The 57,671-nt window shown below is 63.2% G+C and carries 45 protein-coding genes and 3 pseudogenes (1 of these 48 running past the window's edge); 27 read left to right on the forward strand and 21 right to left on the reverse strand.

Features of this window, described 5'->3' with window-relative positions:
* Positions 1-24 precede the first annotated feature (24 nt).
* The 11 genes from LU671_RS25330 to LU671_RS25380 all read left to right on the forward strand — a co-directional run bounded on the left by LU671_RS25330 (position 25) and on the right by LU671_RS25380 (position 15,648).
* The gene (locus LU671_RS25330) at positions 25-7,722 is read left to right on the forward strand and encodes a hemagglutinin repeat-containing protein (protein WP_232857311.1); all 7,698 of its coding nucleotides are present in this window, start codon (positions 25-27) and stop codon (positions 7,720-7,722) included.
* Between the two features lie 660 nt (positions 7,723-8,382).
* On the forward strand, positions 8,383-8,643 hold the full coding sequence (locus LU671_RS25335) for a hypothetical protein (RefSeq protein ID WP_232857313.1): 261 nt from the start codon (positions 8,383-8,385) through the stop codon (positions 8,641-8,643).
* Between the two features lie 1,007 nt (positions 8,644-9,650).
* On the forward strand, positions 9,651-10,004 hold the full coding sequence (locus LU671_RS25340) for a hypothetical protein (RefSeq protein WP_232857314.1): 354 nt from the start codon (positions 9,651-9,653) through the stop codon (positions 10,002-10,004).
* Positions 10,005-10,353: 349 nt separating this feature from the next.
* Positions 10,354-10,884 carry an SMI1/KNR4 family protein gene (locus LU671_RS25345; RefSeq protein ID WP_232857316.1) on the forward strand — a complete coding sequence of 177 codons (531 nt, stop codon included), beginning with the start codon at positions 10,354-10,356 and terminating at the stop codon, positions 10,882-10,884.
* Positions 10,885-11,023: 139 nt separating this feature from the next.
* Positions 11,024-11,473, forward strand: a complete 450-nt coding sequence (locus LU671_RS25350; RefSeq protein ID WP_232857317.1) for a hypothetical protein — start codon at positions 11,024-11,026, stop codon at positions 11,471-11,473.
* Positions 11,474-11,742: 269 nt separating this feature from the next.
* Positions 11,743-12,069, forward strand: a complete 327-nt coding sequence (locus tag LU671_RS25355; RefSeq protein ID WP_232857318.1) for a hypothetical protein — start codon at positions 11,743-11,745, stop codon at positions 12,067-12,069.
* Positions 12,070-12,503: 434 nt separating this feature from the next.
* Entirely contained in the window at positions 12,504-12,743 is a 240-nt protein-coding gene (locus LU671_RS25360; protein WP_110739570.1) for a hypothetical protein, read from the forward strand.
* Positions 12,744-12,937: 194 nt separating this feature from the next.
* The gene (locus LU671_RS25365) at positions 12,938-13,168 is read left to right on the forward strand and encodes a hypothetical protein (RefSeq protein ID WP_232857319.1); all 231 of its coding nucleotides are present in this window, start codon (positions 12,938-12,940) and stop codon (positions 13,166-13,168) included.
* Between the two features lie 77 nt (positions 13,169-13,245).
* Entirely contained in the window at positions 13,246-13,845 is a 600-nt protein-coding gene (locus LU671_RS25370; protein ID WP_232857320.1) for a hypothetical protein, read from the forward strand.
* Between the two features lie 116 nt (positions 13,846-13,961).
* Positions 13,962-14,447 (forward strand): pentapeptide repeat-containing protein, encoded by a 486-nt coding sequence (locus tag LU671_RS25375; protein WP_232857321.1) that lies wholly within the window; start codon positions 13,962-13,964, stop codon positions 14,445-14,447.
* A 274-nt stretch (positions 14,448-14,721) separates the two neighbouring features.
* Positions 14,722-15,648 (forward strand): DMT family transporter, encoded by a 927-nt coding sequence (locus LU671_RS25380; protein ID WP_186600156.1) that lies wholly within the window; start codon positions 14,722-14,724, stop codon positions 15,646-15,648.
* Between the two features lie 16 nt (positions 15,649-15,664).
* Here LU671_RS25380 and LU671_RS29810 read toward each other — a convergent pair.
* Positions 15,665-15,808, reverse strand: a pseudogene (locus tag LU671_RS29810) (helix-turn-helix domain-containing transcriptional regulator); the annotation flags it as partial.
* Between the two features lie 95 nt (positions 15,809-15,903).
* On the reverse strand, positions 15,904-17,073 hold the full coding sequence (locus LU671_RS25385; protein WP_232857322.1) for an MFS transporter: 1,170 nt from the start codon (positions 17,071-17,073) through the stop codon (positions 15,904-15,906).
* Positions 17,074-17,179: 106 nt separating this feature from the next.
* Here LU671_RS25385 and ptrR point away from each other — a divergent pair, with 106 nt between their 5' ends.
* The gene (gene ptrR / locus LU671_RS25390; RefSeq protein ID WP_203651486.1) at positions 17,180-18,073 is read left to right on the forward strand and encodes a putrescine utilization regulator PtrR; all 894 of its coding nucleotides are present in this window, start codon (positions 17,180-17,182) and stop codon (positions 18,071-18,073) included.
* A 124-nt stretch (positions 18,074-18,197) separates the two neighbouring features.
* On the forward strand, positions 18,198-18,326 hold the full coding sequence (locus tag LU671_RS29550; protein WP_256206021.1) for a PA1414 family protein: 129 nt from the start codon (positions 18,198-18,200) through the stop codon (positions 18,324-18,326).
* A gap of 210 nt (positions 18,327-18,536) precedes the next feature.
* On the opposite strand, the gene LU671_RS25395 is transcribed toward LU671_RS29550, so the two are convergent.
* Entirely contained in the window at positions 18,537-19,916 is a 1,380-nt protein-coding gene (locus tag LU671_RS25395; protein WP_232857323.1) for a sodium:solute symporter, read from the reverse strand.
* A gap of 287 nt (positions 19,917-20,203) precedes the next feature.
* Positions 20,204-21,154 carry an agmatinase gene (gene speB, locus LU671_RS25400; protein ID WP_062574808.1) on the reverse strand — a complete coding sequence of 317 codons (951 nt, stop codon included), beginning with the start codon at positions 21,152-21,154 and terminating at the stop codon, positions 20,204-20,206.
* 226 nt (positions 21,155-21,380) lie between these two features.
* Between speB and LU671_RS25405 the strand changes: the two genes are divergently transcribed.
* From LU671_RS25405 to LU671_RS25415, 4 genes and pseudogenes are all read left to right on the forward strand, one after another.
* Complete coding sequence (locus tag LU671_RS25405) at positions 21,381-22,274, forward strand: LysR family transcriptional regulator (RefSeq protein ID WP_232857324.1); 894 nt, start codon at positions 21,381-21,383, stop codon at positions 22,272-22,274.
* 146 nt (positions 22,275-22,420) lie between these two features.
* Positions 22,421-22,717 (forward strand): annotated as a pseudogene (locus LU671_RS29815) (PAS domain-containing protein); the annotation flags it as partial.
* A gap of 282 nt (positions 22,718-22,999) precedes the next feature.
* Positions 23,000-23,980: pseudogene (locus LU671_RS29820) on the forward strand (methyl-accepting chemotaxis protein); the annotation flags it as partial.
* Positions 23,981-24,131: 151 nt separating this feature from the next.
* Entirely contained in the window at positions 24,132-24,731 is a 600-nt protein-coding gene (locus LU671_RS25415) for a tRNA-uridine aminocarboxypropyltransferase (RefSeq protein ID WP_232857327.1), read from the forward strand.
* 280 nt (positions 24,732-25,011) lie between these two features.
* On the opposite strand, the gene LU671_RS25420 is transcribed toward LU671_RS25415, so the two are convergent.
* From LU671_RS25420 to LU671_RS25430, 3 genes are all read right to left on the reverse strand, one after another.
* Positions 25,012-26,367, reverse strand: a complete 1,356-nt coding sequence (locus LU671_RS25420; protein WP_203651489.1) for an HlyD family type I secretion periplasmic adaptor subunit — start codon at positions 26,365-26,367, stop codon at positions 25,012-25,014.
* Between the two features lie 129 nt (positions 26,368-26,496).
* The gene (locus tag LU671_RS25425) at positions 26,497-28,632 is read right to left on the reverse strand and encodes a type I secretion system permease/ATPase (protein WP_232857340.1); all 2,136 of its coding nucleotides are present in this window, start codon (positions 28,630-28,632) and stop codon (positions 26,497-26,499) included.
* 77 nt (positions 28,633-28,709) lie between these two features.
* Positions 28,710-30,083, reverse strand: a complete 1,374-nt coding sequence (locus tag LU671_RS25430; RefSeq protein WP_186714529.1) for a TolC family outer membrane protein — start codon at positions 30,081-30,083, stop codon at positions 28,710-28,712.
* A gap of 488 nt (positions 30,084-30,571) precedes the next feature.
* On the opposite strand from LU671_RS25430, the gene LU671_RS25435 reads away from it, so the two are divergent.
* On the forward strand, positions 30,572-36,943 hold the full coding sequence (locus LU671_RS25435) for a retention module-containing protein (RefSeq protein ID WP_232857328.1): 6,372 nt from the start codon (positions 30,572-30,574) through the stop codon (positions 36,941-36,943).
* A 161-nt stretch (positions 36,944-37,104) separates the two neighbouring features.
* Here the strand turns inward: LU671_RS25435 and LU671_RS25440 are convergent, their stop codons facing one another.
* Positions 37,105-37,470 carry a YbaN family protein gene (locus LU671_RS25440; protein ID WP_232857329.1) on the reverse strand — a complete coding sequence of 122 codons (366 nt, stop codon included), beginning with the start codon at positions 37,468-37,470 and terminating at the stop codon, positions 37,105-37,107.
* An 8-nt stretch (positions 37,471-37,478) separates the two neighbouring features.
* A complete protein-coding gene (locus LU671_RS25445; protein WP_232857331.1) occupies positions 37,479-38,066 on the reverse strand; it encodes a UPF0149 family protein in 588 nt (195 codons plus the stop codon).
* 244 nt (positions 38,067-38,310) lie between these two features.
* Here LU671_RS25445 and recQ point away from each other — a divergent pair, with 244 nt between their 5' ends.
* On the forward strand, positions 38,311-40,458 hold the full coding sequence (recQ, locus tag LU671_RS25450) for a DNA helicase RecQ (RefSeq protein ID WP_203651498.1): 2,148 nt from the start codon (positions 38,311-38,313) through the stop codon (positions 40,456-40,458).
* Positions 40,459-40,596: 138 nt separating this feature from the next.
* Positions 40,597-41,034, forward strand: coding sequence for a MarR family transcriptional regulator (locus LU671_RS25455; RefSeq protein WP_028691103.1), 438 nt, complete (start codon positions 40,597-40,599; stop codon positions 41,032-41,034).
* A 95-nt stretch (positions 41,035-41,129) separates the two neighbouring features.
* Here the strand turns inward: LU671_RS25455 and LU671_RS25460 are convergent, their stop codons facing one another.
* Positions 41,130-43,316 carry a patatin-like phospholipase family protein gene (locus tag LU671_RS25460; protein WP_232857332.1) on the reverse strand — a complete coding sequence of 729 codons (2,187 nt, stop codon included), beginning with the start codon at positions 43,314-43,316 and terminating at the stop codon, positions 41,130-41,132.
* A gap of 66 nt (positions 43,317-43,382) precedes the next feature.
* On the opposite strand from LU671_RS25460, the gene LU671_RS25465 reads away from it, so the two are divergent.
* Positions 43,383-43,664, forward strand: coding sequence for a SelT/SelW/SelH family protein (locus LU671_RS25465; protein ID WP_203651500.1), 282 nt, complete (start codon positions 43,383-43,385; stop codon positions 43,662-43,664).
* Here the strand turns inward: LU671_RS25465 and LU671_RS25470 are convergent, their stop codons facing one another.
* Both LU671_RS25470 and LU671_RS25475 read right to left on the reverse strand, forming a co-directional pair.
* The gene (locus LU671_RS25470) at positions 43,665-44,552 is read right to left on the reverse strand and encodes a DMT family transporter (RefSeq protein ID WP_232857342.1); all 888 of its coding nucleotides are present in this window, start codon (positions 44,550-44,552) and stop codon (positions 43,665-43,667) included.
* Between the two features lie 178 nt (positions 44,553-44,730).
* Positions 44,731-45,498, reverse strand: coding sequence for a helix-turn-helix transcriptional regulator (locus tag LU671_RS25475; protein WP_203651502.1), 768 nt, complete (start codon positions 45,496-45,498; stop codon positions 44,731-44,733).
* A gap of 124 nt (positions 45,499-45,622) precedes the next feature.
* Here LU671_RS25475 and LU671_RS25480 point away from each other — a divergent pair, with 124 nt between their 5' ends.
* Positions 45,623-46,438, forward strand: a complete 816-nt coding sequence (locus LU671_RS25480) for a UDP-2,3-diacylglucosamine diphosphatase (protein WP_203651503.1) — start codon at positions 45,623-45,625, stop codon at positions 46,436-46,438.
* 149 nt (positions 46,439-46,587) lie between these two features.
* Here LU671_RS25480 and LU671_RS25485 read toward each other — a convergent pair whose 3' ends face one another.
* Positions 46,588-47,172, reverse strand: coding sequence for an HD domain-containing protein (locus LU671_RS25485; protein ID WP_186714522.1), 585 nt, complete (start codon positions 47,170-47,172; stop codon positions 46,588-46,590).
* Between the two features lie 102 nt (positions 47,173-47,274).
* Positions 47,275-47,586 carry a DUF962 domain-containing protein gene (locus LU671_RS25490; RefSeq protein WP_186714521.1) on the reverse strand — a complete coding sequence of 104 codons (312 nt, stop codon included), beginning with the start codon at positions 47,584-47,586 and terminating at the stop codon, positions 47,275-47,277.
* A gap of 154 nt (positions 47,587-47,740) precedes the next feature.
* Between LU671_RS25490 and LU671_RS25495 the strand changes: the two genes are divergently transcribed.
* The gene (locus LU671_RS25495; RefSeq protein ID WP_050706761.1) at positions 47,741-48,787 is read left to right on the forward strand and encodes an AraC family transcriptional regulator; all 1,047 of its coding nucleotides are present in this window, start codon (positions 47,741-47,743) and stop codon (positions 48,785-48,787) included.
* Here the strand turns inward: LU671_RS25495 and LU671_RS25500 are convergent.
* Complete coding sequence (locus tag LU671_RS25500) at positions 48,744-50,198, reverse strand: TrkH family potassium uptake protein (RefSeq protein ID WP_110739850.1); 1,455 nt, start codon at positions 50,196-50,198, stop codon at positions 48,744-48,746. The genes LU671_RS25495 and LU671_RS25500 overlap by 44 nt on opposite strands.
* Before the next feature lie 203 nt (positions 50,199-50,401).
* Between LU671_RS25500 and LU671_RS25505 the strand changes: the two genes are divergently transcribed.
* On the forward strand, positions 50,402-50,959 hold the full coding sequence (locus tag LU671_RS25505; protein ID WP_203651505.1) for a nitroreductase family protein: 558 nt from the start codon (positions 50,402-50,404) through the stop codon (positions 50,957-50,959).
* 119 nt (positions 50,960-51,078) lie between these two features.
* Here LU671_RS25505 and LU671_RS25510 read toward each other — a convergent pair whose 3' ends face one another.
* The 6 genes from LU671_RS25510 to LU671_RS25535 form a co-directional block, all read right to left on the reverse strand.
* Positions 51,079-52,467 carry a sensor histidine kinase gene (locus tag LU671_RS25510; protein ID WP_232857333.1) on the reverse strand — a complete coding sequence of 463 codons (1,389 nt, stop codon included), beginning with the start codon at positions 52,465-52,467 and terminating at the stop codon, positions 51,079-51,081.
* A 12-nt stretch (positions 52,468-52,479) separates the two neighbouring features.
* The gene (locus tag LU671_RS25515; protein WP_186732962.1) at positions 52,480-52,896 is read right to left on the reverse strand and encodes a Spy/CpxP family protein refolding chaperone; all 417 of its coding nucleotides are present in this window, start codon (positions 52,894-52,896) and stop codon (positions 52,480-52,482) included.
* A gap of 300 nt (positions 52,897-53,196) precedes the next feature.
* Positions 53,197-53,874 (reverse strand): response regulator transcription factor, encoded by a 678-nt coding sequence (locus LU671_RS25520; protein WP_110739854.1) that lies wholly within the window; start codon positions 53,872-53,874, stop codon positions 53,197-53,199.
* A gap of 7 nt (positions 53,875-53,881) precedes the next feature.
* Positions 53,882-54,274 carry a translation initiation factor 2 gene (locus LU671_RS25525; protein ID WP_203651508.1) on the reverse strand — a complete coding sequence of 131 codons (393 nt, stop codon included), beginning with the start codon at positions 54,272-54,274 and terminating at the stop codon, positions 53,882-53,884.
* 143 nt (positions 54,275-54,417) lie between these two features.
* Positions 54,418-54,717, reverse strand: a complete 300-nt coding sequence (locus LU671_RS25530) for a YciI family protein (RefSeq protein WP_186732960.1) — start codon at positions 54,715-54,717, stop codon at positions 54,418-54,420.
* Position 54,718: 1 nt separating this feature from the next.
* The gene (locus tag LU671_RS25535) at positions 54,719-55,315 is read right to left on the reverse strand and encodes a septation protein A (protein ID WP_232857334.1); all 597 of its coding nucleotides are present in this window, start codon (positions 55,313-55,315) and stop codon (positions 54,719-54,721) included.
* A 67-nt stretch (positions 55,316-55,382) separates the two neighbouring features.
* Between LU671_RS25535 and LU671_RS25540 the strand changes: the two genes are divergently transcribed.
* From LU671_RS25540 to LU671_RS25550, 3 genes are all read left to right on the forward strand, one after another.
* Positions 55,383-56,243, forward strand: coding sequence for a PHP domain-containing protein (locus tag LU671_RS25540; RefSeq protein WP_203651510.1), 861 nt, complete (start codon positions 55,383-55,385; stop codon positions 56,241-56,243).
* 13 nt (positions 56,244-56,256) lie between these two features.
* Entirely contained in the window at positions 56,257-56,886 is a 630-nt protein-coding gene (locus tag LU671_RS25545) for an L-threonylcarbamoyladenylate synthase (protein WP_082337815.1), read from the forward strand.
* 125 nt (positions 56,887-57,011) lie between these two features.
* Positions 57,012-57,671: the 5' portion of a segregation and condensation protein A gene (locus LU671_RS25550; RefSeq protein ID WP_232857343.1), read on the forward strand. Its footprint extends 39 nt past the window's final position; 660 of the gene's 699 nt are visible here — the first part of the coding sequence; the start codon lies at positions 57,012-57,014; its stop codon lies off the right edge, out of view.

The raw sequence follows: 57,671 nt of genomic DNA on the forward strand, positions 1-57,671 counted from the left end.
GTGCAGGCCAAGGGCGCGATCAGCGTGCAGGCCAACGGCGTGCTCGACAACCAGGGCGGCAAGCTGATCGCCCAGGACGGCGCGCTGAGCGTGACCGCCGATACCCTCGACAACCGCGGCGGCATCCTTGCCAGCCTCAAGCAGTCGCTGGGCGTGCGCACCACCGGTGTGTTGCGTAACGGCAGCGACGCCAATGGCCAGCGCGGCGTTCTCCAGGCACTGGGCCTCGATCTGCAGAGCGCCAATCTGGACAACCACGGCGGGCGCATCGCGGCGCTGGGCGGTGATGCGCTGATTCGCACCGGGCAGTTGGACAACCGTGACGGCGGCATCTCCGCCAGTGGTCTGCTCAAGGTCACCGGCACCAACCTGCTCAACGGTGGCGACGCGCGCGGCGAGATGGTCGGCCAGCGTATCGACATCGGACTGAGCAGCGCCCTGGACAACCGCGGCGGCATCATCGAAAGCGCCAGCACCCTGGCCATCGCAGCCGCCAGCCTGGACAACCAGGCGGGGAAACTGCGTGCCCTGGGCAACAGCGGCACAACGCGATTCCAGATTGGCGGGGTGCTGGATAACCGAAACGGAACCGTAGAAACCGCCAACACCGATCTTGCCCTGGTCATCGGCGATCTGGTGAACACCGGGGGCAGCATCGCACACGTCGGCAATGGCGATTTCGGTGTCAGCAGCCAGCAGGTCATGGCGGCGGGAGGTCGCCTGTTGACGCATGGCACCCTGAATCTCAGTGCCGACAGCTGGGTCAACAGCAGCGTGCTGCAAGCCGGCACGCTCAACCTCAATGTCAACAACTTCAGCCAGACCTCGAGCGGGCAGTTGCTGGCGACCAAGGCGTTGCTGGGCACGGGCGGCAACTGGCTCAATGACGGGTTGATTGCCAGCGATGGCACATTGAACCTGACCTTGGGTGGTGCCTATTCGGGCAACGGCCGATTGACCAGCCTGGGGAACATGACCCTGACTGCGGCGCAGATGAGCCTGGGCACCGCCACAAGCATCGCGGGTGGCGACAGCATTGTGGTCAACATCGGCGACCAGCTGAGCAACCTTGGGCGCTTGTCGGCGGCCAATGACCTGACGATCAACGCGGGCAGCCTGTCGAACTACGGTGCATTGGCCGCTTCACGCAACCTGAGCTTGATCGCCCAGTCCGTCCACAACGACCAGGCTGCCGACGGAAGTCGAGGCTTGCTGTTCAGTGGGCGGGACATGACGATTAGCACCGCCGATTTCAGCAATCGCTACGCGGATGTGTACAGCCTGGGCAATCTGCTGGTTGCCGGCGTCACCGCGGGTAGTTCTGCGGCAACCTTCCTGAACAGCTCCGGCACTGTCGAGGCGGCCGGTGACATCAACCTGCAGGCATCCAGTTTCGTCAACAAACGCGACAAGTTCAGGGCCAGCCACCAGATCACCGATGGCTACATGACCATCTACTGCGTCCAGCATTGCAAGGGATCGCGGTGGGTGAGGGGCCCGGTGCATATCTACAAGACCCTCGAGACCGTGATTCACGAGGACTCGCCCACGGCAACCCTGGTTTCCGGGCGTGACCTGACCATTGGCGCAGGCAGTGTGCTCAATGCTCGAAGCGTCATCTCGGCGGCCAACGATCTCACCATCACTGCCGGCAGCATTGACAACGAGGGCGAGCGTTCCAGGTCGGGAACCGTTGCAAGGGAAGTGGGGCCTGGGGTCAAGGTTCCCACGGGCTATTTCTTCCAGTTGATCAACGAAGTAAACGCCTACAACCAGGCCCACCCACGTTCCGGGCCGTTCGACGAAGCCGCCTTCAACACATTGGTCGCGAAGTTCGACCCCGGGGTATTTTACGGCATCGATGCAGAGCCCGTGGTCCAGCCGGATCAGAAGTTCATCGCCCCGGCGGTCATCCAGGCCGCCGGTACGGCCAAGCTCACTGCCGCAGGCAGCATCAGCAATATCGTTGTGAACAGGGCGGCAGCGGCTACCAGCAATCGCTCGTTCGATACCCAGGTATCCAGCGTGACGCAGCCCACGGTGGTCAACCTGAATGCGCAGTTGCCACCTGATCTGGCCCAGCGACAGGTCGATCCCACCACCCTGCCAGGCTTCAGCCTGCCAGCCGGGCAGAACGGCCTGTTCCGCCTGAGTGGCAAAGGCAGCGACGCAGCCACTGGCACCGCCCAGCGCTGGACATTGGGCAACGCCACTGTCACCTCGCATGAGCGTGAGGTGCTGGCCAGTTCCCGACCAGGCTCGATCCAGGCAATGGATGCGTCCGCGTCCAGAGGAAGTGAGCAGGCAATCGATCGCGTTGCCCACCAGCGTGTCGAGTCGGCTGCCAAGGCCAGTGTCATCGGGGTCAATGCGCCTGCGGGCGAGGTCGTGGATACCTACGTTCCCCCACCGAGCGCAGGTGCGCTGGCCGCCGAGCTGGTGGCGCAGGAGCCGGGTATCGGCGTTCGCCCCTGGATTGCGGGCGTCACTCGCCTGCCGGATAGCCAGTACACGAGCAAGCCGCACAAGTATCTGATCGAAACCAATCCGGTGCTGACCGACCTCAAGCAGTTCATGAGCTCCGATTACCTGCTTGGCAACCTGGGCTTCGATCCGGACAAGAGCTGGAAGCGTCTGGGTGACGGCTTCTACGAGCAACGCCTGATCCAGCAGGCGGTGGTGGCTCGCACCGGCCAGCAGTTCATCGATGGCCAGACCTCCGGCGAGCAGCTGTACAAGCACCTGATGGACAATGCCATCCGCAGCAAAGACCAGCTCAACCTGAGCCTGGGTGTCGGTTTGACCTCCGCCCAGGTCGCGGCGTTGACCCACGACATCGTCTGGCTCGAAGCACGCGAGATCAATGGTGAGCAGGTACTCGCGCCAGTGCTGTACCTGGCCCATGCCAATGGCCGACTGGCGCCTGACGGTGCGTTGATCGCGGGGCAGGACGTCCAGTTGATCGCCGGGGAGAATCTCGACAACGTAGGCACGCTGCGTGCCACGCGCAACCTCAGCGCCACCGCCGGCAAGGACCTGACCAACACCGGCCTGGTCCAGGCCGGCGAGCGCCTGGACCTGCTGGCCGGCAACAGCCTGGTCAACAGTGCCGGTGGCATCGTCTCCGGTCGTGACGTCAGCCTGACCGCCATCAACGGTGACCTGATCAACCGACGCGACCTCACGCACACGGACATCGTTTACGGCGGCGTGCGTGAGCAGAAGGATTATCTTGAAAGCGCCGCGCGTATCGAGGCCGGCAACAGCCTCAGCCTCAAGGCCGGGCAGGACATCAAGAACGTCGCCAGCGTGATCCAGAGCGGCGGCGACTTGTCGCTCAGTGCTGGTCGTGATGTGAGCCTGCTGTCGGTCGAGGAACGTCAAGGCTTCTACACCGATCGCCAGCGCAGCAGCACGGTGCAGCAGCACGGCGCCACGGTCAGCGCCGGTCGCGACCTGAGCCTCGGCGCCGGCCGCGACCTCACCGCCGTGGCCAGCCAGATCGACGCGGGCCGCAACCTTACCCTGGCCGCCGGCGAGGACCTGAACCTGACCTCCGCCGCCAACGAAGCGCACAGCTTCAGCCGCAGCAAGAAGGTCACCCAGTCCAATGACCAGGTCACCCAGGTCTCGACCACGGTCAAGGCCGGTGGCGATGTCTCGCTGTCCGCGGGCCAGGACATGGCAATCGTCGCCAGCCAGGTCAAGGGCAAGGGCGCTGTCGACATCGACGCCGAGCGCGACCTGACCATCGCCTCCGAGCAGAACGAAAGCGCTTCGTACTACCTGAAGAAGAGCAAGGGTTCGTTCGGTCGCGGCAGCTCCAAGCAGCAGGAGAGCTACCACAGCACCAACGTCGCCTCGGTGATCGAGGCCGGTGGCGACCTGACCGTCAACGTCAGCAAGAAGGACGGCGGCGGCATCGCCCTGGACGGTGGCCGCGATGTCTCGGTGATCGGCAGCCAGCTCAAGGCCGGCGGCGATGTCATGCTCGGTGCAACCGGCGATGTGGCGGTGCTGTCCGGCGTCGAGGAGCACGGCGAGTACAGCAAGAAGACCAAGTCCGGCTTCCTGGGCCTGTCGAAGAGCGGCAAGAGCCAGTTGCAGACCCGCGCCACGCAGGTCGGCAGCGAGCTGGATGCCGGCAACGACATCGTCATCGCCGCAGGCAGCGATGTGCGCCTGCGCGCCAGTGAGGCCAATGCCGGCAAGGATGTCGAGCTGCGTGCGGGGTTGATCGACAAGGCGGGTGACATCAACCTGGTGTCGGCCAATGACACGGCCTATAGCCGGTCGGAGGAATACAAGAAGAAGTTCAAACTGTCGCTTTCCCCCGAGATCATCCTGAACCCGGCAGCGCTGATGATGCCGATCGCACCGGGCACGGTCCTGCCATCGGTGTCGATCGGTTCGGCCAAGGCTTCCGGGCAGGAGGCTCGCAGCAGCACCAGCGTCGGCAGTCAGGTGAGTGGTGAGCATGACGCCACCCTGCAGGCGGCTCGCGATATCAACGTGCTGGGCAGCGGTGTCAGCGCCGTGCGCAACGTCAGCCTCAACGCCGGGCGCGATGTAAATGTCAGCGCCGCGCAGAACCAGAGCGACAACTCGCACTGGTCGAGTTCGAGCAAGACAGGCCTGCGTTTCGACAGTGACGACAACGGCATGAACTTCTTCGCCGGTGTCGAGAAGGAGAAGGCCAAGGACCGTCTGCGCGAGCAGCTGGCTGCTGGTAGTCGCATCCAGGCCGGGCAGGATCTGGATGTCAAGGCCGGTCGCGACATCAACCAGACTGGCTCCGACCTGGTGGCCGGACATGACATCAGCCTGGGCGCCGGTCGCGATATCAACATCGACGCGGGACGCGAAACCCGTATCCAGGAACAGGAGCGTGAGTACGAGGGGCACGGTATCAGTGGCTCGGTCAATCATAACCTGGGCAAGACCAAGGACGCGCTGAGCAACACCGGCAAGGGCGAGAATGGGGTGAGCAAGGGCTCCAGCGCCCTGCAGACCCTGGATGCGATCAGTCAATTCCTCGCCGGCCCGACCGGTGACGGCAAGATCGGCAGCAGCAAGCAGACCAGCAGCCAGCAAAGTGTCGAACAGAACAACCGCCCCTCGACGCTGGACGCTGGCAACGATGTGAAGCTGCAGGCGGGCAACGACGTCAATATCAAGGGCAGCCAGGTGCAGGCCGGGCGGGATATCGACGTCAAGGGGCGCGATATCAACATTGATGTGGCCAAGGGCAGCAGCAGCCAGGAAAGCAACCGGTCGCAGAGCTGGGGGGGCATCCACGGCGGTACCAGCGGTGGCTTCAAAATTGGTATTGGTGGTAGCCACGGCATTGCCAGCAACGACAGCCAGCAGGGTACTTCGACGCCAGCGCAACTGGAGGCCGGGCGCGATGTCCGGATCGAAGCCAGCAACGATCTGAACATTATCGGTAGCCAGGTGAAGGGCGGGCGTGATGTCGAGTTGAACGCTGGTAACGACCTGAACATCCGCGCCGCGCAGAATGACAGTCAGCAGGAGCAGAACCGCCGCAGCGGCGGTGGCGAGGTGGGACTGACCTTCGGCTCAGAAGGTGTTGGGGTGTATGCCAGCGTCAACCTGGGCAAAGGACATCTCGAGCGCGAGGCCCAGCGCCATGAGCAAGCCTATGTCTACGCCGGTGACCAATTGAAGTTCACCAGCGGCAAGGACACCAACATCAAGGGTGCCCAAGTACGCGGCGACGAAGTGATCGGCCGTGTCGGCGGCAACCTCAACGTGGCCTCAGCGATCGACACAGGCGAGGTAAAGGGCAACGAGTTCGACATCAATGCCACCGTCACCGTGGGCCCGGGTGCCGGTGTCAGTGGCTCGGTCGGCTATGGCAAGACCACTGGCAAGACCGAGTGGGTCGAGGACCAGACGCGCATCACCGGGCGTGATAAGGTCGATATCCGCACCGAAAACCACACCCAGCTCGACGGTGCGCTGATCGCTGCCGACAACGGCAATCTCAAGCTTGATACTGGCACCCTGGGATTCAGCGATATCGCTGGCAAGGATCAGGAGCACGGTTACTACCTGAACGTGGGGGGTAGCTGGAAAAAGGGTTCGGCCAATGCCGATAAAGACCCGTCCAATGGCAAGGTTGCCGAAGGCGAAGGTAAGGGGGAGAAGGGCTCGAAGAGCCAGACCAGCTGGAGCGTCAGCGGCTGGGAGTATGAAAAGGACCGTGAGCAGACCGTCCGTGCCACCGTGGGTGCAGGTGATATCACTGTGCGCAAGGACGCCGAGACCGGCCAGGACTCCACCGTCGGCCTGAACCGTGACCTCGACAAAGCCTATGAGATCACGCGGGACAAGGAGTCGCGCACCGATCTCTATGTGACCGACAGCTCGCTGCACGATGCGCTGAATCCGAAAGAGACGCTGCAGAAGTGGAGCGATGGTCTCCTCGACTACGACAAGACGGCGCTGAAGAACTTCGAAGCCGCGAGCGTTGGGATCAATGCCTCCCTCAATCGCCTGGAACGGTTGATGGGGCGTGAGTTGGCGGCAGGTGTCACTGGCGTCACTAGTCGCGAGTTCGCTGAGCAAACCCTGGAGCAACTGATTCTCAGTGGTAAGAGCCGGGCTGATGCCATGGCGATGATGGCGGATGAAAAGTTCCAGCAGAACGTCTTGGGTGAGTTGAGCCGCTTCTGGAACATCGAGCCGGAGACCATTGCACAAGCGAAGGCGGTAGTCGAAGAGACGTTGAAACCGAGAGATGGACAACCTGGCGTTGTCCTGCCAGACATTGATATCGACGCAGAAAAACTGACGCTGCTGCAAGACAATCTGCGCTCGTTGTCGAGCGTTCAAAGGTTCATTGATCAGAATCAGGACAAAGCTCAGGCCATCGGCATCGTGCTGGCGCTCACCCAAGGACCCAAGGGGGTAATCCAGGCCGTAGCCATGAGCGCGGCAGAGCAGACGCCACTCGGTCAGGCGTTGATGGAGCGTCTGCACGGCATGCAGGAGTATGTGGGGCAGAAAATTGCCGAACACATGGAAGGGCAGGGCCTGAAGAAAGAAGACGATTTCGATCGGTATCTCATGGGCGGCGGGAATCTAATTGCCAGTATCATCGGCACGGGGATCTCGTCTATTCGCAAAGGTGGTAGCGTTAAAGACTCGCCTAATGATCACGCCAAGTCGACGGGAGATAAAGGAAACGAAGAGCATTTTGCCAAACCGGGCGAGCCGACCGGTTCTGACGGAAGTCGCTCTACAGATGGGAGGGGGCAGGAGTCCAAGCCTGATGAGGTATCTACCAAGTCGCATACGGCAATGGAAAAGCTCGCGAATGAGCGCATGGATGACCTGATTTCGCAGTTTTCCAATAAGTCACTACCGCCAAAGGATTTTGAGCTAACAATAAATGGAAAAACGTTGAAGGCAGATCCGGGGGTTAGTAAAAATGCCCCAGTATATGTAGGTGCTTCGGAAGGTATGGTGAAGTCCTATTTTATGCAGCTCGGAGGTGTTGAACAGCTACCAGCACCCAAGTCGATCACCATTCGAGGTCAAGCTGTCGATCTTTATGCATTGGTCCGGGCCGATGGTGTAAAAATAAATTTGCGCAATGGTTCAAGCTCTACTGCAGAGTCCGGCGCCCAATGGACAATTGATATCATTGGGCATCCAGGAGTGAAAGCTCCAAAATTAGAGGTGAAATTCAAATGATTTCATGCTGTCGAGACTCAGAAGAGTTCAGGGAAATTGTGGAGTGGAGTCAAGGTTTAGCCGTTGATGCATTGTGGTTAAGCGTATGCAAGATATACTCGGATGAGGGTTATAATGACCGTAAGCATATTTTCTTAGAAGTGCTGGCTACCCTACTTCTAGAGGGTAGGGTATTTCTCGCTAGTGGGGAACCATTGGTCGGAGCTGTTGCTGAACAAATTGCTGCATTTGATTTGGCTTGGCCTGCAGAAGAAGACATCGACGAAGCGCTATTTTGGGTTACCAAAGATGGAAATAGTTGGGTGCCCGGAGGCCTCGTTTGGATTTACGAGGATGGTACGGAAATATGGACATAATCAGTATGCCCCGCGTCGGTGTGGTTTGAGTAAAGTAGTTGACTTTTTTTTGAGGAAAAGGAGGTGGATCTATTTTTTTTCTACTATAGTTTCGATTCCTTTAGGCGAAGGTGTCTAGCGGTTACAGAAAATGAAAAAGGGGACAGATTTATTTTTCCTGCTCTAGTTTCGATCCTGTAGTGGAGAAGGGGTCGAACAGTCATGCAGGGCAGGTCGAATCTAGAGCAGGAAAAATAAATCTGTCCCCTTTTGCGTTTTTTTGCGTTACATAGGCAGGCTATTAATAGCTTGTTAGGGAGATAAAATGGCTAAGTTTCTATGTCGATGCACTCATGTCATTAGCTTGGTTAGTTCTCCTGTTTCAGAGGAGTTCACTCTCGTTCCAAATAAGTTGTTGTATGAGTTGGCGGGGCGAGCTGATAAAGGAAGAATCCCTTTTGATGAGTTTTTTGATCGTATAGATGTAGTTGGTAAAGAGGCTATTACTTGTCCTGCGTGCGGTCGAGTTTGGATAAGAAAGGATGAAGGGGCAGAATATTGGCCCTATCTTGAAGAAAAGGAATAGTATGCCATCCGGGGCAGATGTATTTTTACTGCTCTAATTTCGGTTCCTGGTGGCGAAAAGCGAAAAAGGGGACAGACTTATTTTTCCTGCTCTAGTTTCGATCCTGTAGTAGAGAAGGGGGCGAACAGTCATGCAGGGAAGGTCGAATCTAGAGTGTAGAAAATAAACCTGTCCCCTTTGCGCTACTTTAGTGATAAAGGTGTTCTCTGATAAAACCGGTAACTTGATAAGTACCTTCCCGGTTAAGGTGATGAACTAATGAGGTCTCTCCCTGTGCATGTGTGGCGTGAGCTTCAGTTGGCTGTGATGCTGCTTAGTGAAGAGTCATAGTTAAGAGATGTTCTTGGGGTTATTCTTTTGTGGGTCAGAGGTAATTATAAGTATTTTACTGTTGGGCCGTTTTTGAGTTATGGGGTCGATGAGTTTTCGAATGTAAATGAAAGTTTGATGCCTGTTGATTATTCGTCATTTTTACCTAGTGATATAACACGCTTCAAAAAGGTCATTCTGGGACATCAGGCTAAGGACGTTGAGTCTATAGCGCGGTTTCTACGCGATACAATCGAGGCCTTGATAACTGTTGAAGTTGATAAACAATGCCCTAGGTGTGAGTCTACTGGGCTGCGCGTCTTTATAGGTAGGCATAACGGGTTACTGGCTTACCAATGTGACGTTTGTGGTCATTCCCATTACATAGACGGATCCAAGGTGGAAGCTGGTGGGTTAGAATTTGTAAGTGAGGGAGTGTTGCGAAATATTGGCATGATTTAATGGTGTAAAAAGGAAAAAGGGGGCGGATTTATTTTTCCTGATTTATTTTTCTTGCTCTAGTTTCGATCCTGTAGTGGAGAAGGGGTCGAACAGTCATGCAGGTAAAATGGGACAGCTTTATTTTCCCTGCTCTAATTTCGGTCCTAGCAGTCATGCAGGGGCGGTAAAAATTAGAGTGGGGAAAATAAATCTGTCCCCTTTACTGGTGCTTTTTTACTGATGGATACTAGGCTTATATGGAAATAGTCTTCTTCTGGAGTGGCGAAGGTAGCGACCGCGAGCCAGGCTGTCGGTCTGATGTGCTCGGTCGTGATGGAATAGATTTCTTAGCGTGCTTGCTGACTGATCATGGCGGACAAAAATATGAAAGCACGATAGCTTGGCTGGATGAAGGGCTATCTAGAGTCGGCTTGGTAAGGTCTGGAACTATTGGTAGTTGCGATTGGAGTCGTGATAGTTGGGGGGTGGAGCTCAAGGGTCAAGTTGCAAAGATATATTCGCTATGTGATGAAGGCTGTTGTTTTGTTTTGAGTATTAATGATTTTGAGAAGGCGCTCTTAGACTGGAAGAAATTTATTATGACTGTCTGAAAGTGAAAGGTCGCAGGTGCCTCGCTGGACAAAGACCGGAAAGTGGTAGGTCTATTTTTTCTACTCTAATTTCGATCCCTTTAGATGAAGGTGTCTAGCGGTCATGCAGGGGGGATAGAAGTTAGAGTAGGGGGGTGAATTTGTCCCCTTTTATCGTACCATTTTATACTTGGCTCAGTTCGTGCGGCAGATACGACCAGCCGTTCTAGCTGGAGAGTCGGTAAACTATTGGGCTATTCTTATCTACTCAGGCAGCAACCTAATGCTGACTGGCGTGACGTTGACCGCTCGAGACTCCATCGGTTTACAATGTGGATATATCCAGCCCTAGCATCAATGGAATCAAGTAATGCTTGCCGACCTAATGAAGCTGTTGCCTCCACCGGCTTCTCCTGCCTACTCGAACCCTGACTGGGCAAGAGTGGAAAATGACCATGGCATCCGATTGCCTGCTGACTACAAGGCTTACATCGAGCGTTTTGGGGCGGGGTGCATAGACGATTTTTTATGGGTAATCGATCCATTCTTCAGCAGTAGTGATCTGAATATCTATAAAGGTGATTACTTTCGTGAATCTTATGCGGTGATGAAAGCTGAGTTCCCTGGTGACTATCCTAGGCCAGCCTACCCAGCTCAGGGGGCGTTTTGGCCTTGGGGATTCACTGAAAATGGCGAGACGCTGGTGTGGATTGTTAACGATGAACCAGACTCTTGGTCCGTTGCGCTTCATAGTGTGGACCAGGGGGAGGAAGATCTAATCGCCTGTGGTTGTGTTGAGTTTTTATGTAAGCTGCTCAGAAGTGAGATCCACTCACGACTCTTGCCGGAGGATTTCCCCAGTGGAGGAGGATCTCCTTATCGTTTCGTGCCTTTCAAGTAGTCGCTATATGTTGTGGGGCTGAGTTTGTCCGCTTTTGTACGGCTTCCTGAATGTTTGATAGCAAAAGGTGGTTGGGAGAATTACATTGAATTAACAAGTGGCGGCGGAGAAAATAACGCTGGGCAATTGAAAGGGTTAGATGATGGATGTGAGTGCAACGCATGAAGGGCGCCAGATTTTAGATATTGTTGAGTGTTTGGGAAAGACCGAGTGGCGTAAAGGGTCTACCAGTACGTATGTTGTAAAAACACATGCGGGGTTGTCTCTCAGGAGTCAGATTGAATATCCTCCATCAGTTTGTTTTCGTTTCGTTAAAGAGGATGTTGCGGTTGTTGCTGAGTTGATTAGGTGCGTGGATGTCTATCAGGGGCATTTGAAGTGGGCAATGATCGGCGAGGGCAGGGAGGATGGGCGACATAGTTGGGTTATTGCTCCTCAACGTTTGTTTGATGTGGAGGAGCAGGCGAATCGGGACGATGAAACTGCGAAGCAGTTTCTGGCTAAAAATGATCCTGGCTTCGGAAAGCAGGCATATGAAGATATGGCGGGGCTTACTGCACATATGAAAAGTTATTTTGGAATGGGCTAAGGTTTAATGTGGTGGATATATTTTTGCTGCTTTGATTTCTGCTGTTGTGTGGCCAGAGTGACGGCGAAGTCTGGTGCTTAAGTTACCAGTGAAAGCGTCGAGTGCTGGAAGCGGAGTATCGAAGTGATCGCGTGAAGAATAGATCTGTCTTCCTTTGTACCTGTTTGTTGTGTGGGGTGCTCCGTTAGGTGAATAATGTGCTTGCTCGGTTTTAAGAATGCCGAAGTGATGCCAGATTTCTCGGTTGAGTTCCGTCGTTGGGTAGTATTATGGAAAAGATTGAGTTAATTCGTGCTTTGATTAAAGCGGGTAGGGGCGATGATCTTCTTGCTTTTGTCGAAGGAGAGTCTCCCTATCTGACTGATGCCTCACAGGGGGTGCCGGAATCACCTTGGCTGAGAAGAATCTGGGTGCTTGTTGTAACGCATCTCAGATTTGTCACGCGATATGGAGAGGTGACGAAGCCTCAGATCGCTGACGGCCAAGTAGTGCTGTCACCCTATCCTGCAGAGTTCCAGCTGTGGTTGGCGGCAGGTGCACCGGGTATAGCACTCGAGGATTTGCAGGCCTATGCCAGGGAACATCCATTGGATTGACAAAGCTTTTCTCTTTGATTTTCTTTGCAATGATGTTTTCCAGGGGTAAGGGGTCGCTTGGTGGTGCTCCCATCACCGTTACGGGTGAGGTCGGAGAGCAGGTTAAGTGAAAAATCAGTTGAAATGGCTAGGCGGGCGGCGAAGTGAAAAATGATTGACGGTATTACTAAACAACGGGTCCAGGTTCTCATGGATCCCCGTTATGGGCCTTATATCAGAGTTTTTTCATTTCAGGACAGTGGGGCGCTCCGGGATCTGTTTGATGATGAATACAATGTGCTCTACTGGTTAGGCCCTTGCCCGGACCTTAGTGTTCATGGGGGGAGCGAGTACTATTTCGGTACCGTTGCCGACCCTGTAAAACTTCAGGCACTGCTCGACAGCATCGAGCTATAGGCGTTCGCCAAGGTTTCAAGAGAGAGGGTAAGTCACTTATGATCGATTCTGTAACCGGTGAGCGGGTTCAGGTTCATCTGGACCCTGAGCAGGGACCTTTCGTTTATGTGGTGGGGGCCGAGGACTGCAAACGGCTGGAGTATCTGTTGGATGCTGAGTATTTTGTTCCCTATCTGAAGGTGAAATCGCCAGATCTCTCTCTACCAGTAGCGTGGATTTATTCCTTCGGCAGCATTGCTGATCCACGAAAGCTTCAGGCGCTTCTGGATGGTATTTGACCGTATGCTTCGCGGAGTGGGCTTATGGATCCCAAGGTACCCAATGCAGGTGTAGGTATTGACACCGTCATCAGGTTATATTTCATGCCTTTTTAGTGATGGTTTAAGTAGTGCAACCTGGCAGAGGCACGCTTCGATAGAGCAGGCAGCGGAAAAGCAGAATGCCAAAGTTTTTGTGTAGATGTGGTTATGTCATGAATTTGTCGCAGGGATGGTCAGATCATGAAATGACATTGATGCCTGAGTCAGTGATCGAGCGGGTTGCTGAGCGCCTGGAGGTGGGGCCAATGTCTTCAGAGCAATTCTATGAGGCGATTGAAGTGACTGCCATGACAGTTTACCGTTGCCCCCAATGCAAACGATTGTATTTGGAGGAAGGTAAGAATAGTTTCACGGCCTATGCCGTAGAACAGGTAGGGGCTTGAGGGTTGGTAGCGAGTTGCTCGGAAAATAGAATTGGGTTGAACGTGGCCGGGTTAAGTCTGTTTTTGGAGGATTGGCGATGGGGCTGAATGAGAAATGGGTTCCAGGTTTTGGAGAGGTGTTCACTTGGTTCGCCATGGATAAATTCGGTCGAATTGCAGTCATGGTGAATAATTGCTACGGGGCCATTCCCGAGGTACTGCTGAGGCTGGAAGAGGTAGAACGGGTACTGGACTCGATAAGCGAATTTGTTTGGCAGGAGTCCCAGGAATATTCTGATTACCCACCAGCAAAGCAGGGTGGCTTTGCAGTGGATCTTTACTCAGCTTGGCGCTGGCAAGATAAGTCGAAAGCCAGTGTAGCAAGCGCACTGCAAAATGACCTGGAAGAACGGCTGAACTATAGCGAGGCGAACCTTGCTTTTAACAAGGGATTATTCGTGTATCACGCCGTGGAGGGTAGCCGTGCGGGTGAGGACTACCCCGAAGGGTATGCTGGGGATACGGCGATGGGTGATTACTTCAGGTTTTTAGTGCCAGGAGAGTACGCCACGCTTGAGGATTTTCCCGTTGGGCTGAGGCGAGGGCTGGTGGTGTCTGATAGCTTGGACTTTTCTTTGCTCCAGGTGCTGGAGAGTAGGCTTGTCAGCCAGCATTTTTGTTCGTTGTACCAGGCGTAGGCAGGGCAGGTTGTACGCTCAGGCTGTTTCCCAGGCGCTCGCAAAGGTCGCCGGACGCGATAATCATTGGATGGGCCGAGATGATCTCACTGTGCTTTGAAACGGGAGAGTGCAGGGTGTTTGACCAAGATAACTTGCCCGGCGCCAACCTCGATGGACTGTCATTGCACCGGGCGCAGTTCGACGGCCTGGATGCCAGGGCGACGACGTTCATTGGTAGCGATCTCAGAAACGCGTCGTTCATCGAGGCGGATCTGACCGCTGCCGACATGCGAGGAGCGACGTTGGCCAATGCCCTGTTCAATGGTGCCCGGCTGCGCAATGCCGATCTTTCTCGGGCGCTGGCCGCCTCTGCCGACTTCAGCGGGGCCGACCTGCGCGCTGCCAACCTGGCAGAGGCTGATATCGGAGGGGCTGTATTCAGGGGCAGCAATCTATGCGGTGCCGATTTACGCGCGCGCAGGATCGAGAAGGCAGAATTCCAGTTGGCCATGTTCAACGACAGTACCCGATGGCCAGCAGGATTCGATCCTGTCGCTCAAGGCGCAGTCCGGCAAAGCGATGATTCTGCTTTTGAAGTGCCTTCTGAAGAGATCCTATGATCGGCTGACACGGTGATTGGGGGACGTATGGCGCTCAGTTCAACCCGAATAGATGGGCTTGATGCGTCGATGCCCAGAGGCAAGCCTGCGTATCTCCCGTCGAGCGATGCCGGCAAGAAAACCTGTACGCCCCTGATTACTCAAGCCTTCGCCATGACACGGACCGGAGACGGGACAATTTAGACTGGCATCGCCAAGGCTGGTCACCCGATAATCGGGATCCATTCTCACTGCCGAGCCTTGCCATGTCGTTCAACCCGCTGAGGGGCCGCCCATGACCGCGGTCCGCAAGAACCCCGACGCCTTCGCCTTCCAGGTCATGCTGGGGCTGTGCCTGATCTGGGGCTGCCAGCAGGTGCTGATCAAATCCGCTGCCGTGGACATTGCACCGGTCATGCAGGCGGCGTTTCGCAATGGCATCGCCGCGCTGCTGGTGGGGCTGCTGGTCTGCTGGCGGGGTGGCTGGAGCCAGGTGGGCAGCACCTGGCGCGCCGGGTTGCTGGCCGGCGCGCTGTTCGGCCTGGAGTTCCTGTTCATCGCCGAGGGGCTGAAGCTGACCTCGGCGGCGCATATGTCGGTGTTCCTCTACACCGCGCCGATCTTCACCGCCCTGGGGCTGCATTTCATGATGCCCAGCGAACGGCTGCGGCTGTTGCAGTGGCTGGGCATCCTGCTGGCCTTCGGGGGGATTGCCCTGGCCTTCGCCGGCGGGGTTTCCCTCGAACACCTCGATGGACGCATGTTGCTGGGCGATGCCATGGCGATCCTGGCAGGCCTGGCCTGGGGCGCGACCACGGTGGTGGTGCGCGGCTCGCGCCTGTCCGAGGCGCCGGCGACCCTGACCCTGTTCTACCAGCTGGCGGTGGGGTTTGTCGGGCTGGTGCTGATCGCCCTGGTGAGCGGGCAGATCGCCGATTTCTCGCTGACCCCGCTGGCGGTGGGCAGTGTGCTGTTCCAGGGGATCGTGGTGTCGTTCGTCAGCTACCTGACCTGGTTCTGGTTGCTGCGCAAATACCTGGCCTCGAACCTGGCGGTGTTTTCCTTCATCACGCCGTTGTTCGGGGTGACCTTCGGCGTGCTGCTGCTGGATGAGCCGCTGAGCCTGAACTTCGTGATCGGCGCGGTGATGGTGCTGCTCGGGGTGGTCATGGTCAGCGCCGAGGCGTGGGTGCGGCAGCAGTTGCGCAAGCTGGTGGGATGAGAGGGTAGACGCGCCGGCCCCTGGCGCGTTCCACCACGTCCACGGCTTTTGCTACGTAGGCTGCATCTCCTGTCTCCAATGCGTCAGCCATGAACTGTGCGATGGTTTCCGGAGAAGCCAGATAGGCGGCAGCGTCGAATTCATGGAACGTTTCAGTCATTTTGCGTCCTCTGCGAGTGCTGGAGAATGTAGCCAATGAAACGTTGCCCAGAGAGGCACAAATGATTTCGATCTGTTGCTGAACTGAACCCACCATCACCCGGCAGTACGGGCATTTGAGTGGCAATCCTGCAGGTAATGACCTCCTGTCACGGCCAGCACTCCGGCCACGGCCAACCCTGCCGCTGCCAACACCAATGCTGGCTGTAATCCACCACTGAAATGACTGCTCAACGCCGCCAGCAACGGCCCGCTCAACTGCCCCAGGGCAAAGCACGCAGTCAGCAGCCCGGCATTGCGCTGCGTGGCATGGGGCGCCAGCTCTCGCGAGCGCTGCATCACCAGTTGCATGCAGGCCAGGAACGGCCCGCCGCACAGCAGCACGCCCAATGCCAGGCCGATACCGCCACCGAGCAGGCAGGCCAGTACGCCGAGCCCTTGCAGCCACAGGGTGGTGGTCAGCCAGGCAGAGGTCCGCCCCGGGCGGCGCTGGCTGACGATGGCCACGCCGAGCGCCGATGCCAATCCGAACGCGGGCCAGAACAGGTCGGCCTGCCACTGTCCGAGGAACTGCTGGCTGGCCATCTGCGACAGGAAGGTGGCTGGCAGGATGTAGCCGATCCCGTAGAGCGCATAAACCAGGCCCAGGCGTCCGATGCCGGTGCCACGGCCTTGTTCGTTGACGGCCGCAGGCGTGGCGGTGGGTTCCAGCGCTCGTGGCAGCCATGGCAGCACTGCTAGCAGCATGACCAGCGCGGCGACGCCATAGACCAGCCACAGGGCTGCCGAATCCAGCCCCAGCAGGTGCGCGCCCAGGGCCAGCACGCCCGTCACCGCGATGCCGACGCCGGGCCCGGCGAACACTAGTGCGCCGAGGCGCTGTCGGCCTTGGGCGCTGGCCAGTTGCTGGCTGAGGCTGGCAATCATCACCAGCACCCAGGCGCTGGCCACGCCAGTGCCGAAACGCAGCAGCAGGTGGCTCCAGAAATCGTCGGCAGCCCACGAGGCCAGGGTCAGCAGCACGCACAGCCACAGGCCTCCATGCAGGCGCAGGCGCACCTGGGCGGGCTGACGGGCGAACATGGCGTCCACCGCGCCGAGGAAGTAGCCCAGGTAGTTGGCGGCGGCGACCAGGCCGCCGGCGGTGAGGTCGAACTGGCCCTCGGCGATCAGTCGGGGCAGTTGCGGCGTGAGGGCAAAGCGGCCGATGCCCATTGCCATCATCAGCGCCACGGCGCTGGCCAGCAGTTGTACGAAGGGCGACATGGAAAGTCTCCTGCACGAAGTGATGCGATGGATGGCAGGGTAGGATTCATTGACTTTCAATAAAATTGAATAATTATGATCAAGTTGTTCTGTTTTGGAGAATCATGTGGAGTTCAGCCAACTGCGCATCTTCCAGGCCGTGGCCGAGGAGGGCTCGGTGACCCGCGCCGCCGAGCGATTGCACCGGGTGCCGTCGAACCTGTCGACGCGCCTGCGCCAGCTTGAGGAGCAACTGGGGGTGGAGCTGTTCCTGCGCGAGCGCCAGCGCTTGCAGCTGTCGCCGGCCGGCAAGGTGCTGCTGGACTACGCCCACCGGCTGTCCAACCTGCGTGACGAGGCGTTGGCCGCGGTGCAGGGCGGCCAGCCGGCGGGGGACTTCGTGCTGGGCACCATGTACAGCACGGCGGCTATCCACTTGCCGGCGTTGCTAGCGCGCTACCACCAGGCCTACCCGGCGGTGAACCTGCAGGTGCAGGCGGCGCCCAGTGCCGAGCTGCTGGAAGGGGTGCTCAGCCATCGGCTGGACGCGGCGCTGGTGGACGGCCCGCTCAATCTGGCCGGGCTGGATGGCGTGCCGCTGTGCGAGGAGACCCTGGTGCTGATCACCAGCCCCGAGCACCCGGCGGTGCACAGCGCCAGGGATGTCGCCGGCAAAGCGGTGTTCACCTTCCGCCAGGGCTGCTCGTACCGCATGCGCCTGGAAGCCTGGTACGCCCATGCCCACACGCCCATGGGGCGGGTCATGGAGATCGAGTCGTACCAGAGCATGCTGGCCTGCGTGATCGCCGGGGCCGGGGTGGCGTTGATGGCGCAGTCCATGCTCGACAGCCTGCCGGGCCGCGAGCAGGTGCGGGCGCATCGGCTGCAGGCACCGTTCGACCAGGCGATGACCTGGCTGATGTGGCGCCAGGGCAAACGCGGGGCGAATCTGCAGGCCTGGATCGACTTGCAACAAAGCGAAACGATTGACCGACTGTCGGAAGCTGCCGTCTGCGCTTGATCCGGGTCAGAATCGGCCCTATGTGTAGGAACAGAGGCATGCGCAATACAGGACATCGGGCTATGATCTGTATGACGCACCGCAGGATCGATTGACCAAGAGGCTGACCCGTCAAGGGGGCATTATGAACGAACGCATGTATAACTGGCTCCACGACCTCGCCGTCGCCTTGGGCTTGCTCCCGCCACCGTTGCAGCCGGTGCCGATCCCGACCGACGAAGAACAGCGCAAGCGCCAGCCGCGTCGGCGCTGACAACTGACAAAAAGGCCGCCGCATCCGAGTGATGCGGCGGCCTTTTGCGTTTTACCGGCTTGAACCTCTCATCCCTGTAGGAGCGGCCTTGTGCCGCGAAAGGGCCGCAAAGCGGCCCCGTCGGATTCAGCGCTTAGCCGAGACAGGGGCCGCTACGCAGCCCTTTCGCGGCACAAGGCCGCTCCTACAGGGGATGGTGTGGAAGTGGCCTCAGGCCAGGTTCACCGTCGCCACTGGCTTGCGCGAAGCCAGGCTGACCACCACGAAGCTCACCAGGCCGATCGCCAGGCTGTAGTAGATCGGCGTGTTGGCCTCCAGGCCGTCCTTGAACATGAACAACAGCGCGGTGCTAAAGCCCAGCGACATGCTGGCGATGGCCCCCGCGGTGGTCGCGCGCTTCCAGAAGATCGCGCCGATCAGCGGGATCAGCATGCCGCCCACCAACAGGTTGTAGGCCAGGGTCAGGGCGCTGATCACATCGTTCACCGCCAGGGCGATACCCAGTACCACCAGGCCGGTGAGCAGGGTGAACAGGCGGTTGATGCCCAGGCTCGACTGCTTGCCGCCGCGCAGCTTGGGCAGCAGGTCTTCGGTCAGGGTGGTCGAGGCGGCCAGCAGGCCCGCGCTGGCGGTGGACATCATCGCGGCCAGGGCGGCGGCCATCAGCAGGCCACGGATGCCCTCGGGCAGTTGGCCCTTGATCATCTCGGCGAAGGCGTTGTTCGGGTTGGCCAGGTCCGGCATCAGTACATGGGCGGCCATGCCGATCAGGGCGCAGGCCAGGCCGTACAGCACGCAGTAGACACCGGCGGTGGTGCCGGCGCGCTGGCAGACCTTCTCGTCACGGGCGGTGAACACCCGCTGCCAGATGTCCTGGCCGATCAGGATGCCGAAGAAGTAGATCAGGAAGTAGGTGATGATGGTGTCCCAGCCGATGGTGGTCCAGCTGAAGCTGGCCGCCGGCAGCTTGGCCACCAGGGCGTCCCAGCCACCGGCCTTGTACAGGCACACCGGCAGCAGGATGAACATCAGGCCCACGGTCTTGATGACGAACTGGACGATGTCGGTCAGGGTCAGCGACCACATGCCGCCGATGGTCGAGTACACCACCACCACGCCGCCGCCGAACAGCAGGGCCATCCAGAACGGCACGTCGAGCAGCACCTGCAGCACGGTGCCCATGGCCAGGGTTGAGGTCACCGCGATCATCAGCGCGTAGGCGAGCATGATCGCCGCGCTGGCCTGGCGGGCCATCGGGTTGTAGCGGCGCTCCAGCACCTGGGTGACGGTGAAGATCTTCAGGCGCAGCAGCGGCTTGGCCAGGAACAGGTTGAGGGCGATGATCCCCAGGCCCAGGGCGGCGCACAGCCAGAAACCGGAAATGCCGTGGACGTAGCCCAGGCGCACGGTGCCGACGGTGGAGGCGCCGCCGAGCACGGTGGTGGCCATGGTGCCCATGTACAGGGTCGGGCCGAGGTTGCGCCCGGCCACCAGGTAGTCTTCGTGGGTCTTCGCGCGCCGCATGCCGTACCAGCCGAGGGCGAGCATGCCGGCGGCATAGATCAGTACAACGATGATGTCCAAGGCCATTGGGGGTCTCCCGATTATCTTTATTATGGCGAGATCGGCCGTCTGGACGCTGCAAGGCGCCCGGCGGTCCTGTCATGTGTTGGCGGGCCTCTATGGCCCTCCCGAATGGCTCCTGCCGGGGTCAAGCAATCGCTTGCAGCGCAACGCCCTGTGTGTAGGAGCGGCCTTGTGCCGCGAAAGGGCTGCAAGGCAGCCCCGGCGTTCTCTGCGAAAACGCTGAAAACCGGGGGCGCTGTGCGCCCCTTTCGCGGCACAAGGCCGCTCCTACAAAGGGCGGTGCTTGACGGCTAGCGACGTACCACGCCCGGCAGCACGCAGAGCATTTCGAACAGCAGGTTGGCGCCCAGCAGCGAGGTGTTGCCGGTGGTGTCGTACGGTGGGGAGACTTCGACCAGGTCGCAGCCGATCAGGTCCAGGCCGTGACAGCCGCGGATGATCTCCATCGCCTGGATGGTGGTCAAGCCGCCGATCTCAGGGGTGCCGGTACCGGGCGCCCAGGCCGGGTCGATGCCGTCGATGTCGAACGACAGGTACACCGGACCGCCACCGACTTTCTCGCGCACTTCGGCCATCAGCGGCTCCAGCGACTTGTGCCAGCACTCTTCGGCCTGGACCACACGGAAGCCCTGGCGACGGCTCCAGTTGAAGTCGTCGGCGGTGTAGCCCTGGGCACGCAGGCCGATCTGCACCACGCGGTCGCAATCGAGCAGGCCTTCTTCCACGGCGCGGCGGAAGGTGGTGCCGTGGGCGATCTTCTCGCCGAACATGTGGTCGTTGACGTCGGCGTGGGCGTCGATGTGCACCAGGCCGATCTTGCCGTGCTTCTTGTGCAGGGCGCGCAGGATCGGCAGGGTGATGGTGTGGTCGCCACCGAGGGTCAGCGGGATGACATTGTGCTCGACGATCTCGTCGTAGGCCTCTTCGATGATGCGCACGGCGTCCAGCAGGTTGAAGGTGTTGATCGCCACGTCGCCGATGTCGGCCACCGACAGCGAGTCGAACGGGGCGGCGCCGGTGGCCATGTTGTACGGGCGGATCATCACCGACTCGGCGCGGATCTGCCGTGGGCCAAAGCGGGTACCCGAGCGCAGCGAGGTGCCGATGTCCAGGGGCACGCCGATGAACGCGGCGTCGAGCCCTTCGGCGCTTTGCAGGTGGGGGAGACGGAGCATGGTGGCGATGCCGCCGAAACGCGGCATTTCGTTGCCGCCCAGTGGTTGGTGGAGAATCTTGTCCACGGTGGGCCTCATCAGTCGGTCGATTGTTCTGTTTGTTCGAACCTGTGCCGCCGCGCGCCTTGGTGCTCTGGTTGTGCCGGCGGGCAGGGACATTTCGCCGCAGTCTGCGCAAGGTAGTGCCCGGGAAGAATCGCTACCGACAAAAACTTACTTCAGGAATTTCTGAACTATCGGTGTGCGGCCGGGTTAGACTCTGGCCATTTCCAGCCCACGGACCCGTTGCCCCATGGCCTCATCGCTGCCCGACCTGAAACTGCTGCGCATCTTCGCCAGCGTGGTGCGTCACCAGGGCTTCGCCAACGCCCAGCGCGACCTCAACCTGTCGACCTCGGCCATCAGCACCTACATGAGCCAGCTGGAAAGCGCCCTGGGCATCGTGCTCTGCCACCGAGGCCGTGGCGGTTTCAGCCTGACCAGCAAGGGCGAGCTGTTCCACCAGGAGACCTTGCGCCTGCTGGGGGAGCTGGATGGCTTCGAGCAGTATGCGGCGGCACTCAAGGGCGAGTTGCGCGGCACCCTCAACCTGGGGGTGATCGACTCCACCGTAGGCGACCGCGCCTTGCCGCTGGCCGAGGCCATCGGTGCCTACAGTCAGGAACACCCGGCGGTGCACCTGCACCTGTCGGTGTCCAGCCCGTACGAACTGCAACTGGGCGTGCAGGACAACCGCCTGGACCTGGCCATCGGCGCGTTCTCGTCGCGCATGAGCGGCCTGGTCTACCAGCCGCTGTACCGCGAGCAGCACTGGCTGTATTGCAGCAACCGCCATGCGCTGTTCGGCGAGCGACGGATCCCGGAGCCGGTGATTACCCAGCAGCGCATGGTCGGGCGTGGCTACTGGAGCCAGGCGGAGCTGGCCCGGCATGGTTTCAAGCACAGCGCCGCCACCGTGGAAAGCATGGAGGCGCAGCTGATTCTGATTCTCTCCGGCGCCTACATCGGTTACCTGCCCGAGCACTATGCCCAGGCCTGGGTCGACAAGGGTGATCTGCGCGTGTTGTCGCCGGCGACCTTCGGCTACCAGGCGCCGTTTTCCCTGATCATCCGCCGTGGTCGGAGCCGGGAACCCTTGATCCAGACGTTCCGCGACCTGCTCAAGAGCCAGCTCAACGTGGGCTGAGCTGGGCCGTGTTCAGCACATTCCGTCAGGTCGAGTGAATTTCCTACAAAACTTGACCGCTGACGTGATGGCCTTCTGCTAAATATCTACTTGCTTTGATGATTTTCCCACTCATCTGGATAAGCAAGGGATCGCCAACGATGCGCATGAATTTGCCCGTCACCGAGCATGAAAGAACCTTTCCCCAAGACCAGCGGCTGATCTCCACCACCGACCTGAACAGCCGCATCACCTATTGCAACGACGCATTCGTGGCCATCAGCGGTTTCACCTACGACGAACTGGTCGGCCAGCCCCATAACCTGGTGCGGCATCCCGACATGCCGCCAGCGGTCTTCGGGCATATGTGGGACACCATCAAGCAAGGCAAACCCTGGATGGGCGTGGTCAAGAACCGCGCCAAGAACGGCGACTTCTACTGGGTCAGCGCCTACGTCACGGCGGTGTACGAGAACGGCCGCATCAGCGGCTACGAGTCGGTGCGCTCGGTACCGACCCGGGAGCAGATCCGCCGGGCCGAGAACTTGTACGCCCGCTTGCGGGCAGGGCGCTCGCCGGTACCGCTGGCGGCGCGACTCGGTTATGGAGTCGGCCATGGCTGGCCGTTGATCGGTGCGGGATTGCTGTCGGCCGCCGCCTATCTGTTGCTGCCCCCCTATGCGGCACTGGGTGTGCTGATGGCCAGCCTGCTGGCGGCCTGGTACGTGGTCGAGCACCGGCAGAACCAGTCGATCCGGCGCACCCTGCAGGAGCACCCCAAGGCGTTCACCAGCCCGTTGGTGGCGCTGACCTACAGCGACAACCCCGGGTTGCAGGGCCAGCTCGACCTGGCGATCATCAGCGAAGAGGCGCGCCTGCAGACCGCGCTGACCCGCTTGGTGGATGCCGGTGTCGGGGTCAAGTCGCGAGCCGCGCAGTCCGCCGACCTGTCCGATGCCCAGGCGCAGATGCTCGACCGCCAGCGCAGCGAGACCGACCAGTCGGCCACCGCCATCGCGCAGATGGCGGCGACCATCCAGCAGGTCACCCACAACGTGCAGAGCACCGCCCACGCCGCCAGCGACGCCGACCAGCTGGCCCAGCAGGGCAGCGACCTGGCGCAGCAGAGCCTGCGCGCGATGGGCAGCATGAGCGAGGCGGTGAGCGACATCGGCCAGGCGGTCAATGCCCTGGCCGAGCAAACCCAGTCGATCGGCAGTGTGGTGGATGTGATCACCTCGATCGCCGAGCAGACCAACCTGCTGGCGCTCAATGCCGCCATCGAGGCGGCGCGGGCCGGCGAGCAGGGCAGAGGCTTCGCCGTGGTGGCGGACGAAGTGCGTTCGCTGGCGCAGCGCACCCGCGCCTCGACCGAGGAGATCCACCACATCATCTCCACCCTGCGCTCCGGTGCCGACCGCGCGGTGGCCAGCGCCAGTCGCGGCCAGCAGATCTCCAGCGACAGCGTGCACAGCGTCGAGGCGGTGCAGGCGGCGTTGTCGGGGATCGCCCAGGCGGTCAGCCGCATCACCGGCATGAGTCAGCAGATGGCCACGGCGTCCGAGCAGCAGAGCCATGTCGCCGAGGACATCAACCAGCAGATCGTGCGCATCGCCCATCTGTGCGACGAGAGCGCGGGACAGGCCAGGCAGGGGGCCGAGATCAGCCAGGACCTGGAGCGCATGGCGGAGTACCTGCACAGCCTGGCGGAGCGGTTCAACCGCTGAAGCTGTAGCGGGTAACAGCGGGGCGTGGGAGCGGGCTTGCCCCGCGATTGCAGTGCTGGCTTTGTCGCGGGGCAAGCCCGCTCCCACGAACGCCTCGCAGCCCCCGGGGATGGCAACCCTGTGGCAAACTACCCGCCCCAAGGAGCCCCCCATGCCCAGACCCCGCTGCGAGCGTTGCCAGCGCCCGCTCGCCCATTGCCTTTGCCCACTGATCCCGCACCTGGACAGCCGCACCCGCGTGGTCGTGCTGCAGCACCCCAGCGAGACCGCCCACGCCCTGAACACCGCACGCCTGGTGGCCCTTGGGCTGGTCAACGCCGAGTTGCGGATCGGCGAGGTGTTCGAAGACCTGGACGCGCTGCTGGCAACGCCAGGCTACCGACCGGCGCTGCTGTTCCCCGGTGACGAGGCCGAGGTCCTGCAAGGCTATGGTCAAGGTACCGAGCTGCCGCTGATGCTGATCGTGCCGGATGGCACCTGGCGCAAGGCGCGCAAGATGCTGTACCTGAACCCGCTGCTGGAGAGGCTGCCACGGGTGACGCTCGGCCATGTCCAGCCCTCGCGCTATCGGTTGCGCAAGGCACCGGAACCGGGTGCCCTGTCGACGCTCGAGGCGGTGGTGCAGGCGTTGAATGTGCTGGAGGCTCCGGCAGCGTTCGATGAGTTACTGCGCCCGTTCGAGGCGCTGATCGAAGGGCAGATCGAGGCCATGGGAGCGCAGACATATCAACGCAATCATGGGCAGGTTTGAATCGGAGCCCGCCCCTTCAAGGTGTGATAGTAGGCGCCCGGCCTGGAGTTGCCGGGGCTGCTTTGCAGCCCTTTCGCGGCACAAGGCCGCTCCTACTGGGCACGCGTTCTCCTGTAGGAGCGGCCTTGTGCCGCGAAAGGGTTGCAAAGCGACCCCGGCAATCTTGAATTGGAGCGGCCCTTTCAAGGGGTGAGCCTGATCGCGTAACAAGCCCACCATGCGACGGGCTAATGATCAGTGGGAGCGGGCTTGCCCCGCGATTGCACTGCCATGCTGGCGATCACCGCTCGCGCAACGCCTCCGTCCGCGCCTTCAGCACCGGCTTCAACAGATAGTCCAGCACGCTCTTCTGCCCGGTGATGATATCCACCGTGGCCACCATCCCCGGAATGATCAGCAGCGGTTTGTTGTCCCCACCCAGGTGGTTCTTGTCGGTGCGCACCTGGATCAGGTAGAACGCATTGCCCTTGTCGTCGGTGACGGTGTCCGCGCCGATCAGCTCCAGCTTGGCCTTGAGCCCGCCGTAGATGGTGTAGTCGTAGGCGCTGAACTTGACCATCGCCGTCTGTCCCGGGTGCAGGAACGCCACGTCCTGGGGCCTTACCTTGGCCTCGATCAGCAGGTTGTCCTCGATCGGCACGATCTCCACCAGGTCGCTGCCGGGCTGGACCACGCCGCCGATGGTGTTGACCTTGAGCAGCTTGACGATGCCGCGCACCGGCGACACCACGGTGGTGCGGTTGACCCGGTCGTCGATGGCGATGCTGGTGGCGGTGATCTTCGACAGCTCCGTGCGCTTGTCGTTGAGCTCCTTGGCGGCGTCGGAGCGGAAGCTGGCGTCGGATTCCTGGATCTTGCTGCGGATTTCGGCGATCGCCGCCTCGGCGCGGGGGATCGCCAGGTTGGTGGCATTGAGCTGGCCGCGCGCCTCGACGCTGCGCTGCTTGAGGCGCAGGATTTCCACGGGGGAGATGGCGCCCTTGCTCACCAGTGGCGAGGACATGTCCAGTTCCTGTTGCAGCAGGCCCACGGCCGAGCGGTATTGATCGACCTTGGAGCGGAACTCGGCCAGCTCCTGGGTCTTCTGCCGCAGTTGTTCGTTGAGGGTCTGTTTCTCGCTGGCCAGACGGCGCTGGCGCGAGTCATACAGCGCGGCTTCGTCCTCGGCCACCTGTGGTGCCTTGGCGCGGACTTCGTTCGACAACACGAAGGGCCTGCCCTCGGACTCGGCCGACAGGCGCTCGACCTGGGCGGTGAGCGCGTAACGGTCGGCTTCACTCTCGCCCTTGTTCGACTTGAAGCGGGTGTCGTCCAGGCGCAGCAGGGTCGCGCCCTTGTCGACCATTTGCCCTTCACGCACGAAGATCTCGGTGACGATGCCGCCCTCGAGGTTCTGCACCACCTGCACCTTGCTCGACGGAATGGCCTTGCCCTCGCCGACGGTGACCTCGTCGAGCACCGCGAAGTTGGCCCAGACCAGGGCCACCAGCAGCAGGATCGCCGCCAGCCACACGGTCAGGCGTGACAGGCTGGGCGACTCCTGCAAGGTGGCGCCGGCCAGCTCCGGCATGTAGTCGCGTTCGGCGCGCTTGTCGGCGCCCTGGAGGTAGCTGCGCACGCTGTGGCTGAAGGGCATACATTACCTCCTAGAAAACTGGCCCCCTGTAGGAGCGGGCTTGTCCCGCGATCACGGGCATAGCCCGTGCCAGGCACCGCGTTGCCTTGATCGCGGGACAAGCCCGCTCCTACAGGGGTGGTGGTCGTGTCACAGCGCCGCGCCGATACGACCCTTGCGCAGCGCGTCGATGACCGCGTCCTTCGGCCCGTCGGCGACGATCTTGCCGTTGTCCAGCACCAGCAGCCGATCCACCAGGCTGAGCATCGAGGTGCGGTGGGTGACCAGCAGCAGGGTCTTGCCCGGCACCCAGTTCAGCAGGCGCTGGCGCAGTTGCTCCTCGCTGCTGTTGTCCATGTGGCTGGTGGGTTCGTCGAGGATCAGGATCGGCGGTTCCAGCAGCAGCGCCCGGGCCAGCAGCACGGCCTGGCGCTGGCCACCGGACAACAGCTGGCCGCGTTCGCCCACCGGGCGGTCGAAGCCTTGCGGGTGCTGGCGGGCCAGTTCGCTGACCCCGGTCAGCTCGGCCACTTCGAGCATGCGCGCATCGCTGACATGACGGGCGCCGAGGGTGAGGTTGTCGCGCAGGCTGCCGGCCAGCAGGGGCAGGTCGTGGGCCACGTAGCCAACCTGGCTGCGCAGGTCGGCGATGTCCAGTTGGCGCAGGTCGAGGTTGTCCAGCAACACCTGGCCTTCGTCAGGGTGATGAAAGCCCATCAGCAGGCGGGCGAGGGTGCTCTTGCCCGAGCCGCTGCGGCCGATGATGCCGATGCGCTCGCCTGGCTTGAGCGTGGCACTCACATCGTTGAGTGCCGGGGCCGCTTGCCCGGCATAGCGGAAGGTGGCGTGGTTGATGCTGATGCCACCCAGCAGCGCGGTGTGCTCCAGGGCCTGGTGCTCGGCTTCGCGTTCCTGGGGCAGGCTCATCAGCGCATCGGTGCTGCGCATGGTCAGCTGCGCCTGCTGGTAGCGGGTGATCAGCCCGGCAATCTGGCCCAGCGGCGCGAGGACCCGGCTGCCGAGCATGTAGCTGGCCACCAGCGCGCCGACGCTGAGGTTGCCGGCGATGATGCTGTACACCCCGGCGACGATGGTGGCCATGCCGCAGAACTGCTGGATGAACAGCGTGCCGTTGCTGGCCAGCGAGGACAGGTTGCGGGCATGGGCGTCGAGGCGGGCGATGGCGCCGTTGGTGTGTTCCCACTGGTATTGACGCTCGCTTTCGGCGCCGCAGGCCTTGAGGGTCTCCAGGCCGCCGAGGGTCTCGATCAGCAACGCCTGGCGCACCGCGCCGAGGCTAAGGCTCTTCTGCACCGTGTCACGCAGGCGTACCTGGATGAACAGCGCCAGGCCCACCGCCAGCGGAAAGGCGATCAGCGGGATCACCACCAGCCAGCCGCCGAGCAGGCCGATCACCAGCAGCATCAGCGCCACGAACGGCAGGTCGATGATGCTGGTCAGGGTGACCGCGGTGAGAAATTCGCGCAGTCCCTGGAAGTCATGGATGCTCTGAGCGAAGCCGCCGATGGTGGCGGGCCGGGCCTTCATGCTCATGCCGGTGATGCGTTCGAACAGGGTGGCCGAGAGAATCAGGTCGGTCTTCTTGCCGGCCTGGTCCAGCAGGTGGGCGCGGACCATGCGCAGCACCAGCTCGAAGGCGGTGCCGATGAACAGCCCGGCCACCAGCACCCACAGAGTGGACAGCGCCTGGTTGGGCACCACGCGGTCGTAGGTCTGCATGACGAACAGCGGCACCATCAACCCCAGCAGGTTGATCAGCAGGCTGGCCAGCAGGGCATCGCCATACAGCCAGCGGGAATGCCGCAGGGTGTCGCGGAACCAGGCATTGACCCGTGGGATCAGCGGGGCACGCACGTCCTCCAGGGTATGGCGAGGACGGGCGAACAGGACCTGGCCGCTGTAGGCCTCGGCCAGGACTTCGCGTTCCACCCACTGCTCGCCGCCTTCGGCTTCGCACGGCAGCAACAGGGCCCGGCCATTGTCCCCCCAGCGTTGTAGCACGGCGCTGCGGCCGTCATTGAGGATCAGCAGAACCGGCAGGTTGAGTGGCGAGATGGCGTCCAGCTCACGCTGCAGGACCCGCGCCTGCAACCCCGCACGCGCCGCGGCGCGGGGCAGCAGGGCCAGGGGCAGGCGCTGCTCGGCCAGCGGCAGGCCGCTGCCCAGGCTGGCGCGGCTGGCAGGGCAGCCGTGCAGCTTGCACAGGATCAGCAGGCCATCGAGCAACGGATCATCAACATCCAGGCGCGGTTGCGCGCTTTGCATACTGGTCACGATGGCCTACTCCTGCCGCGGTGGACGGGAAATGGGCGCTGGCGAAAAGTCCCTTGTCTCGTCAGAACCTAACGCATGTCGGGCAGTTTCGCCTCGTTGCGCACTTCGGTCTTGGCGATGGCCTCGGGCGGCAGCGAGATGTGCTGCTTGCTCAGCAACTCACCCATGGTTGCCAGGACCCGATACATGGAGAACTCTTCGGTGTAGCGCACTTCGGTGTAGCGCCGGTTGGCGTTGTACAGCTCGTTCTCGCTGTCGAGCACGTCGAGCAGGGTACGTTGGCCCAAGCCGAACTGGTCCTGGTAGGCGGCGCGCACGCGCTGGGTGGTTTCGGCGTACTCGCGGGCGCTCGGGGTTTGCTTGCGGGCGTTGTTCATCGCGTTCCAGGCCAGGCTGAGGTTTTCGTTCAGCTCGCGCAGGGCGTTGTTGCGGATGTCCATCGCCTGGTTGATCTTGTGCGCGTCGGACTGCAGGCGGGCCTTGTCGCTGCCGCCGCGGAACAGGTTGTAGCTGAGCTCGACGCCGGCCTGCCAGTCGTTGTTGTCGTGGCCCTTCTGACCGCCGATGTTGTTGTTGGCACCGGTGGCCAGCACCGCGTCCAGGCGCGGGTAGAAGGGCGACTTGGCCACTTCGTATTGCTGCTCGGCGGAGCGCACGTCAGCCTGCGCCGACTTCAGGTAGGGGTTGTTCTCCAGCATGCCCTGGCGGGCATTGAGCAGGTCACCCGGTACTTCGCCCTTGATCGTGACCGGTGTTTCCAGCTCGTCCGGCATGCGCCCGACTACGCTGTAGAAGTTGGCCTCGGCGTCGGCCAGGTCGACCTCGGCGGTGTCCAGGTTGTTCTCGGCCAGGGCGCGACGGGCGCGGGACTGGTCGAGGTCGGCGGTGCTGCCCACGCCACGTTCGCTGCGCAGGCCGATCTGGTCGTTGACCCGCAGGTGGGCCTGCAGGTTGTTCTTGGCCAGGGTCACCAGTTCGCGGCGCTTGAGTACCTCGAGGTAGACCTCGATGGCACGCAGGGCGATGCTCTCGGCGGTGGCCTGGGTGTAGTAGGCGCGCGAGGTGGCCACCGCTTCGGTACGGGCGACCTCGTTGGAGGTGTTGAAGCCATCGAACAGCATCTGCCGCAGGCGCAGTTCGGACTGGGTGTAGTTGAGGGTTTCCTTGTTGTGGTTACGCGTGCCGTCGGGGTTGAAGCCGCGAGTGTTGGTGTTGTCCGAGCGTTGCCGGCCGTAGCCTGCGACCAGATCGACGGTTGGGTAGTACCCCCCGCGGGCGAACTTCACATCCTCGTCGGCCGACAGCCTGCTGTTGCGGCTGGCGCTGATCTCGGGATGCTGGTCCACGGCGTTCTGGACAGCCTCGGTGATCGACATCGCCTGACTGTTGGCACACGCCATGGCCAACAAAATCGCACTGGTGATGGGGGTTAAAGCGCGCATGGGGTACATCTCCCTGGTCTTGAATAATGTCCTGCTAATCGCCAAAAAAATGACGAAAAATTAGAATCAAACCGTTTCAGGTTTGTAACAACAGAGCTAAGAACATTTATCGGGCGAGCTAAGAAGATTTTTTCATAAGATATATGCGAAAAAAAACTTATGCGGTCTAAGGAATCCGCGACTTTGTTTCATTCAGGCGGTTACGGGAATTGGCTGGGACAGGCGATTTTCGGGCCTTGGTGAAAGTTCCAGATTTTTTGCAGCTAAGGAGACAGGGGAGGAAGGCGAAAGCGGAATTTGGCGACAGAAAAATGGCACTCGATAATGGCCATTCGCCCACTTCGCTATCGTGGCAGTCGTCACAAGGAGCGTGGTTTCTCACGAACGTGACAGCAACGATCCACCAGCCATGGCACTCGGAACGTTGCGCACATTACCCGGCACGCCTTGATCTGCGAAAAGCCCATCGGCAGGGGAGGCGTACGCTCATGGCTAAATTAGTCGGTGTAGTCGGCAAGGTGATCGGCCAGGTATTCGCGGTGGGCGACGATGGTCATCGCCGCCTGTTGGTGGAAGGCGACCGGTTGTTCGTCGGCGAACAGCTCGAGACCGGCAGCGAGGGCGCCGTGGCGGTGCGGCTGCAAAATGGTGCGCAGCTGACCCTGGGCCGCGGCAGCAGCCTGGAGATGACCACCGACCTGCTGGCCAATCGCGCGCCCCACGTGCAGGCGCCGGACGCGCAGCCCAGCGACGCCCAGCTCAGTGATGTCGAGCAACTGCAAAAAGCCATTGCCGCTGGCGCCGACCCCACGCAGGAAGCCGAAGCGACGGCGGCGGGCGGCAACCCGTCAGGCGTGTCGGGGGCGCTCGGCGGGGGTCACAGTTTCGTGATTCTGACCGAGGTGGCCGCCCGGGTGGATCCCACCATCGGCTTCCCCACTGCAGGATTCAATGGTTTCCCACTGCTGGCCAATCTCGAACTCGGCGGTCTTGACGGCAACGATGACGGGCCGCTGCCAGCCAGTGCACCTGTGATCGACAATCCGGTCAGCCTCAATGGCCTGGATATCAGCCCCGCCGAATTGACCCTGGACGAGGCCAACCTGCCCCAGGGCTCGGCCAGCAATCCGGCGGCCCTGACCCAGTCCGGCAGTTTCACGGTGGTGGCCGCCGACGGCGTGTTCAACCTCAGTGTCGGCGGCATCAATGTGGTCACGGCGGGCGTGGTCACCGGCGTCGGGCAGTCCATCGTCACCGGGCTCGGCAATGTGTTGACCATCACCGGCTACAACCCGGCCACGGGTGTGGTGAGCTACAGCTACACCCTGACCGGCGCCGAGCATCACCCGGACGGTGCGGGCAGCAATACCCTGGGCGAGCAGTTCCCGGTGCTGGTCAGCGACACGGATGGCGACGTGGCCAGTGGTACGCTCGACGTGATCATCCGTGACGATGTGCCACGGGCGGTGAACGACACCAATGCCACCGCCGCCACCGAGCAGCATGTGGAACTCAGCGGCAATGTGCTGGGCAACGACATCCAGGGGGCAGACCGCATCCCCAGCGGCCCGGTGGTAGCCGGTACCTTCGTCGGCACCTACGGCACCCTGGTCCTGGCGGCGGACGGCTCCTACACCTACACCCTCAACACCAACGACCCCGACTTCAAGAACCTGCAAGGCGGTGGCAATGGGGTGGAGACCTTCACCTACACCCTGAAGGACGCCGACGGCGACTCCAGCACCGCGACCCTGACCCTGAACGTCAGCAACCTCGACGACCCGGTGACCCTGGGCGGTCTGGACGTGAACGGTGGCGAGCTGACGGTCTACGAGAAAAACCTGGCCGACGGCAGCGCGCCGAACCCGGGCGCCCTGACCCAGAGCGGCACGTTCACGGTCAGTGCACCGGATGGCCTGCAATCCTTGAGCGTCGGCGGTATCAGCGTGGTCAGCGGTGGCGTGGCGGCAAGCTTCCCGCAGTCGATCACCACGGAGCTGGGCAATACCCTGACCATCACTGGCTACAACCCGGCCACGGGCGTGATCAGCTATAGCTACACCTTGCTGGACAATGAGAGCCACGCCAACGGCGACGGCGCCAACAGCCTGTCCGAGCACTTCACCGTCACGGCCACGGACACCGACGGCAGCACGGCCAGCGGCTCGCTGGATGTGAACATCGTTGATGACCTGCCCAAGGCCAATCCCGATTCGGCCAGTGTCGTCGAAGGCGGCACGGTCAGCGGCAACGTGCTCGACAACGACACCTCAGGCGCCGACGTGCGCGCCGATGGCAAGTACGTGGTCGGCGTGCGGGCCGGCTCCGATACCTCGACCTCGGCCAGCGGCCAGTTGGGCACTCAGGTCCAGGGCCAGTACGGCTACCTGACCCTGGACGCCCAGGGCAACGCCACCTATCACGCCAATCCCAACGCCGTGGCACCTGCCGGGGCCACAGACGTGTTCGTCTACACCGTGCGAGACAGTGACGGCGACGAAAGCACCACCACCATCACCATCGACGTACGTGATTGCTCGCTGATCGCCGGCGCCGACAGCGAGGTCACGGTCTACGAGAAAGCGCTCGACCTGACCAAGGATGGCAACGACCTGGCTGCGGGGAACGTGGTCGGCAGCCAGCCAGGTTCGACCGCCGAGACGGCCAGCGGCTCGCTGGTCAGCTCCATCAGTGGCGGAACCGGGGCGCTGACCTTCACCCTGGTCGGCAATGCCACCGGCCAGTACGGCCAGATCCAGCTGAACGCCGATGGCTCCTACACCTACACCCTGACCTCGGCGCCGAATTCGCCGAATCACGTCAACGACGGGCCGAACGTGCTGACGGAAACCTTCACCTACCAGGTGAAGGACTCGCTCGGCAACTCGACCACTAGCACCATCGTGATCAGCATTGTCGACGACGTGCCCAAGGCTCACAGCGATTTCGCCAATGTCTACGAAGGTGGCACCGTCAGCGGCAACGTGCTGGTCAACGACGTGATCGGCGCTGACGTGCCGGCTGATGGCAAGTATGTGGTCGGCGTGCGCGCAGGCAGCGACACCTCGACCTCGGCCATCGGCCAGCTGGGCAGCAATGTGGTTGGGCAATATGGCTACCTGACCCTAGACGCCCAGGGCAACGCCACCTACCACGCCAACCCCGACAGCGTGGCGCCGGCCGGTGCCACGGACGTCTTCGTCTACACCATCCGCGACGCCGATGGCGACGAGAGCACCACCACCCTCACCATCGACGTGCACGATATCTCGCTGGTCGCCTGCCCCGACGACACGGCCAAGGTCTACGAGAAAGCCCTTGACCTGACCAAGGACGGCAACGACCTGGCCGCAGGCACCGTCACCGGCAGCGATCCGCACGCCACCACGGAAACCACCAGCGGCTCGCTGGCCGGTTCGGTCAGTGGCGGCATCGGTGCCCTGACCTTCACCCTGGTCGGCAATGCCGCCGGGCAGTATGGCCAGATCCAGCTGAACAGCGATGGCACCTATACCTACACCCTGACTTCGGCGCCGAACTCGCCCAACCACGCCAACGATGGCCCGAATGTGGTCACCGAGAGCTTCACCTACCAGGTGAAGGATTCGCTCGGCAACACCACCACCAGCACCATTGTGGTCAGCATCGTCGACGACGTGCCCAAGGCCCATTGCGACTTGGCCTCGGTCAAGGAGGGCGCCAGTGTCAGCGGCAACGTGCTGGACAACGATGTGGTCGGCGCCGATGTGCGTGCCGACGGACAGTACGTGGTGGGCGTGCGCGCAGGTTCCGATACCTCGACTTCTGCCATTGGCCATGTGGGCGACACGATCATTGGCCAGTACGGCTACCTGACCCTGGACAGCCAGGGCAACGCCACCTACCACGCCAACCCCGACAGCGTGCCGCCCGCCGGGGCGACCGACAGCTTCGTCTACACCATTCGCGACGCCGATGGCGACGAAAGCACCACGACCATCCGCATCAATGTCCAGGACAGCAAGCTGGTGGCGTGCGAGGACAACGACGTCACCGTCTACGAAAAGGCCCTGGACCTGCACAAGGATGGCAACGACCTGGCCGCCGGCAACGTGACCGGCAGCGATCCTGGCTCCACCGGCGAGACCGCCTCCGGCAGCCTGGTCGGCTCGGTGCATGGCGGCGTCGGTGCACTGACCTACAGCCTGGTCGGCAACGCCGTGGGCCAGTACGGACAGATCCAGCTCAACGCCGACGGCTCCTATACCTACACCCTGACCTCGGCGCCGAAGACCCCGGGTGGCGCCAACGATGGGGCCAACACCGTCAACGAGTACTTCACCTACAAGGCCACAGACGCCCTGGGCAACAGCGTCACCAGCACCATCGCCATCAACATCGTCGACGATGTGCCGACGGTGCAGTGCGCGGTGCGCAGCATCACGCCCGGCCAGGTGGACTCCAACATCCTGCTGGTGGTGGACGTTTCCAGCAGCATGGCCGCAAGCTCCGGCGTGCCGGGGCTGACCCGCCTTGAACTGGCCAAGCAGGCCATCAATGCCTTGCTCGACAAGTACGATGAGATGGGCGACATCAAGGTGCAGATCGTCACCTTCGGCACCGGCGCCGAGATCAAGACGCCGGTGTGGGTCTCGATCAGCGAGGCCAAGAGCCTGATCGCCGGGCTCAATCCCGGCGGCTCGACCTATTACGACTCGGCGGCTACCAAGGCCCAGGAAGCCTTCGCCACCACCGGCAAGCTGGTGGGTGCGCAGAACATCAGCTACTTCTTCTCCGACGGCGAACCCACCAACGGCCACGCGATGACGGCGCCGCGCGAGACCGCCTGGGAAACCTTCCTCGACAACAACGGCATCAAGTCCTACGCCATCGGCATGGGCAGCGGCGTCAACGAGGGCAACCTCAACCCGCTGGCCTACGACGGCAGCAGTCATACCGACACCAACTCGGTGGTGGTCACCGACCTCAGCCAGCTGAGTGCGGTGCTCTCCGGCACGGTGCAGGGGGCGCCGATCACCGGCAGCCTGATGAGCGGCGGCGACTTCGGGGCCGACGGCGGCTTCATCAAGGCGCTGCTGGTGGACGGCACCACCTACACCTACGATCCGAAGGCCAATGGCGGGCAGGGCGGCTATGCGGTCAGTGGCGGGGCGGACAAGGCTTCGTTCGACACCGTGAGCAACAGCCTGAACATCAAGACCGGCCTGGGCGGCACCCTGGTGGTGAACATGGACAGCGGCGAGTTCACCTACACGCCGCCGAAGGACAACGGCAGCGGCCAGGCGGAGAAGTTCGGCTTCACCGCCAGCGACAACGACGGCGATACCCGCAGCGCCAGCCTGACGGTGAACATCAACAGCAACGGCGCGCCGGTCGCCGGCGCCGACCACATCATCACCAACATCAAGGGCGCCACCCTGAGCGTGCCGGCAGAGGCCTTGCTGGCCAATGACAGCGATCCGGATCACGACACCCTGAGCGCCGCGCCGACCACCTTCAATACCAACTTCGCCGACAAGGGCGCGGGTTTCACGGCGGGCACGCAGGCACAGACCATTACCTTCAACGCCACCGCCAACAAGGCCGAGAACCAGTTGCGCGAGCTGGCCCGCAGCGAGTTCACCAGCCTCAACGGCAGCATGACCGCCGCCCTGGTGGTGGCTGGTTACCTGGGCTCGATCAGCACCGGCAATGCCAACGACGAGGATACCCTGACGGTCACCCTGCGCAAGGGCGAGACCCTGACCCTCGACCATGACCGGCCCGCCGGAAACCTGCTGATGGAGTGGAAGGATGCCAGCGGCAGCTACCAGACCATCGCCGATGGCGGCAGCTTCACGGCCACCCATGACGGGGTGTACAGCATCCATGTGATCAATACCGAGAACGCCTCGGGCAACAGCAAGGCCGCCGAGAACTACAAGCTGAGCCTGGTGGTGGACTACAGCAACGCCAGCAACGACGACTACCACGGCAGCTACACCGTCAGCGACAACCATGGCGGCACGGCGAACGGGGCGGTGGACATCACCTACCAGGCCGGCAATACCCTCACCGGTACTTCAGGGGACGATGTACTGCTGGCCGGAGCGGGCGACACCCTCCTGCACGGTGGTGCCGGCAACGATGTACTGGTGGCCGGCGCAGGCAACAACAGTCTGTACGGTGGCGACGGCAACGACTTGCTGATTGGCGGTCCGGGCAATGACCTGCTCGACGGTGGCGCCGGCAACGACACCGCCAGCTATGCCAGGGCAACCAGTGGCGTGACCGTCGACCTCGGCCATGTCGGCCAGCAGAATACCGTCGGCGCGGGGCTGGACACCCTCACCGGCATCGAGAACCTGGTCGGCTCGGACTACAACGACACCCTGACCGGCAACGACGGCGACAACCTGCTCAACGGCGGCGCGGGCAACGATGTGCTCAGGGGCGGTGGCGGCAACGACATCCTGATCGGCGGACGCGGCGATGACACCCTCACCGGTGGCAGCGGCAACGACACCTTCGTCTGGCAGAAGGGCGACACCGGCCACGACACCGTGACCGACTTCACCCCGGGCAGCGATCGGCTGGACCTGTCGCAATTGCTGCAGGGCGAGAACGCCACCAGTGCGTCGCTGGACGACTATCTGCACTTCAAGGTCAGTGGCAGCGGCGGCAATGTGGTGTCGACCATCGAAGTCAGCAGCGTCGCCGGCGCGGCACCGACCCAGACCATCGACCTGGCCGGGGTGGACCTGGCGCAGCACTACGGGGTCGCGGCCGGGGCGGGCGGGTTGATTGCGGCGGGGCATGACACCGCGACCATCATCACCGGCATGCTCAATGACCATTCGTTGAAGGTGGATACGGTGTAAGCCGAGGCTTGCATTCCCCTGTAGGAGCGGCCTTGTGCCGCGAAAGGGGCGCGCAGCGACCCCAGGATTTCAGCATTGATGCAAAAATCGCAGGGGCCGCTGCGCGCCCCTTTCGCGGCACAAGGCCGCTCCTACACGGGGGGGGCGCTTGGCCATCTGGCTCAATCCGGTCGCTGCAAGGTCTTCTGCTTGAGGATGTAGAGACTGACCAGCACCGCGCTGGTCAGCATGAACACCCGTGCCCAGAACAACGGCACCAGGTAGCAGGACAGGCCGATGCTGGCCCACATCAGGCCGATCGCATAGACCTTGCCCCGCAGCGGAATCCCCTCGCCGCTGAGGTAGTCGCGGATCCATGGCCCGAGTTTCGGATGATTCACCAGCCAATGGTGAAAGCGCGGCGAGCTGCGGGCGAAGCAGGCCGCCGCCAGCAGCAGGAACGGAGTGGTGGGCAGCACCGGCAGGAAGATCCCCGCCACCCCGAGCGCGACACTGAGCCAGCCGGCGGCCAGCAGCAGGTAGCGCACCACGTTGATCAGTGGTGGCGCGGCTTGAGCAGGGCAGGCTTCTCTTCGGGGGCGTGCAGCAGCAGGAACAGCGCGCTCAGCGCCTCGGGAATCTGCACGATCATGTCGTCCTGCAGGTTGGCATCCTTGGCGATGTCTTCGAACTCCGGCTGCTCGTCGAACAGGCCCGAGCCGACCATGATCGGCAGCAGCATTTCGCTGACTTCTTCCTCGGCGTTCTCGAACCAGGCCTCTTCACGCAGGAACACGCCTTCCATGAAGCCGATGCACCAGCCGCGCAGGTCGGAATCGTCCGGCTCTTCGGTCAGGTCCAGCTCGCAGGGCAGGTCGAATTCCTCGTCGCTGGCCAACTGGCGAGCGATGTGGCCCTTGAGCCCGATCAGGGTGGCCTCGATCTCTTCGCGCTGTGCTTCGCTGGCGTAGTGGGGCTCCTCGGCGAACAGCGCGTCGATCCACTCGCGGTCTGGAACTTGCTCCGAGCAGATCGACAGCGCGGTCAGGTAGCCGTGTGCGGCGACGTAGTCCAGCGCTTCTTCGTGCAGCTCATCGGCGTCGAGGAAGGCTTGCAGGCGGGTCAGTTGCTCGGCGAAGGACATTACAGGGCTACCTTGGGGAATAAACGATAGTGAATTCTAGCACCTTGCGGCGGCTGCGGGGCAAAGGGAACGTCTGTCCGCGGGGCATGCCGGGGGTGGGGCAGTCGGGTATACTCCGCAGTTTTTCGTGCTCCGGTGGCGTTTTCCCGTCATCTGGCAAAAACCGCTTACGCATTCGATGTGTGCGCGGCGGATTTATCGTCCAGCCTGAGTCCAGGATGGTACGGCGATTTTGGAGTGGCAAATGCTCGAACAGGCTCAGCGCGTCCTCAAGGATGTCTTCGGTTACGACAGTTTCCGCGGGCGCCAGGCAGCGATCATCGAATGTGTGGCTGGCGGAGGCGACGCCCTGGTGCTGATGCCAACCGGTGGCGGCAAGTCCCTGTGCTTCCAGGTGCCTGGCCTGCTGCGCCCGGGCCTGACCGTGGTGGTGTCGCCGCTGATCGCGTTGATGGACGACCAGGTCGCCACCCTCGACGAGCTGGGCGTGGCCGCCGCGGCGCTGAACTCCACGCTCAGCGCCGAGCAGCAGCGCGACCTGGCCGGGCGCCTGCGCCGCGGCGAGGTGAAGATGCTCTACCTGGCCCCCGAGCGCCTGGTGCAGCCGCGCATGCTGGACTTCCTGCGCGGCCTCGACGTTTCCCTGTTCGCCATCGACGAGGCCCACTGCGTGTCGCAATGGGGCCACGACTTCCGCCCCGAGTACCTGCAACTGGGCCAGCTCGCCGAGCTGTTCCCGCATGTGCCGCGTATCGCCCTGACCGCCACCGCCGACATGCGTACCCGCGAGGAGATCGTCCAGCGCCTGCACCTGCAGGGCGCCGAGCGTTTCCTGTCGAGCTTCGACCGGCCGAACATCTTCTACCGCATCGTGCCCAAGGAGTCGCCGCGCAAGCAGCTGATGGCGTTCCTCGGCGAGCGTCGCGGCAACGCCGGCATCGTCTATTGCCTGTCGCGCAAGAAGGTCGACGAGACCGCTGCCTTCCTTTGCGAGCAGGGCTTCCCGGCGTTGCCGTATCACGCAGGCCTGGCCGCCGAGACCCGCGCCGCCAACCAGCACCGCTTCCTCAACGAGGAAGGGCTGATCATGGTCGCCACCATCGCCTTCGGCATGGGCATCGACAAGCCCAACGTGCGCTTCGTCGCCCACCTCGACCTGCCCAAGTCGCTCGAGGCCTATTACCAGGAGACCGGCCGCGCCGGCCGTGACGGCCTGCCGTCTGATGCCTGGATGGCCTACGGCCTGCAGGACATGGTGATGCTCAAGCAGATGCTGCAGAACTCCGAGGGCGACGAGCGCCACAAACGCATCGAGCAGCACAAGCTCGACGCCATGCTGGCCCTGTGCGAAGAGACCCGCTGCCGCCGCCAGTCGCTGCTGGCCTACTTCGACGAAGTGCTCGAACAGCCGTGCGGGCATTGCGACAACTGCGTCGACCAGGTGCAGACCTGGGACGCCACCGAACCTGCCCGTCAGGCACTATCGGCGGTATTCCGCACCGGCCAGCGCTACGGCGTCGGCCACCTGGTCGACGTGCTGTTGGGCAAGGACACCGAGAAGGTGCGCAATTTCGGCCACGAGAAGCTCTCGGTGTTCGGCGTCGGCAAGTCGCTGGCCGAAGCCGAGTGGCGCTCGCTGTTCCGCCAGTTGGTGGCGCGCGGCCTGGTGGACATCGACCTGGAAGGCTACGGCGGCCTGCGGCTGTCCGACAGTTGCCGGCCGTTGCTGCGCGGCGAGGTGAACCTGCAGCTGCGCCGCGACCTCAAGCCGCAGACCGTGGCCAAGTCCTCCTCCAGCGGTGGCGGTAGCCCGGCCAGCCAGCTGGTGCGGGCCGAGGAGCGCGAGTTGTGGGAAGCGCTGCGCACCCTGCGGCGCAAGCTGGCCGAGGAGCACAGCGTGCCGCCCTATGTCATCTTCCCCGACTCCACCTTGCTGGAGATGCTGCGCAGCATGCCCACCAGCCTCAGCGACATGGCCCAGGTCAGTGGTGTCGGTGCGCGCAAGCTGGAGCGCTACGGCCAGGCCTTCCTCGAAGTGCTCAACGGCGCCGGTGGCACCGAGGAGGCGCCCAAGGTGGTGCTCGACCTGCGTCACGAACTGGTCAGCCTGGCCCGCGCCGGCATGACCCCGGCGCAGATCGCCGGGCAGCTGAACTGCACCGAGAAGAACGTCTACAGCCTGCTGGCCGAGGCCATCGGCCGCCAGGAGCTGAGCCTGGAGCAGGCGCTGGACCTGCCGGAGGAGCTGATGATGGAGGTGCAGGACGCCTTCCTCGACGGCGAGGGCGAGTTGCCGCCGGTGTCCGGCGTGGCGCCGCTGTTCGGCCAGCGGGTGCCGGAAGGCGTCCTGCATTGCGTACGGGCGGCGCTGGCGCTGGAGTTCGGCCTGTGATCGCCGGCATTTGCGCCAATTGCTGACCTTTGTCATACCCTTACATGATTATCAGCCATTTCCGCGGCATCGAACCTTGCCTGATTGGCCGGGCCATGATTAGCTGGCTAATAATTAGTTCTATTCATTGAGTTGCTTATGCCCCTGACCGACAACCAACACCGCTTCGGCATGCAGCTGGCCCAGATGTCCCGGGGCTGGCGTGCCGAACTGGACCGCCGCCTGGCCGGGCTCAACCTGTCGCAAGCCCGTTGGCTGGTGCTGTTGCACCTGGCCAGGTTCGACGAGGCGCCGACCCAGCGTGAGCTGGCCCAGAGCGTGGGCGTCGAGGGCCCGACCCTGGCGCGCCTGCTCGACAGCCTCGAGAGCCAGGGGCTGGTGCGCCGCCAGGCGGTGATGGAAGATCGCCGGGCCAAGAAGATCCTGCTGTGCCCGCCGGCCAAGCCGCTGATCGACCAGATCGAGACCATCGCCAATGCCCTGCGCCTCGAGCTGTTCACCGGCATAGACGAGGCCGACATGGAAGTGTGCATGCGCGTGCATGCGAAGATTCTCGATAATCTCGAGAAGTCCTGAACCCTTCATCAATCGCGGGGCAAGCCCGCTCCCACGAGTCTGATCCCACAATTGGCTGCATGACTTGTGGGAGCGGGCTTGCCCCGCGATCATTTCTAGAAGGTATGCCCCAGGTTCAGGTACACCGCCTTCTCATGGGCATCGTTGGCCCCATAGCTCAGGTTCAACGGCCCCAGCGGCGTTTCCAGCCCCAGGAAGATGCTCGCCGCATTGATATAGCCACTGTCGAACTCATTGTCATTGTTCCATGCCCGGCCGCGCTCCAGCGAGCCGCCCAGGTACAGCGGGAAGTCCAGGGGCAGGTAGGCCCGAGGCGTCAGGCGACGGTAGTAGACCATGCGCAGCAGGCTCATGTTCTGCCCGGAGATCGAATCCTGGCGGAAACCTGACAGCTGCCGGGCGCCACCGAACACGAAGCTCGAAGTGACTACCTCGGCGTCATCCAGCGTTCGTCCATACCTGCCACCCAGCACCAGGGTGTTCGGCCCGCTGCTGAAGGCCTTGTCCAGGTTGAACAGCCACTGCCGGTAGTTCTGGTCCGAGTCCAGTGACTTGTCGTACTTGCGCACGGTCAGGCCGATATCCTCGCCACTGTGGGGGAAGTAGACGTTGTCGAAGGTATCGAAGGAATACTTGAGCTCGTAGAACCCCTCGTTGAAGCTGACCTTGGGCAGGTCCTGGTCGCCGATGCGCACCTCGGCGTTGCCCCAGGCCTTGCCCACGCCCAGGCGCACTTCGCCATAGGTGCCGATCTGCCGGCCGACGTTGAGCCCGAAGCCATAGCGCTCCAGGCGGTACTCGGCCACCGGGTCGTTGTCCAGGGTCGCCTCGACGTTCTGCGAGCCCAGCGCCAGGTAGGGCGCGATGAAGTAGCGCGAGCCCACGTCCAGCGGCTGGTAGAACTCGCTGTACAGTTCCTGCTCGTCGCCGATCTGCGCGCGGGTCAGCCATTCGCCGCCAAGCCGGTTGATGCCGTTGACCCGGTAGCTGGCGCCGAGGTTGAAAGCGCTGTCGCCGCGCAGGTCGTCCGACAGGTTCAGGCCCAGGCGCAGGTAGTCGGTGCCGCCACGCCGACCACGGGCGTTGATCACCAGGGTATGCTCGTCGCCCTTGTGCGCCACGCGGTACTGCACCTGGTCGAAGTAGTCCAGGCCGTAGAGGGTGCCCATGTCGGTCTGCAGGCGGCCGAGATCCAGCGGTTCGCCGACAGGCTGGCGAATGTAGTAGCGGATCACGTCGTCGCTGACCTTGGAGTCGTTCTCCACGCGGATGGCAGTGATGATCGGCGTGCGCTGTTTCGGTGAGCGCGCCACCGCCAGGTTGCTGTCGCCCTCGGGCTGGCGCAGCGCCGCCAGGCGCGGGTCGAGGGCGCGGGTGGCGCGGTAGCCGGCGTCGATCATGTCCTGGGCGCGGCCGAAATCGGTGACGCCGAAGGCCGACAGCGGCGGCTGGACGAGGATGTCCTCGCGACGCAGGCTGGCCAGTTGCTCCTCGGAGTTGCGCCGGGTCATCAGGGTGATCGACTGGTTGAGCACATCCACCACGGTGGCCAGCTGCTTGCGGTTGCGCAGCGGGGTGCCGATGTCGACGACAATGGCCAGGTCCACGCCCATCTCGCGCACCACGTCCACCGGGATGTTGTCGGTCATGCCGCCGTCCACCAGCAGCCGGCCGTCCAGCTCCACCGGGGCGAACACCGCCGGGATCGACATGCTGGCGCGGATCACCTGGGGCAGGTGGCCGCGGCGGAAGATCACCTTCTCGCCGCTGGTGATGTCGGTGGCCACGGCGCGGAAGGGAATCGGCAGCTTGTCGAAGTCGCGGATGTCAGCGGTGTGGGCCAGCTTGCTTTCCAGCAGCAGGGCCAGGTTCTGGCCCTGGATCACCCCCAGCGGCAGGCCCAGGCTGCCGTCGTCGCGAAAGCTCAGCCTCTGCTTGACCAGGAAGTCGCGGTCGTCCTGCTTGCGCCGAAACGGCACATCCTTGCGCGGCGGCGCATCGGACAGCGCCTGTTGCCAGTCCAGCGTGGTGGCCAGTTTTTCCAGTTCGGCGATGCTGTAGCCCGAGGCGTACAACCCGCCGACCACCGCGCCCATGCTGGTGCCGGCGATGGCGTCGATGCGCACGCCCTGTTCCTCCAGGGCCTTGAGCACGCCGATATGGGCCAGGCCGCGGGCGGCGCCGCCCGACAACACCAGGCCGATCTTTGGCCGTGCCGCTTCGGCGGCCAGCACGGTGAAGGAGGTGAGCATCAGCAGGAGGCAGTACAGCAGGCGGCGCATCGTGAGTCTCAAACCAGAGGATAAAGACCGCTAGTATAAGCGGCCCTTCCTACGGAGTTTCCCTACATGGCAGACAGCAAGCCACAAATCGTCATCACTTATTGCACCCAGTGCCAGTGGCTGCTGCGCGCTGCCTGGCTGGCCCAGGAACTGCTCAGCACCTTCGCCGATGATATCGGCCAGGTAGCGCTGGAGCCTGGCACCGGTGGGGTGTTCCGCATCACCTGCGACGGCGTGCAGATCTGGGAGCGCAAGGCCGACGGCGGCTTCCCCGAGGCCAAGGTGCTCAAGCAGCGGGTGCGCGACCAGATCGATCCGCAGCGCGACCTGGGCCACAACGATCGCTGATCAGGCGCTTTCGGGCTGTGGCTGGCGGGCCGGTTGCTCGGCGGCCAGGCGGCTGGACAGCACGATGGCGAAGATGATCAAGGCGCCACCGGCGAGCATGCGCAGGGTCGGCTGTTCGGCGAACACCACCCAGGCCACGGCGATGCCGTAGACCGGTTCCATGCCGAACACCACTGCGGCGGTGCGCGCCTTGATCACCGCGAGGCTGGCGACGAACAGGCTGTGGGCGACGCCGGTGCAGAAGACGCCGAGCAGGGCGATCCACAACCAGTCCAGCGGCGCCACCGCGCCCAGGCCGGGGGCCGCGAACGGCAGCAGGCACAGGCTCACCACCAGGTTCTGCCACAGCGCCGCCTGCACGGCGGGCAGGCGCCCGGAACCGGCGCGGTTGGTCAGCGACAGCAGCGAGAACAGCAAGCCCGAGAGCAGCGCCCAAAGCAACCCGCCGGTGGCCTCGCTGGCCAGGTCGAATGCCGGGGTGACCAGCACCAGGCCGATGCTCACCAGCAGCACCAGCAGCGCTTCGTTGCGGCGGATGCGTTCGCGGAACAGCAGGCCCTCGAGGATCACGGTGAAGGCCGGGAAGCTGGCGAAGCCGAGGGTGGCGATGGCCACGCCGCCGACCTTGACCGCAATGAAGAAGCTCACCCAGTGCCCGGCCAGCAGCGCGCCGCCCAGCAGCAGGCGGCGCAGGTCCTGGCCGCGCAGCGGTTGCCAGGCCTGGCGCGCCAGGCTGGCGAACAGGGCCAGGGCCAGCACCGCGAACAGGGCGCGGCCGAAGACGATGATCGAGGGGCTGGCGCTGGCGGCCAGCTTGCCGAAGACGCCGGTCAGGCCGAAGAACAACGCGCCGATATGCAGGGCGCCGAGGGCGGTGCGGTGGTTCATGGTGGTCCTTTGCATTCGCTGGTTCCTGTGCCGGCCTCTTCGCGGGTAAACCCGCTCCCACAGGTCAGTGCGAATCCTGTGGGAGCGGGTTTACCCGCGAAGAGGCCAGCACAGGGAGAGAAGATCTAGGCGCTCAGTGTAAGAGCCCGGTCTGCCCGTGTCTGTCGCGCATCTCGCGTCAGTTGTCGCCAGACTCGCGCCGCAACGCCAGCGGCGTACAGCCGAACGCCCGCATCACCGCCGCGCTGAAGGCGCTCTGCGAGCCATACCCCACCCGCGCCGCGACCTCTCCCACCGGCAACAGCGTCTCACGCAACAATCGTCGCGCCATCGACAGCCGCCGCTGGCGGATGTAGTCCATCGGCGTCATGCCGCACTCGCTGGCAAACCGCGCGTGCAGTCGCGCGCTGGACAGCCCGGCCAGGCGTGCCAGGTCGGCGACCTGCAATGGATAGGCGGCGTGCTGCTCGATATGCCGGTCGAAGGCAGCATAGGGCAGGCGCCTGCTGGCCAGTAGCGGAGCGCCGGCCTGCGGGTTGAGGCTGGCCAGCAGCAGCACCGCGCCCTGGCGGGCAATCAGCGGGTCGTCCACCGGGCTTGCCGCCAGCCAGTCGACCAACTGCTGCTGGCGGCTGTTCAGGCCCAGGGGGCCGGGGCGGTCGAGCAGGCGGCGGCTGTTATCGGCGTGTTCGCCCAGATGGTCACCGAGCCAGTGCCCGCCCGGCACGTCCAGCACCAGGCAGTGGCTGCCCTCAGGGCTGCCGCAGGTGTGGTGGGCACCGGCAGGCACCACCATCAGGTCCTGGCGACCGACCCGGCCGCCGTGGCCATTCACCTCGAAGTCCAGGCGCCCGCCCAGGCCGAACACCAGCTGCGGGTGGTCGTGACTGTGAGCGATCAGGTCGTGGCGATAATGGCGCAGCGAAAGCAGGGGGCCGGCGGTCATGGTGAGTCCTCACGAAGCAGGTGAAGAGTGTACACCTCAAGGCGGGCGCAGGATGGTCATGTGCCTGCCACCAATCTGTCACCTGTGCCTGCCAGTCTCCAGCAAACAGCGCCGGAGCCTGCCCATGACCCACGCCGAACCTCTCCGCCCGTCACGCAAGCAGCGTGTCCGTACCCTGTGGATTTCCGATGTGCACCTGGGCACCCGGGATTGCCAGGCCGAACACCTCGCGCACTTTCTCAAGGGCTACCAGGCCGAGCGCATCTACCTGGTCGGCGATATCATCGACGGCTGGAAACTGCGCGGCGGCATCTACTGGCCCCAGGCCCACACCAACGTCATCCGCCGCCTGCTGACCCTGAGCAAGCGCGGTACCGAAGTGATCTATGTCACCGGCAACCACGACGAGTTCCTGCGCCGCTATTCGAAACTGATCCTGGGCAATATCCAGCTGGTGGACGAGGCCGAGCACCTTACCGTCGATGGTCGGCGGCTGCTGGTGATCCACGGCGACCAGTTCGACGTGATTACCCGCTACCACCGCTGGCTGGCGTTTCTCGGCGACCGGGCCTACGAGTTCACCCTGGTGCTCAACCGTTGGCTCAACCACTGGCGCGCCCGTTATGGCTATGGCTACTGGTCGCTGTCGGCGTACCTCAAGCACAAGGTCAAGGGCGCGGTGAACTTCATCAGCGATTTCGAGGACGCCATCGCCCACGAGTGCACCCGGCGTGGCTTCCAGGGCGTGGTGTGCGGTCATATCCACCATGCCGAGATACGCCGGGTGGGCGAGGTGGAGTACCTCAACTGCGGCGACTGGGTGGAGTCGTGCACGGCGCTGATCGAGCACTGGGACGGGAGGATCGAACTGTACCGGTTCGCCGATGCTCAGGCGCGCGAGGCGGCGTCGCGGTTGGCGGAGCTGGGTGAGCCGGCCTAGGTCGCCTTCAGCCCTGTAGGAGCGGCCTTGTGCCGCGAAAGGGGCGCGCAGCGGCCCCAGGATCTCGGGTATGTCTCAAGATCGTCGGGGCTGCTGCGCAGCCCCTTTCGCGGCACAAGGCCGCTCCTACAGGTGGCGGGTAGCTGGAATCAGGCCGACGCCTTCAAGGCCGCCTTGTAGATCGACTGCCTGGGCTGGGCGAACAGCCGCTCCATCATCGGTTCGAAGAACGACAGCGGCAGGCTCGGGTACTCGGGGTCGAACGCCGCCGCGTCGTAGCGTGCGCAGAATTCGATGGTCCGCTGGTACTGCGGGTGATCGCTGAACTGCTCGCGCAGGTGGCGATCCATGCCCAGGTGGTGGAAGAAGTAGTAGCCCTGGAAGATCCCGTGCTTTTCGATCATCCACAGGTTCTCGGCGCTGACGAAGGGCTTGAGGATCGCCGCGGCGATATCCGGGTGGTTGTAGCTGCCGAGGGTGTCGCCGATGTCGTGCAGCAGGGCGCAGACCACGTATTCCTCGTCGCGGCCGTCACGGTAGGCGCGGGTGGCGGTCTGCAGCGAGTGGCTCAGGCGATCGATGGGAAAGCCGCCGAAGTCGCCATCGAGCAGGCGCAGGTGGGCGACGATGCGTTGGGGCAACTGCCGGGCATAGGCGCGAAAGTCGTCGGCGATGATCGCCCAGTCCTGGGCGGTGCCGTCGCGCATGTGGCTGAAGTTCGCTTGCTTGTTCATCGCCGCGGGCCACTCGTGTCGGGGACATGTCTGGCAGTGTTGGCCAGGACACGGGCTTTGGCAGTGGCCGGCCGGGACGCGAACCTGGCCTTGCGGGCCGATTCAGAGGCTGAGGCGGCCCAGCAGGATGTCGCGGAACATGGCGAAGTCGCCGACCAGGCTGTACCAGGGGTGGGTGAAGGTGGCCGGTCGGTTCTTCTCGAAGAAGAAATGCCCGGCCCAGGCAAAGCCGTAGCCGGCCAGCGGCACGGCCAGCAGCAACAGCCACTGGCCGCTGCCGATGCTGTAGGCGAGCAGGGCGATCACCAGGCTGGTGCCGACGAAGTGCAGGCGGCGGCAGGTGGCGTTGCTGTGCTCGCCCAGGTAGTAGGGGTAGAACTCGGCAAAACTGCGGAACTGCGCTGTGCGGGTCATGGCGGGTTTCCGGATCTGCGGGTCGTGCTTACAGGATACACGGCGTGGAGCCTGAATCGAGTCTAGAGTCACTGGATGCAGTGGCCAGTGACAATAGGCGCCAATTGAGTATCCTTTCGGTTCACCGCAGGAGCGGTCAGCACAAGAGCCTGTCATGAGTGAGAGAACCACGTCAGCCAGCTGGGCATCAGGGATCGTCAAGGCACTCGAGCTGGAAGGGCTCGATTGCCCGGCCATGTTCAAGCAGCTCGGGCTCGACTTTTCCGCCCTCGACGACCCCGATGCGCGATTCACCCAGGATTCGATGACCCGGCTGTGGCAGCTGGCGGTCGAGTTGTCGGGCAACGAGGCCATCGGCCTGAACATGGCCCGGGTGGTGCGTCCGGCGTCGTTTCATGTGGTGGGCTATGCGCTGATGTCCAGTCGCACCCTGGCCGAGGGTTTCGAACGCCTGGTGCGCTACCAGCGGATCATCGCCGAGAGCTCGGACCTGAGCTTTCGCCGCGAGCCCGACGGCTACGCCCTGGTGCTGACCGTGCATGGCGACCACCTGCCGCCGACCCGGCACAGCGCCGAGGCGTCCCTGGCCTGCGCCCTGGCCCTGTGCACCTGGCTCAGCGGGCGGCCGATTCAGCCGCGGCGGGTGCTGATCCAGGGCGGCCAGCCGAAGAATGTCGAGCCGTACAAGGTGGCCTTCCATGCGCCGCTGGTATTTGGCGCGCCCCATGACGCGCTGGTGCTCGAGCGTGCCGACATGGAGGCGCCGCTGCCGACCGCCAACGAGGCGATGGCGGTGCTGCATGATCGCTTTGCCGGGGAATACCTGGCGCGCTTCTCGGAAAGCCGCGTGACCCACCGGGTGCGCCAGGTGCTGTGCCGCATCCTGCCCCAGGGCGAGCCCAAGCGCGAGACCGTGGCCCAGGCCCTGCACCTGTCGCAGCGCACCTTGCAAAGGCGTCTGCAGGACGAGGGCACCAGCTTCCAGACCCTGCTCGACGACACCCGCCGCGAACTGGCCGAGCAGTACCTGGCGCAGCCCGGCACCACCTTACTGGAGACTGCCTACCTGCTGGGTTTCGCCGATCCGAGCAACTTCTACCGGGCGTTCCGCCGCTGGTTCGACACCACGCCGAGCGAGTACCGCACGCGGCTGTCGGTCAGTGACGCCAGAACGCCGGCATGCACAACACCAGCACCGTGATGATCTCCAGGCGGCCCAGCAGCATGCCGCCAGCGAGGATCCACTTGGCCGCGTCCGGCAGGCTGGCGTAGTTGCCGGCCGGGCCGATCACCTCGCCCAGCCCGGGGCCTACGCCCGACACCGTGCCGGCGGCGCCGGTCAGCGCGGTCATCCAGTCCACGCCCAGCAGCGACAGCAGCAGGGCGATGATGCAGATGGTGATGGCGAAGAAGAACGAGAAGGTCAGGATCGAACGCACGATCTCTTCGTCGAGGCGATGGCCGTTGTACTTCTGCTTGATCACCGCCCGTGGGTGGATCAGCTGGTTGAGGTTGGCCTTGAGCAGGATGTAGGCGACCTGGAAGCGGAAGATCTTGATACCGCCGGCGGTGGAGCCGGAGCAGCCGCCGACGAAGCCCAGGTAGAAGAACAGCATCAGCGAGAAGTTGCCCCACATGCTGTAGTCGCCCAGGGCGAAACCGGTGGTGGTGACCACCGAGGTGACGTTCAGCGCCACGTGACGCAGGGCGTCGAGCCAATGCAGGTCAGTGGTGGCCCAATACCAGGTGCCGAGCACCAGCCAGGTGGCCACCAGCATGGCCAGCAGTCCCTGCACCTGCTGGTCCTTGATCAGCGCCTTGCGGTGGCCGCGCAGGGTGGCCACGTACAAGGTGAATGGCACGCTGCCCATGATCATCACCACCACCGCGACCCAGTGCACCGCGGGGATGTCCCATTTGGCCAGGGACTGGTCGGACGTGGAGAAACCGCCGGTGGAGATCGCCGACATGGCATGGTTGATCGCGTCGAACGGGCTCATCCCCGCCCACCAGAACGCCAGGCTGCCGAGCACGGTAATGCCCACATACACCGCGACGATCGACTTGGCGACCATGTGCGAGCGCGGCATGACCTTTTCCGAGCGGTCGGAGGACTCGGTCTGGAACAGGCGCATGCCACCAATGCGCAGCAGTGGCAGGATCGCCACCGCCATACCGATGAAGCCGATGCCGCCCAGCCAGTGCAGCATCGAGCGCCACATCAGGATGCCCGGCGACATGTTGTCCAGGCCGCTGAGCACGGTGGCGCCGGTGGCGGTGATGCCGGACATGCTTTCGAAGAAGGCGTCGGTGTAGCTGATGTGCTGCGTCAGCAGGAACGGCAGGGCGGCGAACACGCAGACCACCAGCCAGCTGCTGACGGTCAGCAGGTACATGTCGCGTGGGCGCAGGTGCACGTGCTCGGGGCGGCCGGGGATGACCAGGCCGAGCCCGGCGAGGAAGGTGATCAGGCTCGACCAGAGGAACGACGGCATGTCGCCGGTGCGCTCGAAGACCACCAGGGTCGCCATGGGCACCACCATGCTCACCGCCAGGGTGATCAGGAAGATGCCGATGATGAAACCAATGATCCTTAAGGTCGGCAACGCCATGTGATCTGCTCTGACTCGCTACGGAAAGGGCGCCATTCTACCTGTGCACCGGGGCTTGTAAACGAACGATTGGCTGGGGCATGGTAGCGGGCTTGCACCGCGATACCTACCGGGTCGATGCCATCGCGGGACAAGCCCACTCACATGTTGCCTTCTGGTTAGTGCAGAATGGCCGCACTTTCAATCTGCCAGGAGGTAAGCCCATGGAGGCTCTCGACGCATTGCTCAACCGTGTTTCCGTGCCACGCCTGACCGAACCGGCGCCCAATGCCGCCCAGCGCGAGGCGCTGTTCCAGGCCGCGCTGCGTGCGCCGGACCATGGCCAGCTGCGTCCCTGGCGCTTCCTGACCATCGAGGGACAGGGCCGCGAGAAGCTCGGCGAACTGTTCGCCGAGGCGGTGCAGGCCAAGGGCGATGCCACCCCGGCCGCGCTGGACAAGGCCCGGGCGATGCCGCTGCGGGCACCGTTGCTGATTGTGGTGGTGGCCCGGTTGCAGGAGCATTTCAAGGTGCCGAAGATCGAACAGCGCCTGGCCGCCGGCTGCGCCGCCCACGGCATCCTCGTTTCCGCCCACGCCCAGGGTATCGGCGCGGTGTGGCGCACCGGTGACATGGCGTATGACGTCCATGTGCACGAGGGCTTGGGTCTTGAGGCGAATGAAGAGGTGATCGGCTACCTGTATGTCGGCACGCCGATGGGCGAGCCGCGCACGGCGCCGGTCCTGGAGACGGCCAAGTACGTCAGCGCCTGGGGAGAGTGATGTGAGGCGGGGCCGCTCTGCGGCCCATCGCGGCACAAGGCCGCTCCTACAGGCGATCGCGGATTCTTGTAGGAGCGGCCTTGTGCCGCGAAAGGGCTGCGCAGCAGCCCCGCGGTCTGTCAGACTGCACTGATATTGCAGGGAATCTCCAGCGTCGCAATAAACCCACCCTGCGGATGATTGCCCAACACCAGGCTGCCGCCATGGCGCTCTGCCGCCTTGCGCGCAATCGCCAGCCCCAGTCCATGCCCAGGTGCGTCCTGCCCCGGCGCCCGGAAGAACGGCTCGCCCAGTTGCGCCAGGTGCTCTGCCGCCACCCCCGGCCCATGATCGCGCACGCTCAGCACGATGCGATCCTGCTCCCGACGGGCATGCACCTCGATCGGCTGCCCGGCCGGATTGAAACGCAGGGCATTGCGCAACAAATTGTCCACCGCCCGTTCGATCAAGGTCGGCCAGCCGTGCAAGGTCAGGCCTGCCTGCGCTTCCAGTCGCACTTCCTGTTCCGGCGCTGACAGTTGGGCGTCCTTGCGCACGCCGCCCAGCAAGGCATTGAGGTCCACGGGTTCGGCATGGGCCTGGTCGGCATCGACCCGGGCCAGCACCAGGATCTCGCTGATCAGGTCTTCCAGGCGATCGCACTCGCGGGTCAGGCGCGGCCACAGGGCCTGGCGCTGCTCCGGCTCGGCGCGCTCGGCCAGGGCCAGGGCGATGCGCAGCCGCGCCAGCGGCGAGCGCAGTTCGTGGGACACGTCACGTAGCAACTGGCGCTGGCTGCCGATCAGACTCTGCAAGCGCGCCCCCATCTTGTTGAAGTCGTTGGCCAGCACGCCGAACTCGTCGCGGCGCACTGCCAGCCGCGCCAGGCTGTTCTGCTGGTAGCTGGTCTGCCCCAGGTCGTGCACCGCGCCGCGCAGGCGGCTGAGCGGGCGGGTGATCGACAGGGTCACCAGCAGGCTGAACAGGGTCAGTACCACCAGGGCGATCCCCAGGGCGCTGAGCGGCCAGATCAGGCTCTCGCGGTGCCAGGCGGCCAGTTCGGGGTGGGGGATGCGGTAGATCAGCAGGTAGGTCTCGCCGCTGCTGGGGCTGGTGTATTCCTCGGTCAGGCGGCGCCAGGGCAGGCGCCGCTCGTCGTTGTGCTGGCGCGCCTCGAAGGCGGCGGCGCGGCGCGGAAAGGTGCCGGGCACCACGGCGTCGCCGCTGTCATCGAGCACCTGCACGTCGATCTTGTAGCGCTGCTTGCGTCGCTCCAGGAAGCGCTGCGACGACTCCAGGCCGTCCTGTTCATAGTGCTGGGCCCAGTGACTGGCCAGGTTGTTCAGGCCCGGATGGCGGCTGAGGATCCAGGTGTCCTGGTTGAGCATGTGCCCGAGCAGGATCGACAGCCCGGCGACCAGGGCGATGGCCAGCCAGAAGCTGGCCAGGATGCGCCAGAACAGTGAACGCAAGAGGAGCACCTCCGAGAAAGGGCGAAAGCCCGGTCCGCGGGGGCGCGGACCGGGCATCGGGCTGACAGCTTACTGGGCCTTGCCGGCTTTTTCAGCCTTCCAGGCCTGGAACTCCTTCCATTCGGCCTTGCGCGCGGCGCGTTCCTTCTGCAGGTCGTCGAACTTCTTCTGCTGCTCGGGCTTGAGCAGGGCGCGGATCTGGCCGTCGGTCTTGTCGTGGCTGGCCTTGAGTTCGTCCTTCATGGCTTTCTGCTCGGCGGCCGGCAGCTTGGCCATGTAGCGCTCGGTGATGTCGCGGCGCTGCTGCATCTGCTCGCCCATCAGCTTGCCGATCTGCTGGCGCTGGTCGCGGCTCAGGTCCAGCTGGGCGAAAGGCGCGTCACCGCGATGATGCGGGCCGTCGTGGCGCGGACCGCCGTCAGGCATGGCCATGGCCACGGTCGGCAGGGCGGCGGCGAACATCAGGGCGATCAGGGTCTTGCGCATGGTGTCTCTCCTTTCAGGGGCCGGTGGTTACCGGATGAGCCCAGTCTAGGGAGATCAAGGTCAAGGGCGGTCAGGCGAGGGTAAAGGGAGGGTAAAGTTGGCGGTAGCCGTCGTGCGGATCCTGTGGGAGCAACTGTCTTGCTGAGATCTTTCAACTGGCGTGATCTCTGTAGGAGCGGCCTTGTGCCGCGAAAGGGCTGCGCAGCAGCCCCGGGATTTCAGCGGTTTTGCAAAGATCGCCGGGGCCGCTTTGCGGCCCTTTCGCGGCACAAGGCCGCTCCTACAGGGTTCTAGTCGCTGTCAGAGGCTGTAGTAGTAGCCGCGGCTGCGCAGCGCGACGATGCGCGGGCGGCCGTCCGGGTGCGGGCCGATCTTCTTGCGCAGGTTGCTGACGTGCATGTCCAGGCTGCGGTCATAGAGCGTGAGCTTGCGACCCAGGCCGATCTGCGCCAGTTCCTGCTTGTCCAGCGGCTCGCCGGGCTGGCGCAGCAGCGCCTCGAGGATGCGGCTCTCGGACAGCGTGAGGGTCATCTCGCGCTCGTCGATGCTGACCACGCCGCGCACCGGACTGAAGGTCAGGTCGCCGATCTCGACCTGGCTGCTGGGCGCGCTGGGGTGGCTGCGGCGCAGCACGGCGCGCAGGCGGGCGGTAAGTTCGCGGGGGTCGCAGGGCTTGGCCAGGTAGTCGTCGGCGCCCAGCTCAAGGCCGAGTATGCGGTCCAGCGGCTCGCCACGGGCCGAGAGCATCAGCACCGGCAGGTCGGTGTGCTCGCTGCGCAACTGTTTGAGCAGTTCCAGGCCGCTGCCGTCGGGCAGCATGACATCCAGCACCACCGCCGCCGGGGCGTGGCTGGCCAAGGCCTGGCGCGCACTCTGGCCATCGTGGCAGGCGCGCACCGCAAACCCTTCCTGGGTCAGCCAGCTGCCGAGCAGCTCGCACAGTTCCTGGTCATCATCAATCAGTAACAGCTCGCTCATGTCTCACTCAATTCAACCATTGCCGGCGTCTTCTGTGTCCGCCGCTGGCTAAGATACCGCAGACTGCCGACAACAGTGCAACGACCGAGCCGATCAGGAACCACTGCTGCTGGTCGGTGAGCAGGCGCTGGGGGGCGCTGCTGGCGGCCTGCAGTTCCTTGACCGTCAGTTTCAGGCGCTGGTTGTCCTGGCGCAGGCGCGAGAGCTGGGCGCTTTCGCGTTCGCTGTCCTGGTTCTGCAGTTGCAGGGTCAGCGCGTCGCGCTGTTTCTCGCTCTCTTCCAGGCGCTGCTGCAGCTCGGTGATCCGCGCCCCGGCTTCCAGCGACAGCGGCTGCTCGGCCGCGGCGAAAGGGGACAGCAGTAACAGGCAAAGCAGCAGGGACATCGGACCTTGACGCATTGGAACTCCTGATTCGTATCGATTCAGGAGGTTGTCGGCCAGTTGTCGGAATTTATGAATAGTGCCGCGTGGGGTGTAGCTAGGAGCGGCTTTGTGGGAGCGGCGCACCGCCGCTCCCACAAAGCCGCTCCCTCAACAGCCTGTTACGGCAGGACTTGCTTGAACGGCTTGACCACGACCTTGTCGTAGACGCCTGCGGCGATATACGGGTCGGCGTCGGCCCAGGCTTGGGCGGCGGCCAGCGAATCGAACTCGGCGACGATCAGGCTGCCGCTGAAACCGGCGGCGCCCGGGTCGTTGCTGTCGATGGCCGGGTGCGGGCCGGCGAGGACCACGCGGCCCTCGGCCTTGAGCTGCTGCAGGCGCTCGATATGGGCGGGGCGGGCGGCCAGGCGTTTTTCCAGGGAGTTTTCGACGTCGCTGGCGATGATGGCGTAGAGCATGTCAGTCCTTGGGTTTGGAGGTGGAAGGGTCGGCATCGTGCAGGTGGCGCGACAGGTAGACACCCTGGGCCACCAGGAACAGCACGGTCATGCCCAGGCTGCCGAACACCTTGAAGTCGACCCAGATGTCCTGGAAGGTGAAGGCGACGAACAGGTTGGCGGCGCCGCACACCAGGAAGAAGCCGATCCACGCCAGGTTCAGGCGGGTCCAGACGGCTTCCGGAAGGGTCAGGGCGTGGCCCATGATGCGCTTGATCAGCACCCGATCACCGATGAAGTGGCTGCCGGCGAAGGCCAGTGCGAACAGCCAGTTGACCACCGGTGCTTTCCACTTGAGGAAGGTCTCGCTGTGGAAGGCCAGGGTCAGGCCGCCGAACACCAGGCAGGCGACCAGGGTCAGCAACTGGCCCTTTTCCAGCTTGCCGTGGCGCAGGAACAGCGCGCCGTAGACCACCACGGAGCTGGCGATCAGCATGGCGGTGGCGCTGTAGATCCCGCCGAACTCGAAGCCGTGGCCGGCGAATTCGACCGGGCGCGGGTCCAGTTTGTAGACGATGAAGAACAGCAGCAGCGGGATGAAATCGATGAATTGTTTCACAGTGGCAGCCAGAAGCGGGATGTGACGGCATAATAACAAACATCGATTCCTGCGAAAGCGCTCCTCCATGAATGTTGATCTGCACTGTCACAGCACGGCCTCCGACGGCGCCCTGTCGCCCACGGCACTGGTCGCCCGGGCCCACGAGCACGGGGTGCGGACGCTGTCGCTCACCGACCACGACACCCTCGAAGGCCTGCCCGAGGCCCGCCAGGCCTGCCTGGACAACGGCATGCAGTGGGTCAGCGGGGTAGAGTTGTCGTGCACCTGGGGCGGCGCCACCATCCATGTGCTGGGTTACGATTTCCCGCTCGATGCCCCGCCCTTGCTCGAAGCCATCGGCAATCTGCATCGCGGCCGCTGGCTGCGCGCCGAGGAAATCGACCGCAAGCTGGCGGCCAAGGGCATGCCCGGCGCGCTGGACGGCGCGCGGGCCGTGCAGCAGGAACTGGGCGACAGCGGCAACGCCCCGGCGCGCCCGCACTTCGCCGAATTCCTGGTGCGCGCAGGCTTCGTCAAGGACCGTGGCGAGGCCTTTCGCAAGTGGCTGGGCGCCGGCAAGTTGGGGGACGTCAAGCTGCACTGGCCGACGCTGGAGGAAACCGTCGCCACGTTGCGCCAGTCCAATGCCTGGGTGAGCCTGGCCCATCCCATGCACTACGAACTGACCCGCAGCAAGCGCAGACGGCTGATTGCCGACTATATTCAGGCAGGGGGGCAGGCGCTGGAAGTGGTCAATGGGATGATGCCGCCCGAGCAGGTGGGGACAATGTCGATCCTCACCCGTGAGTTCGGCTTGCTGGCAAGCGCCGGCAGTGACTTCCACGGCCCCGGCACCTGGGGCGAGATCGGTGCCTACCGGCCATTGCCCGAGGACCTGCCACCTCTGTGGCGTCGATTCCGACATGAACAGTCTATGGCGGTATGAACAGGACGACTACGTGAGCCAATTTTTCCAGATTCATGCGGAAAACCCGCAGGCGCGCCTGATCAAACAGGCCGTGGAGATCATCCGCAAGGGTGGGGTGGTGGTCTACCCGACCGACTCGGCCTATGCGATGGGCTGCCAGATCGGCGACAAGGGCGCCATCGAGCGGGTGCGCCGCCTGCGTCAGCTGGACAAGAACCACAACTTCACCCTGTTGTGCTGCGACCTGTCCGAGATGGGCACCTTCGCCAAGATCGACACGGCGACGTTCCGCCTGCTCAAGGCGCACATTCCGGGGCCCTACACCTTCATCCTCAACGCCACCCGTGAAGTGCCGCGCCTGTTGTTGCACGACAAGCGCCGCACCATCGGCCTGCGCGTGCCGTCCAACCCCATTGTCCTGGCGCTGCTCGAGGAGCTTGGCGAGCCGCTGATGAGCGTCAGCCTCATCCTGCCGGGCGACGACGAGCCGATGACCGACCCTTACGAGATCCGCCAGCGCCTGGAGCATCATGTCGACCTGATCATCGACGGCGGCTTCGGTGACCTGAAGGCTTCGACCGTCATCGACCTGTCCGGTGACGAGCCGGAGCTGATTCGTGAAGGGTGCGGGGATCCGACGCCGTTCCTGGTCAACGCATGAGCCAGATGGAAACGCCCGAGGCGCCGACCGAACAGGCCGATGCCCCCCAGCAGTTGCAGCTGGCCCTGGTCTATGGGGAGGTGCTGACCGAGCTGCCGGTGGACCTGTACATCCCGCCGGACGCGCTGGAAGTGATCCTCGAGGCCTTCGAAGGCCCGCTGGACCTGCTGCTGTACCTGATCCGCAAGCAGAACATCGATATCCTCGACATCCCGGTGGCCGAGATCACTCGCCAGTACATGGGTTATGTCGAGCTGATGAAGAGCGTGCGCCTGGAACTGGCCGCCGAGTACCTGGTGATGGCCGCCATGCTCGCCGAGATCAAGTCGCGGATGCTGTTGCCGCGCTCCAGCGAGGTCGAGGAAGAGGAGGGCGACCCACGCGCCGAGCTGATCCGCCGCCTGCAGGAGTACGAACGCTTCAAGGCTGCCGCCGAAGGTATCGATGAGCTGCCGCGGGTTGGCCGCGACTTCGTCGTGCCGCGTCTCGAGGCCCCTCAGGCCAAGGTGCGCAAGCTGCTGCCGGAGGTCGCCCTGGAGGAGATCCTGCTGTCCATGGCCGAGGTCATGCGCCGCAACGACCTGTTCGAGAGCCACCAGATCACTCGCGAGACCTTGTCGACCCGCGAGCGCATGAGCGAGGTGCTCGAACGCCTCAAGGGCGGTGGCTTCGTGCCCTTCGTCGAACTGTTCACCCGCGAGGAGGGCAAGCTCGGCGTGGTGGTGACCTTCATGGCGATTCTCGAACTGGTGAAGGAATCGCTGATCGAACTCGTGCAAAATGAG

The sequence above is a fragment of the Pseudomonas sp. NMI760_13 genome (assembly GCF_021283245.1).
GTDB lineage: Bacteria > Pseudomonadota > Gammaproteobacteria > Pseudomonadales > Pseudomonadaceae > Aquipseudomonas > Aquipseudomonas peradeniyensis.

What these genes read in the sequence shown, in the direction of transcription:
- LU671_RS25430 (WP_186714529.1), bottom strand. Translation starts at nt 30,083, where the DNA reads ATGCGCGCTTTAACCCCCATCACCAGTGCGATTTTGTTGGCCATGGCG.
- LU671_RS25405 (WP_232857324.1), top strand. Translation starts at nt 21,381, where the DNA reads ATGGCCTCATCGCTGCCCGACCTGAAACTGCTGCGCATCTTCGCCAGC.
- LU671_RS25515 (WP_186732962.1), bottom strand. Translation starts at nt 52,896, where the DNA reads ATGCGCAAGACCCTGATCGCCCTGATGTTCGCCGCCGCCCTGCCGACC.
- LU671_RS25350 (WP_232857317.1), top strand. Translation starts at nt 11,024, where the DNA reads ATGATGGATGTGAGTGCAACGCATGAAGGGCGCCAGATTTTAGATATT.
- LU671_RS25360 (WP_110739570.1), top strand. Translation starts at nt 12,504, where the DNA reads ATGATCGATTCTGTAACCGGTGAGCGGGTTCAGGTTCATCTGGACCCT.
- LU671_RS25485 (WP_186714522.1), bottom strand. Translation starts at nt 47,172, where the DNA reads ATGAACAAGCAAGCGAACTTCAGCCACATGCGCGACGGCACCGCCCAG.
- LU671_RS25370 (WP_232857320.1), top strand. Translation starts at nt 13,246, where the DNA reads ATGGGGCTGAATGAGAAATGGGTTCCAGGTTTTGGAGAGGTGTTCACT.
- LU671_RS25470 (WP_232857342.1), bottom strand. Translation starts at nt 44,552, where the DNA reads ATGAACCACCGCACCGCCCTCGGCGCCCTGCATATCGGCGCGTTGTTC.
- LU671_RS25500 (WP_110739850.1), bottom strand. Translation starts at nt 50,198, where the DNA reads ATGGCGTTGCCGACCTTAAGGATCATTGGTTTCATCATCGGCATCTTC.
- LU671_RS25425 (WP_232857340.1), bottom strand. Translation starts at nt 28,632, where the DNA reads ATGCAAAGCGCGCAACCGCGCCTGGATGTTGATGATCCGTTGCTCGAT.
- LU671_RS25435 (WP_232857328.1), top strand. Translation starts at nt 30,572, where the DNA reads ATGGCTAAATTAGTCGGTGTAGTCGGCAAGGTGATCGGCCAGGTATTC.
- LU671_RS25455 (WP_028691103.1), top strand. Translation starts at nt 40,597, where the DNA reads ATGCCCCTGACCGACAACCAACACCGCTTCGGCATGCAGCTGGCCCAG.
- LU671_RS25385 (WP_232857322.1), bottom strand. Translation starts at nt 17,073, where the DNA reads ATGTCGCCCTTCGTACAACTGCTGGCCAGCGCCGTGGCGCTGATGATG.
- LU671_RS25510 (WP_232857333.1), bottom strand. Translation starts at nt 52,467, where the DNA reads ATGCCCGGTCCGCGCCCCCGCGGACCGGGCTTTCGCCCTTTCTCGGAG.
- LU671_RS25420 (WP_203651489.1), bottom strand. Translation starts at nt 26,367, where the DNA reads ATGCCCTTCAGCCACAGCGTGCGCAGCTACCTCCAGGGCGCCGACAAG.
- LU671_RS25465 (WP_203651500.1), top strand. Translation starts at nt 43,383, where the DNA reads ATGGCAGACAGCAAGCCACAAATCGTCATCACTTATTGCACCCAGTGC.
- LU671_RS25345 (WP_232857316.1), top strand. Translation starts at nt 10,354, where the DNA reads ATGCTTGCCGACCTAATGAAGCTGTTGCCTCCACCGGCTTCTCCTGCC.
- LU671_RS25490 (WP_186714521.1), bottom strand. Translation starts at nt 47,586, where the DNA reads ATGACCCGCACAGCGCAGTTCCGCAGTTTTGCCGAGTTCTACCCCTAC.
- LU671_RS25480 (WP_203651503.1), top strand. Translation starts at nt 45,623, where the DNA reads ATGACCCACGCCGAACCTCTCCGCCCGTCACGCAAGCAGCGTGTCCGT.
- LU671_RS25340 (WP_232857314.1), top strand. Translation starts at nt 9,651, where the DNA reads ATGGAAATAGTCTTCTTCTGGAGTGGCGAAGGTAGCGACCGCGAGCCA.
- LU671_RS25460 (WP_232857332.1), bottom strand. Translation starts at nt 43,316, where the DNA reads ATGCGCCGCCTGCTGTACTGCCTCCTGCTGATGCTCACCTCCTTCACC.
- LU671_RS25475 (WP_203651502.1), bottom strand. Translation starts at nt 45,498, where the DNA reads ATGACCGCCGGCCCCCTGCTTTCGCTGCGCCATTATCGCCACGACCTG.
- LU671_RS25395 (WP_232857323.1), bottom strand. Translation starts at nt 19,916, where the DNA reads ATGGCCTTGGACATCATCGTTGTACTGATCTATGCCGCCGGCATGCTC.
- LU671_RS25380 (WP_186600156.1), top strand. Translation starts at nt 14,722, where the DNA reads ATGACCGCGGTCCGCAAGAACCCCGACGCCTTCGCCTTCCAGGTCATG.
- LU671_RS25540 (WP_203651510.1), top strand. Translation starts at nt 55,383, where the DNA reads ATGAATGTTGATCTGCACTGTCACAGCACGGCCTCCGACGGCGCCCTG.
- LU671_RS25520 (WP_110739854.1), bottom strand. Translation starts at nt 53,874, where the DNA reads ATGAGCGAGCTGTTACTGATTGATGATGACCAGGAACTGTGCGAGCTG.
- LU671_RS25505 (WP_203651505.1), top strand. Translation starts at nt 50,402, where the DNA reads ATGGAGGCTCTCGACGCATTGCTCAACCGTGTTTCCGTGCCACGCCTG.
- LU671_RS25445 (WP_232857331.1), bottom strand. Translation starts at nt 38,066, where the DNA reads ATGTCCTTCGCCGAGCAACTGACCCGCCTGCAAGCCTTCCTCGACGCC.
- LU671_RS25365 (WP_232857319.1), top strand. Translation starts at nt 12,938, where the DNA reads ATGAATTTGTCGCAGGGATGGTCAGATCATGAAATGACATTGATGCCT.
- LU671_RS25525 (WP_203651508.1), bottom strand. Translation starts at nt 54,274, where the DNA reads ATGCGTCAAGGTCCGATGTCCCTGCTGCTTTGCCTGTTACTGCTGTCC.
- recQ (WP_203651498.1), top strand. Translation starts at nt 38,311, where the DNA reads ATGCTCGAACAGGCTCAGCGCGTCCTCAAGGATGTCTTCGGTTACGAC.
- LU671_RS25530 (WP_186732960.1), bottom strand. Translation starts at nt 54,717, where the DNA reads ATGCTCTACGCCATCATCGCCAGCGACGTCGAAAACTCCCTGGAAAAA.
- LU671_RS25335 (WP_232857313.1), top strand. Translation starts at nt 8,383, where the DNA reads ATGGCTAAGTTTCTATGTCGATGCACTCATGTCATTAGCTTGGTTAGT.
- LU671_RS25495 (WP_050706761.1), top strand. Translation starts at nt 47,741, where the DNA reads ATGAGTGAGAGAACCACGTCAGCCAGCTGGGCATCAGGGATCGTCAAG.
- LU671_RS25355 (WP_232857318.1), top strand. Translation starts at nt 11,743, where the DNA reads ATGGAAAAGATTGAGTTAATTCGTGCTTTGATTAAAGCGGGTAGGGGC.
- LU671_RS29550 (WP_256206021.1), top strand. Translation starts at nt 18,198, where the DNA reads ATGAACGAACGCATGTATAACTGGCTCCACGACCTCGCCGTCGCCTTG.
- LU671_RS25415 (WP_232857327.1), top strand. Translation starts at nt 24,132, where the DNA reads ATGCCCAGACCCCGCTGCGAGCGTTGCCAGCGCCCGCTCGCCCATTGC.